The organism is Rhodococcus sp. YL-1, from assembly GCF_001942025.1.
GTDB lineage: Bacteria > Actinomycetota > Actinomycetes > Mycobacteriales > Mycobacteriaceae > Rhodococcus_F > Rhodococcus_F qingshengii.
The window spans coordinates 4,067,501-4,125,171 of sequence record NZ_CP017299.1 but is presented as its reverse complement, the minus strand read 5'-3'; the positions used below and the strand labels follow the sequence as shown (position 1 = coordinate 4,125,171).

Annotated in this window: 53 protein-coding genes and 2 tRNA genes (2 of these 55 running past the window's edge); 39 read left to right on the top strand and 16 right to left on the bottom strand. The window is 62.9% G+C overall.

The window, feature by feature from the left end; all coding sequences use genetic code 11:
* The 4 genes in view from BH682_RS19105 to BH682_RS19090 are tightly spaced (at most 23 nt apart) and all read left to right on the top strand, a layout consistent with a single transcriptional unit that may run on beyond the window.
* Positions 1 to 296 carry the final stretch of an isobutyryl-CoA dehydrogenase gene (locus BH682_RS19105; RefSeq protein WP_007726145.1) on the top strand. 865 nt of this gene lie to the left of the window's left edge, so the window shows 296 of its 1,161 coding nt (coding positions 866-1,161); the start codon falls outside the window, past its left edge; it ends in the stop codon at positions 294 to 296.
* Entirely contained in the window at positions 293 to 1,351 is a 1,059-nt protein-coding gene (locus BH682_RS19100) for an enoyl-CoA hydratase/isomerase family protein (RefSeq protein ID WP_075833744.1), read from the top strand. The genes BH682_RS19105 and BH682_RS19100 overlap by 4 nt, the downstream gene beginning before the upstream one ends.
* A 23-nt stretch (positions 1,352 to 1,374) precedes the next feature.
* Positions 1,375 to 2,268 carry a 3-hydroxyisobutyrate dehydrogenase gene (mmsB, locus tag BH682_RS19095; RefSeq protein ID WP_003941308.1) on the top strand — a complete coding sequence of 298 codons (894 nt, stop codon included), beginning with the start codon at positions 1,375 to 1,377 and terminating at the stop codon, positions 2,266 to 2,268.
* The gene (locus BH682_RS19090) at positions 2,268 to 3,044 is read left to right on the top strand and encodes an enoyl-CoA hydratase (RefSeq protein ID WP_075833742.1); all 777 of its coding nucleotides are present in this window, start codon (positions 2,268 to 2,270) and stop codon (positions 3,042 to 3,044) included. Before mmsB ends, BH682_RS19090 begins: the two co-directional genes overlap by 1 nt.
* Positions 3,045 to 3,121: 77 nt before the next feature.
* Here the strand turns inward: BH682_RS19090 and BH682_RS19085 are convergent, their stop codons facing one another.
* Positions 3,122 to 3,655, bottom strand: a complete 534-nt coding sequence (locus BH682_RS19085; RefSeq protein ID WP_075833740.1) for a MarR family winged helix-turn-helix transcriptional regulator — start codon at positions 3,653 to 3,655, stop codon at positions 3,122 to 3,124.
* Between the two features lie 85 nt (positions 3,656 to 3,740).
* Between BH682_RS19085 and mraY the strand changes: the two genes are divergently transcribed.
* Complete coding sequence (gene mraY, locus BH682_RS19080; RefSeq protein ID WP_003941316.1) at positions 3,741 to 4,817, top strand: phospho-N-acetylmuramoyl-pentapeptide-transferase; 1,077 nt, start codon at positions 3,741 to 3,743, stop codon at positions 4,815 to 4,817.
* Here mraY and BH682_RS19075 read toward each other — a convergent pair.
* Entirely contained in the window at positions 4,814 to 6,082 is a 1,269-nt protein-coding gene (locus BH682_RS19075) for a multidrug effflux MFS transporter (protein ID WP_100084653.1), read from the bottom strand. The two genes, mraY and BH682_RS19075, sit on opposite strands and share 4 nt — an antisense overlap.
* Before the next feature lie 233 nt (positions 6,083 to 6,315).
* Here BH682_RS19075 and BH682_RS19070 point away from each other — a divergent pair.
* Together BH682_RS19070 and dcm are read left to right on the top strand one after the other, a co-directional pair.
* Positions 6,316 to 6,386, top strand: a tRNA-Cys gene (locus tag BH682_RS19070).
* 159 nt (positions 6,387 to 6,545) lie between these two features.
* A complete protein-coding gene (gene dcm, locus BH682_RS19065) occupies positions 6,546 to 7,841 on the top strand; it encodes a DNA cytosine methyltransferase (RefSeq protein WP_058037042.1) in 1,296 nt (431 codons plus the stop codon).
* A gap of 82 nt (positions 7,842 to 7,923) precedes the next feature.
* On the opposite strand, the gene BH682_RS37090 is transcribed toward dcm, so the two are convergent.
* Positions 7,924 to 8,049, bottom strand: coding sequence for a hypothetical protein (locus BH682_RS37090; protein ID WP_003941303.1), 126 nt, complete (start codon positions 8,047 to 8,049; stop codon positions 7,924 to 7,926).
* Positions 8,050 to 8,443: 394 nt separating this feature from the next.
* Entirely contained in the window at positions 8,444 to 9,091 is a 648-nt protein-coding gene (locus BH682_RS19060) for a TetR/AcrR family transcriptional regulator (RefSeq protein ID WP_042923173.1), read from the bottom strand.
* Positions 9,092 to 9,188: 97 nt separating this feature from the next.
* On the opposite strand from BH682_RS19060, the gene BH682_RS19055 reads away from it, so the two are divergent.
* A complete protein-coding gene (locus tag BH682_RS19055) occupies positions 9,189 to 10,979 on the top strand; it encodes an N-acyl-D-amino-acid deacylase family protein (protein ID WP_075833738.1) in 1,791 nt (596 codons plus the stop codon).
* Positions 10,976 to 11,821 carry an alpha/beta fold hydrolase gene (locus BH682_RS19050; protein ID WP_047270171.1) on the top strand — a complete coding sequence of 282 codons (846 nt, stop codon included), beginning with the start codon at positions 10,976 to 10,978 and terminating at the stop codon, positions 11,819 to 11,821. The genes BH682_RS19055 and BH682_RS19050 overlap by 4 nt, the downstream gene beginning before the upstream one ends.
* Before the next feature lie 75 nt (positions 11,822 to 11,896).
* Here BH682_RS19050 and BH682_RS19045 read toward each other — a convergent pair whose 3' ends face one another.
* The 3 genes from BH682_RS19045 to BH682_RS19035 are packed head-to-tail and all read right to left on the bottom strand — an operon-like array spanning position 11,897 to position 14,995.
* Positions 11,897 to 13,036, bottom strand: coding sequence for a sulfotransferase family protein (locus BH682_RS19045; protein WP_075833736.1), 1,140 nt, complete (start codon positions 13,034 to 13,036; stop codon positions 11,897 to 11,899).
* 7 nt (positions 13,037 to 13,043) lie between these two features.
* Entirely contained in the window at positions 13,044 to 13,826 is a 783-nt protein-coding gene (locus BH682_RS19040; protein ID WP_007726165.1) for an SDR family oxidoreductase, read from the bottom strand.
* 2 nt (positions 13,827 to 13,828) lie between these two features.
* Positions 13,829 to 14,995 carry a hypothetical protein gene (locus BH682_RS19035; RefSeq protein ID WP_030537322.1) on the bottom strand — a complete coding sequence of 389 codons (1,167 nt, stop codon included), beginning with the start codon at positions 14,993 to 14,995 and terminating at the stop codon, positions 13,829 to 13,831.
* 116 nt (positions 14,996 to 15,111) lie between these two features.
* Here BH682_RS19035 and BH682_RS19030 point away from each other — a divergent pair, with 116 nt between their 5' ends.
* From BH682_RS19030 to BH682_RS19010, 5 genes are all read left to right on the top strand, one after another.
* Positions 15,112 to 16,047, top strand: a complete 936-nt coding sequence (locus BH682_RS19030; RefSeq protein WP_075833734.1) for a helix-turn-helix domain-containing protein — start codon at positions 15,112 to 15,114, stop codon at positions 16,045 to 16,047.
* A gap of 143 nt (positions 16,048 to 16,190) precedes the next feature.
* On the top strand, positions 16,191 to 17,117 hold the full coding sequence (gene cysD, locus BH682_RS19025; RefSeq protein ID WP_003941285.1) for a sulfate adenylyltransferase subunit CysD: 927 nt from the start codon (positions 16,191 to 16,193) through the stop codon (positions 17,115 to 17,117).
* Positions 17,117 to 18,961 carry an adenylyl-sulfate kinase gene (gene cysC / locus BH682_RS19020; protein ID WP_075833732.1) on the top strand — a complete coding sequence of 615 codons (1,845 nt, stop codon included), beginning with the start codon at positions 17,117 to 17,119 and terminating at the stop codon, positions 18,959 to 18,961. Before cysD ends, cysC begins: the two co-directional genes overlap by 1 nt.
* Complete coding sequence (locus BH682_RS19015; RefSeq protein ID WP_064444076.1) at positions 18,958 to 20,112, top strand: 3'(2'),5'-bisphosphate nucleotidase CysQ; 1,155 nt, start codon at positions 18,958 to 18,960, stop codon at positions 20,110 to 20,112. The genes cysC and BH682_RS19015 overlap by 4 nt, the downstream gene beginning before the upstream one ends.
* On the top strand, positions 20,109 to 20,480 hold the full coding sequence (locus BH682_RS19010) for a limonene-1,2-epoxide hydrolase family protein (RefSeq protein ID WP_075833730.1): 372 nt from the start codon (positions 20,109 to 20,111) through the stop codon (positions 20,478 to 20,480). Before BH682_RS19015 ends, BH682_RS19010 begins: the two co-directional genes overlap by 4 nt.
* A gap of 9 nt (positions 20,481 to 20,489) precedes the next feature.
* On the opposite strand, the gene BH682_RS19005 is transcribed toward BH682_RS19010, so the two are convergent.
* Together BH682_RS19005 and BH682_RS19000 are read right to left on the bottom strand one after the other, a co-directional pair.
* On the bottom strand, positions 20,490 to 21,641 hold the full coding sequence (locus BH682_RS19005; RefSeq protein WP_075833728.1) for a N(5)-(carboxyethyl)ornithine synthase: 1,152 nt from the start codon (positions 21,639 to 21,641) through the stop codon (positions 20,490 to 20,492).
* A gap of 233 nt (positions 21,642 to 21,874) precedes the next feature.
* On the bottom strand, positions 21,875 to 22,252 hold the full coding sequence (locus BH682_RS19000; RefSeq protein ID WP_003941367.1) for a MarR family winged helix-turn-helix transcriptional regulator: 378 nt from the start codon (positions 22,250 to 22,252) through the stop codon (positions 21,875 to 21,877).
* Between the two features lie 85 nt (positions 22,253 to 22,337).
* On the opposite strand from BH682_RS19000, the gene BH682_RS18995 reads away from it, so the two are divergent.
* A complete protein-coding gene (locus BH682_RS18995; protein ID WP_065456552.1) occupies positions 22,338 to 23,867 on the top strand; it encodes an MFS transporter in 1,530 nt (509 codons plus the stop codon).
* Between the two features lie 73 nt (positions 23,868 to 23,940).
* Here BH682_RS18995 and BH682_RS18990 read toward each other — a convergent pair whose 3' ends face one another.
* From BH682_RS18990 to BH682_RS18975, 4 genes are all read right to left on the bottom strand, one after another.
* Positions 23,941 to 25,818 carry an FAD-dependent monooxygenase gene (locus BH682_RS18990; protein WP_075835362.1) on the bottom strand — a complete coding sequence of 626 codons (1,878 nt, stop codon included), beginning with the start codon at positions 25,816 to 25,818 and terminating at the stop codon, positions 23,941 to 23,943.
* A gap of 2 nt (positions 25,819 to 25,820) precedes the next feature.
* Positions 25,821 to 27,149 (bottom strand): MFS transporter, encoded by a 1,329-nt coding sequence (locus BH682_RS18985; protein WP_075833726.1) that lies wholly within the window; start codon positions 27,147 to 27,149, stop codon positions 25,821 to 25,823.
* A gap of 128 nt (positions 27,150 to 27,277) precedes the next feature.
* Complete coding sequence (locus tag BH682_RS18980; protein ID WP_075833724.1) at positions 27,278 to 28,204, bottom strand: LysR substrate-binding domain-containing protein; 927 nt, start codon at positions 28,202 to 28,204, stop codon at positions 27,278 to 27,280.
* A gap of 89 nt (positions 28,205 to 28,293) precedes the next feature.
* A tRNA-Arg gene (locus BH682_RS18975) sits at positions 28,294 to 28,369 on the bottom strand.
* Positions 28,370 to 28,612: 243 nt separating this feature from the next.
* Between BH682_RS18975 and BH682_RS18970 the strand changes: the two genes are divergently transcribed.
* On the top strand, positions 28,613 to 30,982 hold the full coding sequence (locus BH682_RS18970) for a phosphoketolase family protein (RefSeq protein ID WP_075833722.1): 2,370 nt from the start codon (positions 28,613 to 28,615) through the stop codon (positions 30,980 to 30,982).
* 55 nt (positions 30,983 to 31,037) lie between these two features.
* Here BH682_RS18970 and BH682_RS18965 read toward each other — a convergent pair whose 3' ends face one another.
* Together BH682_RS18965 and BH682_RS18960 are read right to left on the bottom strand one after the other, a co-directional pair.
* A complete protein-coding gene (locus BH682_RS18965) occupies positions 31,038 to 31,757 on the bottom strand; it encodes a DUF305 domain-containing protein (RefSeq protein WP_075833720.1) in 720 nt (239 codons plus the stop codon).
* Positions 31,750 to 32,577: a DUF3105 domain-containing protein gene (locus tag BH682_RS18960; RefSeq protein ID WP_003941378.1), complete on the bottom strand. Its 828-nt coding sequence runs from the start codon at positions 32,575 to 32,577 to the stop codon at positions 31,750 to 31,752. The genes BH682_RS18965 and BH682_RS18960 overlap by 8 nt, the downstream gene beginning before the upstream one ends.
* A gap of 216 nt (positions 32,578 to 32,793) precedes the next feature.
* Here BH682_RS18960 and argS point away from each other — a divergent pair, with 216 nt between their 5' ends.
* The 22 genes from argS to BH682_RS18850 all read left to right on the top strand — a co-directional run bounded on the left by argS (position 32,794) and on the right by BH682_RS18850 (position 56,141).
* The gene (gene argS / locus BH682_RS18955) at positions 32,794 to 34,446 is read left to right on the top strand and encodes an arginine--tRNA ligase (protein ID WP_003941360.1); all 1,653 of its coding nucleotides are present in this window, start codon (positions 32,794 to 32,796) and stop codon (positions 34,444 to 34,446) included.
* On the top strand, positions 34,443 to 35,864 hold the full coding sequence (gene lysA, locus BH682_RS18950; protein ID WP_075833718.1) for a diaminopimelate decarboxylase: 1,422 nt from the start codon (positions 34,443 to 34,445) through the stop codon (positions 35,862 to 35,864). The genes argS and lysA overlap by 4 nt, the downstream gene beginning before the upstream one ends.
* The gene (locus BH682_RS18945) at positions 35,861 to 37,174 is read left to right on the top strand and encodes a homoserine dehydrogenase (RefSeq protein WP_007726192.1); all 1,314 of its coding nucleotides are present in this window, start codon (positions 35,861 to 35,863) and stop codon (positions 37,172 to 37,174) included. Before lysA ends, BH682_RS18945 begins: the two co-directional genes overlap by 4 nt.
* Entirely contained in the window at positions 37,171 to 38,253 is a 1,083-nt protein-coding gene (thrC, locus tag BH682_RS18940; protein WP_003941280.1) for a threonine synthase, read from the top strand. The genes BH682_RS18945 and thrC overlap by 4 nt, the downstream gene beginning before the upstream one ends.
* A 44-nt stretch (positions 38,254 to 38,297) precedes the next feature.
* Complete coding sequence (gene thrB, locus BH682_RS18935; protein ID WP_007726194.1) at positions 38,298 to 39,242, top strand: homoserine kinase; 945 nt, start codon at positions 38,298 to 38,300, stop codon at positions 39,240 to 39,242.
* 503 nt (positions 39,243 to 39,745) lie between these two features.
* Positions 39,746 to 41,899 (top strand): transcription termination factor Rho, encoded by a 2,154-nt coding sequence (gene rho, locus BH682_RS18930; RefSeq protein WP_075833716.1) that lies wholly within the window; start codon positions 39,746 to 39,748, stop codon positions 41,897 to 41,899.
* A gap of 226 nt (positions 41,900 to 42,125) precedes the next feature.
* A complete protein-coding gene (gene rpmE / locus BH682_RS18925) occupies positions 42,126 to 42,362 on the top strand; it encodes a 50S ribosomal protein L31 (RefSeq protein ID WP_003941310.1) in 237 nt (78 codons plus the stop codon).
* 146 nt (positions 42,363 to 42,508) lie between these two features.
* Positions 42,509 to 43,588, top strand: a complete 1,080-nt coding sequence (gene prfA / locus BH682_RS18920) for a peptide chain release factor 1 (protein WP_003941341.1) — start codon at positions 42,509 to 42,511, stop codon at positions 43,586 to 43,588.
* A 77-nt stretch (positions 43,589 to 43,665) separates the two neighbouring features.
* Positions 43,666 to 44,598, top strand: coding sequence for a peptide chain release factor N(5)-glutamine methyltransferase (gene prmC, locus BH682_RS18915; protein ID WP_030537333.1), 933 nt, complete (start codon positions 43,666 to 43,668; stop codon positions 44,596 to 44,598).
* Entirely contained in the window at positions 44,595 to 45,257 is a 663-nt protein-coding gene (locus BH682_RS18910) for an L-threonylcarbamoyladenylate synthase (RefSeq protein ID WP_003941345.1), read from the top strand. The genes prmC and BH682_RS18910 overlap by 4 nt, the downstream gene beginning before the upstream one ends.
* Before the next feature lie 2 nt (positions 45,258 to 45,259).
* On the top strand, positions 45,260 to 46,585 hold the full coding sequence (glyA, locus tag BH682_RS18905) for a serine hydroxymethyltransferase (protein ID WP_075833714.1): 1,326 nt from the start codon (positions 45,260 to 45,262) through the stop codon (positions 46,583 to 46,585).
* Complete coding sequence (locus tag BH682_RS18900; RefSeq protein ID WP_083954689.1) at positions 46,582 to 47,769, top strand: glycosyltransferase family 4 protein; 1,188 nt, start codon at positions 46,582 to 46,584, stop codon at positions 47,767 to 47,769. The genes glyA and BH682_RS18900 overlap by 4 nt, the downstream gene beginning before the upstream one ends.
* 32 nt (positions 47,770 to 47,801) lie before the next feature.
* A complete protein-coding gene (locus tag BH682_RS18895; protein ID WP_075833713.1) occupies positions 47,802 to 48,272 on the top strand; it encodes a hypothetical protein in 471 nt (156 codons plus the stop codon).
* A gap of 280 nt (positions 48,273 to 48,552) precedes the next feature.
* Complete coding sequence (gene atpB, locus BH682_RS18890; RefSeq protein ID WP_030537337.1) at positions 48,553 to 49,380, top strand: F0F1 ATP synthase subunit A; 828 nt, start codon at positions 48,553 to 48,555, stop codon at positions 49,378 to 49,380.
* 83 nt (positions 49,381 to 49,463) lie between these two features.
* Positions 49,464 to 49,706: an ATP synthase F0 subunit C gene (locus BH682_RS18885; protein WP_003941327.1), complete on the top strand. Its 243-nt coding sequence runs from the start codon at positions 49,464 to 49,466 to the stop codon at positions 49,704 to 49,706.
* Between the two features lie 7 nt (positions 49,707 to 49,713).
* On the top strand, positions 49,714 to 50,271 hold the full coding sequence (locus BH682_RS18880) for a F0F1 ATP synthase subunit B (protein WP_019749173.1): 558 nt from the start codon (positions 49,714 to 49,716) through the stop codon (positions 50,269 to 50,271).
* A 5-nt stretch (positions 50,272 to 50,276) separates the two neighbouring features.
* Entirely contained in the window at positions 50,277 to 51,101 is an 825-nt protein-coding gene (locus BH682_RS18875; protein WP_003941304.1) for a F0F1 ATP synthase subunit delta, read from the top strand.
* Between the two features lie 62 nt (positions 51,102 to 51,163).
* Positions 51,164 to 52,807, top strand: coding sequence for a F0F1 ATP synthase subunit alpha (gene atpA / locus BH682_RS18870; RefSeq protein ID WP_007726218.1), 1,644 nt, complete (start codon positions 51,164 to 51,166; stop codon positions 52,805 to 52,807).
* Positions 52,808 to 52,855: 48 nt separating this feature from the next.
* The gene (locus BH682_RS18865) at positions 52,856 to 53,839 is read left to right on the top strand and encodes a F0F1 ATP synthase subunit gamma (RefSeq protein ID WP_003941320.1); all 984 of its coding nucleotides are present in this window, start codon (positions 52,856 to 52,858) and stop codon (positions 53,837 to 53,839) included.
* A gap of 3 nt (positions 53,840 to 53,842) precedes the next feature.
* Positions 53,843 to 55,294, top strand: a complete 1,452-nt coding sequence (atpD, locus tag BH682_RS18860; RefSeq protein ID WP_003941349.1) for a F0F1 ATP synthase subunit beta — start codon at positions 53,843 to 53,845, stop codon at positions 55,292 to 55,294.
* 6 nt (positions 55,295 to 55,300) lie between these two features.
* A complete protein-coding gene (locus BH682_RS18855) occupies positions 55,301 to 55,669 on the top strand; it encodes a F0F1 ATP synthase subunit epsilon (RefSeq protein WP_003941287.1) in 369 nt (122 codons plus the stop codon).
* Between the two features lie 49 nt (positions 55,670 to 55,718).
* Positions 55,719 to 56,141, top strand: a complete 423-nt coding sequence (locus BH682_RS18850) for a DUF2550 domain-containing protein (RefSeq protein ID WP_029255703.1) — start codon at positions 55,719 to 55,721, stop codon at positions 56,139 to 56,141.
* Positions 56,142 to 56,151: 10 nt separating this feature from the next.
* Here the strand turns inward: BH682_RS18850 and BH682_RS18845 are convergent, their stop codons facing one another.
* Positions 56,152 to 56,724, bottom strand: coding sequence for a cob(I)yrinic acid a,c-diamide adenosyltransferase (locus tag BH682_RS18845; RefSeq protein WP_075833711.1), 573 nt, complete (start codon positions 56,722 to 56,724; stop codon positions 56,152 to 56,154).
* 54 nt (positions 56,725 to 56,778) lie between these two features.
* Between BH682_RS18845 and murA the strand changes: the two genes are divergently transcribed.
* On the top strand, positions 56,779 to 57,671 hold the 5' portion of the coding sequence (murA, locus tag BH682_RS18840) for a UDP-N-acetylglucosamine 1-carboxyvinyltransferase (protein ID WP_007726224.1). Its footprint extends 367 nt past the window's final position; only the first 893 of its 1,260 coding nucleotides appear in the window; the start codon lies at positions 56,779 to 56,781; the stop codon falls past the right edge of the window.

Sequence of the window (57,671 nt, the reverse complement as noted above, 5' to 3'; positions counted from 1 at the left end):
TCGAAGCGGCCAGGACGTTGCTGTGGCGCGCCGCTGCCGCACTCGAAGACGGAGCGTCCGACGTCGTGGAGTTGTGTGCGATGGCCAAGCGCTTTGCCACCGACACCGGGTTCGACGTAGCCAACAAGGCTCTCCAGCTTCACGGCGGGTACGGCTATCTTGCTGAGTACGGGATCGAGAAGATCGTCCGCGATCTTCGGGTTCATCAGATCCTCGAAGGCAGCAACGAGATCATGAGGGTGGTCATCGCGCGCAGCGTGGTCGCATCAGGTCAGGGAAAGCAAGGAGCAGCATGAGCGACGAGCTCGAGGTATTGATCGAAAAGCGTGACGGACTGGGGCTCATCACCCTCAACCGGCCCAAGGCGATCAACGCCCTCAACCACTCGATGGTCAAGGCGATGGCCAAGGCACTCGCGGAATGGAAGTACGACGACGACGTCAAGGCGGTCGTACTCACGGGCGCCGGCGAGCGTGGTCTGTGCGCCGGCGGCGACATCGTCTCGATCTACCACGACGCCAAGGACGGCAAGACCGGTTCGCTCGACTTCTGGCGTGAGGAGTACATCCTCAATTCCGAGATCGCGAACTACCCGAAGCCGTACGTCGCAATCATGGACGGGATCGTCATGGGCGGCGGCGTCGGAGTGTCCGCACACGGCGACATTCGCATCGTGACCGAGCGCTCGATGATCGGAATGCCCGAGACCGGAATCGGTTTCATTCCAGACGTGGGCGGAACTTACCTGCTCTCGCGTGCTCCCGGTGAACTCGGGACGCACATCGCGCTCACCACGGCGCGACTGAGCGCCGGCGATGCCATCGCAGCAGGTTTCGCTGACCACTTCATCCCGTCGGAGAACATCGAGACGTTCATCGCCGCACTCGCGTCGTCTTCGGTTGCCGACGCCGTGGCGCAGTACGCGGAGCCGGCTCCGGTGTCGGAACTGTTGGCCCAGCAGAGCTGGATCGACGCCGCGTACTCGGCCGACGACGTATCCACCATCGTCGAGCGTCTTCGCGCAAGTGGAATCCCCGAAGCGGAGAAGGCAGCGGAGCAGATTCTCGGCAAGTCCCCGATTGCACTGTCGGTGACCCTGCGATCTCTGCGGCATGCCAAGGAAGCAGCAAGCTTGGAAGAAGTCCTCAACGAGGAGTTCCGGGTCTCGACCGCTGCGCTCGCCTCACACGATCTGGTCGAGGGCATTCGCGCCCAGGTCGTGGAGAAGGACCGAAACCCGAAGTGGTTGCCGGCAACTCTCGACGACGTCACGGCAGAATCCGTCGACGCCTACTTCGCCCCGCTGGGCGACAACGAGCTCGGACTCGCCCCTCAACCGCAAGGCAACTGATCACCGCCGAAGGAGCATCACTAATGAGCACCATTGGATTTATCGGACTCGGTCACATGGGTGGCCCGATGGCGGCCAATCTTGTCAAGGCCGGACACAAGGTCGTCGGTTTCGACCTGGCACCTGCGGCGCTGGAGCAGGCAGTCAAAGACGGTGCATCGGTGGCGGATTCGGCGGTCGACGCCGTTCGCGGTGCCGACGTCGTGATCACGATGCTGCCGAGCGGTAAGCACGTTCTGGGCCTGTACGAAGAGCTGCTGCCGGTGGCAACACCGGGCACGCTGTTCATCGACTGTTCCACCATCGACGTCGCCGACGCCCGCGAGGCACATGACAAGGCCGAAGCGGCCGGTCACCGCAGCGTCGACGCACCGGTCTCCGGTGGAGTCGTCGGAGCTACCGCAGGCACGCTGGCATTCATGGTCGGCGGTTCCGAGGCTGACTTCCAAGCCGCGTCACCGTTGCTGGACGTGATGGGCCGCAAGGTCGTTCACTGCGGCGACGCCGGTGTCGGCCAGGCAGCCAAGATCTGCAACAACATGATCCTCGGCATTTCGATGATCGCGATCAGCGAGGCGTTCGTGTTGGGCGAAAAGCTCGGCCTGAGCAACCAGGCGCTCTTCGACGTGGCGTCCAACGCCTCGGGGCAGTGCTGGGCACTGACCACCAACTGCCCGGTACCGGGACCGGTGCCCACCAGCCCGGCCAACAACGACTACCAGCCTGGCTTTGCTGTTGCACTGATGGACAAGGACCTGGGTCTGGCAGCAAATGCGCTGCGCAACAACGGCGTCGATGCGGAGATCGGACTCAAGGCCGCCGAGCTCTACAGTCGCTTCCATGCCGCAGGCGGTGGCGGTCAGGACTTCTCTGCCATCATCAACGACATCCGTGACCGTTCGACCGAAGGACAGTAGTGACCGACTTCAACACCATCATCCTCGAGCGTAAGGGTCGCGTCGGCGTCATCACGCTCAACCGCCCGAAGGCTCTCAACGCGCTGAACTCCGAGCTGATGAACGAGGTCGTCGCCGCGGTTGCCGACCTCGAAGCGGACAGCGGCATCGGAGCCATCCTGATCACCGGTTCCGAGCGCGCCTTCGCCGCCGGTGCCGACATCAAGGAAATGCAGTCCAAGACGTACATGGACGCATACGTCGAGGATTTCTTCACCCCGTGGGATCGCGTCGCAGCAGCTCGTAAGCCGCTGATCGCCGCCGTCTCCGGATATGCGCTCGGTGGTGGCTGCGAGCTTGCGATGCTCTGCGATTTCATCATCGCTTCGGATACCGCGAAGTTCGGCCAGCCCGAGATCAAGCTCGGTGTCATTCCGGGTATCGGTGGCTCGCAGCGCCTTACGCGCGCCGTGGGCAAGGCCAAGGCCATGGAGCTGTGCCTCACCGGCCGCAACATGGACGCAGAAGAAGCCGAACGTGCAGGCCTGGTTGCCCGGATCGTTCCGGCCGCCGATCTGCTCGACGATGCCTTGAAGACCGCAACCACCATCGCCGATATGTCGCTGCCGATTGCGATGATGGCCAAGGAAGCAGTCAACCGGTCCTTCGAGACCACCCTCGCCGAGGGCGTCCGCTTCGAGCGTCGGGTGTTCCACTCGACCTTCGCGACGGAGGATCAGAAGGAAGGCATGACCGCGTTCGTGGAGAAGCGGTCGGCAGAATTCAAGCATCGCTGAATTTCAACAGCGCTGAAACTGCCCTCACACTCGTCGAGAGTGTGAGGGCAGTTTCTTTGTGTGTACGGGTGGTCGGTTCACCACTTGGTCGGTGCGCCGCCGGTGTCGAAGTCACCCGCAGTCTTGCGAAGTTCAGTGAGGATCGTCACCAATTGCTCGAGCTTGTCCTGCTGGAGTCCGGGGTGAGCGAACACCTTGCTGTTGAGCAGTTCGGTGGCTTCGAGGGCCAGCGCGCGACCCGCGTCGGAGATCTCGATGAGCGTCGCACGGCGATCGCTGGGATGCGGGACCCGCCTGACCAACTCCGCTTTCTCCAAACGGTCGACGGCATTGGTGACGCTGGTGGGGTGAACCTGGAGTCGGGCGCTCGCCTTGGCCATCGGGAGTGCGCCCGACCTGGTGAAGGTGAGAAGCGTCAGCAGTTCGTAGCGAGCGAAGGTCAACCCGAGCGGCTTGAGTACCTCTTCGACCCGCGCCATCATGATCTGCTGCGCACGCATCACCGACGTGACCGCAGCCATACCGTCGGCGACGTCGCTCCACCCGTGCTCCGTCCACTGACGATGCGCCTCTTCGATGGGGTCGAGGGGGAGCGGCGCGGGGGGAGACATAGGTTCGATCATCCCATGCTGGCAAGCGGTCGGGTGCCTTGTCTGATTGTGTGTCGCAGCCGCTTACGTCTGTAGAGTCCCACGGGTGATTTCAATCCTCGTAGCGGGTGGCGTCTCGTTGTTCGTCGCGCTCTTCCTGACTCCGTTTCTCATTCGTGTGCTTTCGCGGCAGGGGCTCGGGCACGAGATTCGGATCGAGGGTCCGCAGAGTCATCAGGGCAAGCGTGGCACCCCGTCGATGGGCGGGATCGCGATCATCGCCGGTATGTGGGCGGGCTACCTGGCGGCACACATCATCGGATTCGGCTCGCGGCTACCGCGGCTGTCTGCATCCGGTTGGCTGGTTCTCGCGCTCGCCACGTCACTGGGAATCGTCGGCTTTCTCGACGACTTCATCAAGATCCGTAAGAAGCGCAATCTCGGGCTCAACAAGACAGCGAAGACCGTCGGTCAGCTGGCGAGTGCCATCATCTTCGGCATTTTGTTCCTGCAGTTCTCCAACAACAACGGAGTCACTCCCGGAAGCCAGTACCTGTCCCATGTTCGTGACATCTCGGTGTTCTCCATGGGTGCCATCGGCTTTGTGGTCTTCTTCTGCATTCTGGTGTTCGCCTGGTCCAACGCCGTCAATTTCACCGACGGCCTCGACGGTCTCGCGGCCGGTTCGATGGGCATGATCCTGGGGACCTACGTCGTCATCGCCGGTTGGCAGTACCGGAACTCGTGTGTCCTCGAGCCTGCCGCCGGTTGCTACGACGTTCGTGACCCTCTCGATCTAGCGATCGTCGCTGCCGCAGCAGGCGGGGCGTGCCTCGGCTTCCTCTGGTGGAATGCCGCCCCGGCTCAGATCTTCATGGGCGACACCGGCTCCTTGGCACTCGGCGGCCTGGTTGTCGGCCTGTCCGTCACGACGCACACCGAGCTGCTGATGGTCATCATCGGCGCCCTGTTCGTCGCTGAGATCCTGTCGGTGATCATCCAGGTTCTGGTCTTCCGATCGTCCGGTCGACGCGTATTCAAGATGGCCCCGATCCATCATCACTTCGAGTTACTCGGTTGGCCGGAAACCGTCGTGATCGCAAGATTCTGGATCTTCGTCGCGATCTCGTGCGTCCTGGGACTTGCCACCTTCTACAGCGAGTGGTTCTCCGCTGCCGGTTAGACCGATTCACTCTTTCGGGTCGTAGCCAGAAGAGCGATCAGACCGAGCGACACACACGCCGTCATCGTGACGGCCAGGGCTGTGCTCGTGTTTCCCAGTAGGCCGACGGCCGGCGCGATGGCCGCACCGACGCCGAACTGGAATGCACCGAGCATTGCGGCGGCAGTACCGGCCGCTTCGCCGTGACGAGCGAGCGCCAGTGCCGGGGCGTTGGGCAGAACGAACCCGATGGCGCCGGCCATGACCCACAGTGCGATCACGAATCCAGCGAGCCCGCCCAGTTCCAGGACCGCGACAGCAATGACGACGGCCCCGGAGACAACGGCAGCCACGAGGGCCCACTTGGTGATCTGCTGAGGAGTCCACCGGTCGAGCAGTCGGACGTTTACCTGCGAAGCGCCGATCAACGCAATCGCGCCCGCACTGAAGAGCAGTGCGAACTCCTGCTGGTTGAGGCCGTACTGATCCTGATAGACGAACGACGCGCCCGAGACATACGCGAACAACGACGCCATGCCGACGCTGGAGACGAGCGTCAGGACCATGAACGTGCGGTCGCCGAGCAGCGAACCGTAGGTGCGGAGAACCGACGTCAATCCGCTCGGGCGACGCTTTTCCTTCGGCAATGTTTCGGACAGTCCGAACGCACCGATCATCGCCGTGCCGACGCCGATCAGTGCCAGGACGACGAAGATCCCGCGCCAGTCGAGGGCGACGAGGAGGGCGCCACCGATGCTGGGCGCCAGGATCGGCGCAACGCCGAGCACGAGCATCAGCCGGCTCATCACGACGGCAACGGTGTTACCGCTGTAGAGGTCGCGCACGATCGCCATGGTGACCACTGCCGCGGCCGCCGCGCCCATGCCCTGGAAAACCCGCAGGATGCCGAGGACAGCGATGCTCGGTGCGAAGACCGCCAGCAGCGAAGCCAGGATGTGCACACCGATCCCGGCGAGCAGCGGCTTCTTGCGGCCGAGAGTGTCCGAGAGCGGCCCGACCAACAGCTGTCCGAGTGCGAGGCCGATGAGAGTTCCGGTGATCGTCAGCTGAACCGTTGACGACGAGACTCCGAGATCGGCGCCGATATCCGGCAGCGCGGGCAGGTACATGTCGATGGTGAAGGGCCCGAGCGCGGTCATGGAACCGAGGGCAAGAATCTTCCCGACGCTCGGCTTGCGGTCGACACTGCTCGTATCCAGCGGGGCCGTCTCCAAGAGCGGAGCTGCCTTCACAGGCGGGGCGATGGCGGTGTTCTCGGCACTCATGAAACCTTCTGGGTTGTCTGGGTCTGGCGAATTGCTCGGTCGTTCGGTCGAAAGTCGGGCCGCAATCGAATGACCTGCGCCCACCGAGGGAGTCAGCATCGAGACTGACCGATTTGTTCCCGAAAGGCCCGCACTTTTCCCAGAGACTGGAACGCTTGGTGAGAATGCACTCGAATCATGCTGAGCGGAACTGTGGTTCGAGATCGTCACTCAGGGCAGAGTTACTCACTGACGCGGGTGTGGCTGAGTGGCTAGGCACCGGCCTGCAAAGCCGTTCACACGGGTTCGAGTCCCGTCATCCGCTCGTGTCGGAGACCGGCAGGCATATCGCCTGCCGGTCTCTCTTGTGTGGTCCTGGTTCGCGGGGTCGGCTGCGATAGTCTGGGCTGCCGGAGCGAGCGGACCACATGAGTGAGGCACTGAATTGATTTCGGGACAGGACCTGCGATCGCGGCGCTTGCACGTGGGGATCAGTCAGTTCCAGTTCGCCCGCCAAGCGGGAGTCTCGTCAGCAGTCGTCTCCGCGTGGGAACTCGACAAGGCATATCCGAAGCCGCTGGTTGAGCGAGCAGTCCTCACGGCCCTCTCCGCGTTGGAAGCGGCCAAGCGTGAGGGCACGTACGCGGCCCCCCGGAAGCGATCGAGCGGTAGTACCCGTGCGCGTCGAGCGACACCGGTCAACGACCCCGCCTCGGTGGCCCGGCGTGCCGTCGCGGGGGCAGGAAGCGGCGGCCCCACCGTATTGACAGCGTTCTCGGGTTGTGGCGGTATGGCCGAAGGCTTTCGGATGGCGGGGTTTTCGGTGGAGGGATACATCGAAGTCGTGCCGGAGGCGCGTGCGACCTTCGATCGGAACTTCCCCGGCGCGAAGTGCCTCGGCGAGGACATTCGGGCGATCGACGAAGCCCGGGTGAAAGATCTTCTGGCACAAGTGGACATCGATGTGTTGGCTGGGGGACCGCCGTGTCAGGGGTTCAGCCTTGCCGGCCGGCGAGACCGCGACGATCCGCGCAACCATCTCTTCCGGAACCTGCTGCAGCTCGCCGAACTGGTGAAGCCGAAGGTCGTGGTGATGGAAAACGTGCGACTGCTGCTCAGCATGAAGGACCCGGACGGTGGGATGGTCGTCGACCGGATTCTCGGCGAGATGGCTGCATGCGGTTATGACGCCTCGGTCAACACGGTGAATGCGCAGGATTACGGAGTGCCGCAGTTCCGGGAACGAGTGTTCATCGTGGCGACCCGCCGCGACAGTGGTATCGGGCCGCTGCGTTTCCCGCCGAAGACTCACGGCGTGAATGATGTTGCACCGCTGAGGACTTTCCGCGACGCCACCGTCGACCTGGCCCCGCTGGAATCCGGGCAGGCCTGCGAGACGGACCCGCTGCACTGGGCCGTCGAACATCCCGAGCACGTCTTGCGGTGGCTGCGTGATGTGCCGGAAGGAATGTCGGCTCACGACAACGAAGATCCGGCCATGCGACCGTCGTCCGGGTACAACACGACGTACAAGCGCCTCCGGTGGGACGAGCCGGCGTCCACGGTCGGAACCACTTTCGGGATGATCTCGGCTTCACGCAACGTGCATCCGAAACACACGCGATCGTTGACCGTTCGAGAAGCTGCTCGCCTCCAGACCTTTCCCGACGACTACGTCTTCGAGGGCAAGTGGGGAGCGGTGCGCACGATGATCGGCAATGCGGTGCCACCGCAGCTGGCGTCGGTACTGGCAGGAGAGATCAAGAAGGCACTCGGCTGAGATGGAGCACCGACGGAAAATGGGGCCGACGATGTCGGCCCCATTTCGAGTTACGCCCTGGCAGGGGTGTGGTGCAAGCGAATCAGCTGAGGTTGAGCTTGGCGATCAACGGCTGGACGACCTTGATGATGTCGATGACGGCGCTGAGGGTGTTGATGGAACCCATGTTTCGGTCCTCCGTGTCGTATGTACAGGTGTGTATGTACAAGGTTGTGTCTGCGTGGTGTTTCTGTACGACCTTGTGTCGCAGACACAAATTAGCAAACTGGACGCTTGTTTGGGTCGAAATGACCGCTTTGCGCTGAAGTTGCTGAAAAGTTCACGGATTGTTCAGGAATGTAAACAAAAAACAGGCCGGACTCCCCGAAGTCCGGCCTGTCGATGACGCTTTGCGATCAGCTGAATGCCGAAAGTGCGCTGATGAGGCCGATGCCCGCAACTGCGACCTTGAGGACACTCAAGACGTCTTCGAGCTTGACACCCTCGGGCAATACGTTTTCGACAGACTCCATGTTGGATCCTTCATGTGTTGGGGTCGTGGTCCAGTGCCACTGCAAGCAAGATACCCAATCGTGACCACCTGTGAAACCCCGGCACGAAGATCACAGTTGTGTTGCGCCGGACTCACTGGCCGTCGCGACAACGGTGGCTGCCACTATTTGCTCCACGCTGATGCCCGCTGCCGGTAGGCAGTGGTAGAAGATTCGTTCGCAGAGGTCGACCATTTCGCCTCGCTCGAGCGTCGGCTCGTCGATCCAGTTGACGACGATTTCCTCCATGAATGCCTGCCACCCGGCGATTGTCGCCTCCACGGTCGCATTCGATTCGATGCCTAGATTCGTCAGCGCAGCGACAATCCACGTGGTGAAAGTGCGGCGCATGCCTCGGTAGATCGTGCGCATTCGGACGTCACCACTGCCGGCCATACGCATCACGGCGAGGTAAATGGTGGGGTGCTCGATAACGGCGTCGACGAATGTCTCGATACCTGAGCGCAGCTGGGACGTGATGGGTAGCTCGGGATCCGGTCGCATTCGATCTTCGAGATCGGCCGAGGCGGCCTCGAGGATGGCGTTCTGGAAACCCTTCTTGTTCTTGAAGTAGTGGAACAGCAGTGGCGGCGAGACACCGGCCTCGGCTGCGACGCGATCCATCGACAGTTGGTCGAAAGGCTCGGTCCGCAACATGTGTACTGCCACCTCGAGGATTTGCCTCTGACGGTCTTCGGGGGAGCGGGGGACTGCAGCCATTCCGTCATCTTATGTATTGGTTCGGAAGGTTCATTGACTTTTACTCAACGCTGTCTATAACGTGAGGTAACACATACGTGAGGCGAGGAGTCCGACAGTGTCTGCTTTCGACATCGTGGTCAACGACGGGTTGTGGTTCGACGGGACGGGGGCTCCAGGTCTGCGTCGTAATCTCGGAATTCGAGACGGCGTGGTCGCGGAGGTGTCCACCACGAGCCTGGAGATCGGGCCGGACACCGAGGTGATCGACGCGGCCGGCAAGTGGGTTCTCCCGGGTTTTGTCGACGTCCACACGCACTACGACGCCGAAGCCTTGGTCAGTCCAGGGCTTCCGGAATCGGTTCGCCACGGCGTCACGACGGTCGTGCTCGGCAATTGCTCGCTGTCGACGGTGTATTCGACCCCGCGCGAGATTGCGGATCTGTTCAGCCGGGTCGAAGCAGTTCCCCACGACGCGGTGCTGCGCATCCTCGAAGCGAACAAGACCTGGACCGGTCCCGCGGCGTACACCGCCGCCCTCGAAGCCCTTCCCCTCGGACCCAATGTCGCAGCCTTCATCGGTCATTCCGACATCCGCACGCACGTACTCGGACTGGGGCGCGGCACCGACAAGAAGGTCAAGCCGACTCGCTCGGAACTCGGCCGGATGGGCTCGATGCTCGAGGATGCCATCGACGCTGGGATGCTGGGCCTGTCGTCGATGACCAATGCCCTCGACAAGATCGACGGCGACGAATATCGTTCTCGCTCTTTGCCGTCGACGTATGCACGGTGGAAAGAGTTCCGATTCCTCAATCGCATCCTTCGTGATCGCGGAAAGATCTTGCAGAGCGCTCCGACCATCAACCTGCATCCGAACGTCGCGGCGTTCTTCGCCGAAAGCTCCGCGATCGGACGCAAGAAGCCGCTCAAGACGTCGCTGCTCTCCGGCGCGGATTCGAAGGCCTACCCGGTGATCGTGTACTTCATGCTCGCTGCGGCCCCACTGCTCAATCGCTTCGCCAAGACCGATTTCAAGTGGCAGCACCTGCCGGTTCCCTTCACCGTCTACGCGGATGGAATCGACCTCGTCGTGTTCGAGGAGTTCGGCGCCGGCGCCGCCGCTTTGCACCTCAAGGACCAGGTGGAGCGCAACGAACTGCTCCAGGACGAGTCGTACCGTCGCGCATTCCGTAAGGACTACGACAACAAGTTCTCACCCCGCATCTGGCATCGCAATTTCTACGATGCGGTCATCGTGGGATGCCCGGACGAGACGTTGATCGGCAAGAACTTCGGTCAGGTCGGTGACATCCGCGGAGTGCACCCGGTGGACGCGTACCTCGACCTGGTGGTGAAGTACGGGCGAGATCTTCGCTGGCGCACCACCATTGCCAATCACCGGCCCAAGTTCGCGAAGAAACTCGCCGCGAGTTCCGGTGTGCAGATGGGCTTCGGCGATGCCGGCGCGCATCTGCGCAACATGGCGTTCTACAACTACCCGGTGCGACTCCTCAAGCGCGTCAAGGACGCTCAGAGTGACCGCAAGCCGTTCCTCACCATCGAACGCGCAATCCACCGCCTGACAGGCGAACTGGCGGACTGGTACGGCATCGACGCCGGGCATCTACGCCAGGGTGACCGCGCGGACTTCGTTGTCATCGACCCGGCCGGGCTCGACGAGTCGGTGGACGGGTTGTTCGAGGCAAAGGTTCCCGAGTACGGCGGGATCAGCCGGATGGTCAACCGCAGCGACGACGCAGCGGTCGCTACGGTGATCAACGGCCGACTCGTCTACCGCGAAGGTGAATTCGCCCCCGGATTCGGAATCGAAAAGACAGGTCAGTTCCTGCGTGCCGGTGAAAAGGCTCCGGTTACCAGTGCCGCGAAGACTAGCGTGGCGCTATGATTACACCGGCGGATCGCCTCACCTCGTACTCCCGGTCCGGGCTGACCTTCGACGTGCGCGACGAAGGACCCGCCGACGGTCCGGTCGTGGTTCTCCTGCACGGATTTCCGCAGGATTCGAGCTCGTGGGATCAGCTCGCACCGCTGCTGCACACCCGCGGCTTCCGCACGGTGGCGCCGGATCAGCGAGGGTACTCACCCGGCGCCAGGCCGAAAGCGCGCTGGGCGTACCGCGGGTCCGAACTCGCCGCTGACACTGTCGCACTGATCGACGCGCTCGCAGTGGGCAAAGTGCACCTGGTCGGCCACGACTGGGGTGCCGCAGTCGCATGGCAGGTCGCTGCCGAGCGGCCCGATTTGCTCAACACCGTTACCGCGGTGTCGGTTCCGCATCCACTGGCGTTCGTCAAGGCGATGGTGACCAGCACGCAGGGACTGAAATCGTGGTACATGGGGGCGTTCCAATTGCCGTTCGTTCCCGAGAAGGTTCTGTCCTCCACCTCGGCGGGTGAGAAGTTCCTGATCTCGAGCGGGCAGACGCCGGAGAACGCACGGCGCGATCTGAATGCCATGCTGGCTCCCGGTCGGCTACGCGGCGGTCTGAACTGGTACCGCGCGATGTGGATGACCAAGCCGAACCCCGCAACTGCCAGGGTCACCGTGCCGACCCTGCACGTCTGGAGTGACGGCGACGCCGCCATCGGCCCCAAAGGGTCTGCGCTCACCCCCGCGTTTGTCGACGGCCCGTACCGGTTCGAGGTTCTCAGCGGCGTGAGCCACTGGATTCCGGACGAGGCGCCGGTCGAGTTGGACCGACTGCTGGGTGAGCATCTCAGCAGCTGACCGCGTTTTGATCACTGAAGCCCCCGCCGTTCGGCGGGGGCTTCAGTCGTCAGCAAGGTCGTCGACCAACCGTGGTCAGCGAGCTCCGAATCGCTCTTCCACCTGCTCCTTCGTCAGACCGAACTCCTCGAGCGTGTACTTGTGCGACGGTTTGCGAGCACCCGAGCGGCTTTCCTCGTGCATGGCCTCCATCGACTGCTGCGCGGCAGCTGTCAACGGGATGTCGAAGTGCGTGTAGATGTTCTCGACGGTTCCCAGCGGATCGGTGACGAAGTCCTGATAGTCGACGTCGATGAACTGTGCGGGATTGTGGTGTGCGCGTGCACTGTCGAACTGCTCGAGCCCCCTGGCCCACAATTCGAGCTGACTTTCGCCGATCACCTTGTCGGTGAACGTGTTCGACCAACCCTCTGTAGCCTGGGCGGCCAGGCTGCACACCGACGGAATGATCGTCGTAGGGGAGCGGTGAGTCTGAATGACGAGCGCGTCGGGGTACGCCTCCATCAATTCGTCGAGCGCGAACAGGTGGCTCGGGTTCTTGAGGACCCACCGTCGATCCTGATCGGGCAGACCGATCAGCTGCAGGTTCTTCTTGTGTCGTGCATAGGCGTTCGACCACTCCTGGTCCTTCAGCCATGCGGAGTACGTGGGTAGATTGGCCAGACACTCGTACGACACGGACTTGAACGTCTGACGCAAGAGTTGCCAACATTCTTCGACTTCGCTGGCCGACATGTAGTGCACGCCCATGAATTCGGGATGCTCGACGTGGTGTTGACCGAATGTCTCCTCGATCTTGGCGAAGACCGGGTTCGATTCCCACGTATCGCGAGGCGGGCGAGGCTGAGGGAACTCGGTCAGCCACATCTCGAGGCCCTGGTGAGCCGGGTCGACCGTGAGGAGGCGGTGCAGGGCAGTGGTGCCGGTGCGCGGCAATCCGGTGACGAAGATCGGCCGCTCGATCTTGACGTCGGCGTGCTCCGGATGCTCCTTCCATGCGGATTCACTGAGCAGACGTGCCACCAGGGCGCCGCGAAGGAATACCCGAGAGATCTTGCTGCCGAACGGCGTCAGATCCTCGTCGCGGTCGTAGGACTCGAGCAGGACCGACAGAGCTTCGGTGTAATCGTCGACGCCGAAGTCCGTCAGTCCGGTCATCCGCGTCGCCGAGGCGTGGAGATCCTCGACGGTGCCGACGTGAGTGCGTTCAGTCATGGTGCTCCTAGTGATGGAATTCGCCGCAGTTGACGTCGATGCATTGGCCGGTGATCGCGCTGGCCATCGGAGACGCCAGGAAGATCGCCGCGTCGGATACTTCATCCGTCGTCGGCAGGCGCTTGAGGTCGGTGTTCGACGCAGTGTGCTCGTAGATCTGCTCGACGGTCATGCCGAACTTCTCCGCCTGGTGCGCGAAGTATCCCTTGAGGGTGTCTCCCCAGATATAGCCGGGTGCAATCGAATTGACACGAATTCCCTGCGGGCCGAGTTCGGTGGCCAGGGACTGCGACATGGCGAGCAGGGCCGACTTCGCCATCTTGTAGCTGCCGTAACGCTCTTGCGAATGCCGCAACACCATCGAATTGATGTTCACCACGGAGCCGTCCGACTCGGCAAGTGCCGGCGTGAACAGCTGAGTCAGGCGCAACGCACCCAGTACGGTCAGTTCGATGCTGTCGCGGATGTGCTGGTAATCGGTGCGAGCCAACGGTTTCATCGACGGAATCGAGAATGCATTGTTGATCAGAGTGTCCACTTTGCCGTAGGCGGCAATGGACTCGGCCACCAGATTCTCGGCGGAAGCCTGGTCGGTGATGTCGGTGGCAACGGTGACGGCGCGCCCACCGGCATCGACTATTTCCTTCGCAACGTCGTCGAGTCGCGATTGCGTACGTGCTGCGAGAACAAGACTCGCGCCGGCCGACGCACATCGAAGGGCCAGAGCGCGGCCGAGTGCCGGGCCGACTCCGGAGATGACTACTACACGGTCTTCGAGCAAGGCGGTCATGATTACCCCAGCATTCGGTTGTCGATGGCGGCCTGGCGCTGGGCAATGCGCGCTGCCCAGTCCTCGGCGGTGATGGCGTTGGTGTCGAAATGCGGCAGGTGCTTCGCAATATCTGCGACGGCGACGATTTCGACGGTGGGACCGTCCTGCGGCGTCAGCTCGCGGGACACGCGCTGCCAACGGAACTGCAGAATGCCGCGCGGATGTCCGACGGTTTCGATCCAGTTGGTGACACCGGGGTTCTTCTCGCTGACCACCATTCGAACCATCCCGTCCGGATCGACCTGTGCCTGGCCGTTGTTGAGGGAGGTCTGATGATTGACGTAGTCCAGTGAGATGTACCAGAGGCTCCCCAGTTGGAAGCCGAGATACGGTGCGTCGGAGGCGGGAACGGTGATGATCATCGCCTGCTCGTCGGTGAGTTCGTAATGTCCCACCGACGAGTACTGCGTTGCCAGCCCGCCCGGTGTCAGGCGTGGTTCGGTCATGGTGTTGACCGCGAGCTTGAGGTAGAACCACTCCGGGAACTGGAGCCACGTCTTGACCCGCGTGACCAGTGCCTTCCCAGCCCGGGCGTAACGCTTCTCGGTCTCTTCGGCGGTGAGAGGTGGCGGCGCGATCCCGATCGAATCGGTGCGCTCGATGCGGATCACGCCGCGCTGCTGACTCCAGTCGCTGTAGACCTCGCGAACGACCAGCTGCGAGGATCCGGGCGCCAGGGTGTAGTAGTTGGCTCGTCCGTCGGCGGGGCCGGGGCCGAACCAAGCGACGAAGTTGCCGTCGTCGTCTATCTCCAGCTCGCGGTCGTCGAAGGCAATTTCGCTTCCGGGAACGTTCGAGTTGGTGTAGTTCCCACTCAACACTTGGAAGCTGAGATCGGCTGTGGTGCCGCGCTTTCCGGTGACCTTGTATTCCTTGTCGTCGTTGATTCGGGCGCCGAAGTATAGAGTGTCGGGGTTGTCGAGGCCCATCTTGGTGAATGGTCCGGTGCCCTGGATGAAACTCGGATGGGTCTTTTCGCCGGCCCAGGCGGCATGCGTCGTCGCGATGATTCCGCCGGCCAGATATTGGTATCCCTCCAGTAGATCCTGTTCGGATCTGATGTGCGGCGCAGTCTCGATCAATTTCTCGGCTTCGGCGATCGCCTCGGCAAACGGGTCCGTCAGCACGCTGGCTCCTCACAGTTCCGACTATGTCGCCGGTCCAGAGCGTCGTGGTACAAATATGTACCTATTTGGTAGATGTTGGGTATTTCGACAATAGAACGCGTTCTAGGGAGTGGTCAATGGGTGGACCGGAGAAGACGCCTGAAGAGGGACGCCCGAGGGGGAGACAATCGCCTCCCACCGAACGGGTGGTTCAGGTGCTCGACTACCTCGTCGGCCGCCCTGATCAGCGGTTCGGGCTGTCGGAACTGGCCCGCGCGCTCGAGATCAGCAAACCCACCTGCTTGGGAATCCTCACGGCGCTGGCTGATCGTGGATACCTGACTCGGGACGAGGTGTCGAAGACCTATGGGCTCGGTCCGGCCTTGATCGCGGCCGGACGTGCAGCTCAGCGAGGATTTGCCGTCGGACCCATTGCCCGCACCCATCTGGAGAAAGTGAGCACGGAGTTCGGGACGACGTGCACGGCGTCCGGTGTGATCGGTGATCAGATCAGCGTTCTCGAAGTGACCGGACCGATCGGCGCGCGTCGCGCTGCCAAGGTCGGTCAGGTGTACCCGTTCGCTCCGCCGGTCGGGCTGATGTACGTCCTCTGGGGTTCGGATCACGACATGGATAGTTGGCTGGGCAAGGAACCCAGTTTGCCGGTGCGCTTGGATCGCGAGCGTCTGTGGAACGTGGTCCGGGAGTGTCGCGCCGCGGGGTACCTGGTCGAGAGTCTGGATCCCGTCGGGCAGCGACTGCACACGCTGATGGCGGGCGTTGCGACGCACGATCTTCCGCCGGAGGTGCGTGAACTGCTCGGTGAGATGGTGTCGAGCCTGGGCGAGAGGGTGTATCTCGGACGCGACATCAGCTCTGACGACGAGCATCCCGTCAGTCTCATCGCGGCCCCGACCTACGACGCCGAGGGGCATCAGGCCCTTGTGCTGACACTTTATGTGGGTGGGGCGATCACGGGCGCCGAGATCGAGCGCCGCGCCGCGGTGCTGGTTGCGGCGGCGGATGCGGTGACGGCGGAAGTTGGTGGCAGGAGTCCGGTTCGCGGTCTGTGACGTCTTATTGCCGGTCATTGACCTTTGGGTAGAACGAGTTCTATTCTGTGATTGCGTTCAATTTAGAACCAGTCCGGTACATAAATGTACCGATGCGGAAATGGTGTTCCGCACGGAGTACGTGATGCTCAGGAGCGAAAGACATGGCAACACTCCAGACCCCGCCCGCCTACGAGTTGTCGCATCTGCGAGCACTCGAAGCGGAGGCGGTCCATATTTTCCGCGAAGTCGCAGCGACTTTCGAAAAGCCGGTCCTCCTGTTCTCCGGAGGTAAGGATTCCGTCGTGATGCTGCACGTAGCGGCCAAGGCATTCTGGCCTGCCCCACTGCCGTTCGCTGTGATGCACGTCGACACCGGTCACAATTTCGACGAGGTGATCGAATTCCGCGACCAGACGGTCGATCGCTTCAACCTGCGTCTTGTCGTCTCCAGCGTGCAGGACGACATCGACGCCGGACGCGTCATCGAGGACACCGGAGTCGGTTCCAGTCGCAATCGCCTGCAGACGCACGCGTTGCTGCGCGGAATTCGCGACAACAAGTTCGACGCCGTGTTCGGTGGTGCTCGCCGAGACGAGGAGAAGGCGCGCGCCAAAGAGAGGGTGTTCAGCTTCCGGGACGAGTTCGGGCAATGGGATCCGAAGGTGCAGCGACCTGAACTGTGGAACCTGTACAACGGCAAACACCGTAAGGGCGAACATATTCGGATCTTCCCGCTCTCCAACTGGACAGAGCTCGACATCTGGCAGTACATCGAGAGCGAGCAGATCGACCTCCCCGGCATCTACTACGCCCATCGTCGCGAGGTGGTTCCACGCGACGGAATGTTGTTGGCACGCACCCGTTTCCTCGAGCTTCGCGCCGGCGAAGAGTCCTACGAGGCGTTGGTGCGCTTCCGTACGGTCGGCGACGCAACGTGTACCGGATGTGTCGAATCGTCGGCCGAAACACCGGGCGCTGTCGTGGAAGAAGTTGCGGCGAGCCGTATCACGGAGCGTGGCGCAACCAGAGCTGATGACCGGATTTCCGAAGCTGGCATGGAAGATCGTAAGAAAGAGGGGTACTTCTGATGCCGCAACTGCTGAGAGTCGCTACAGCGGGCAGTGTCGACGACGGAAAATCGACACTCATCGGCCGCTTGCTCTACGACTCCAAGTCGATCTTCGAGGACCAACTCGAGGCCGTGGAACGGAGCAGTCGAGAACGCGGCGACGAGTACGCCAACCTCGCGCTACTGACCGACGGATTGCGCGCCGAGCGTGAACAGGGCATCACGATCGACGTGGCCCACCGGTATTTCGCGACCCCTCATCGGAAGTTCATCATCGCGGACACTCCCGGGCACGAGCAGTACACCCGCAACATGGTGACCGGCGCGTCGACGGCCGACCTTGCCCTGATCCTGGTGGATGCTCGCAAAGGGGTGCTCGAACAGACGCGGCGGCACGCCTTCTTGTCCACTCTCCTGGGGATACCCCACCTCGTGCTGTGTGTGAACAAAATGGACCTCGTGGGCTGGTCTCAGGAATGGTTCGAGGAGATCAAGGAAGAATTCCGACAGTTCGCGATCAAGTTGGACGTCCACGACCTGACGTTCATTCCGGTCTCGGCGCTGTTGGGGGACAACATCGTTGCCCGGACCGAGAACATGTCCTGGTACGACGGGCCTTCTCTGCTGCACCATCTCGAGCAGGTGCACATCGCGTCGGACCGCAACTTGATCGACGCTCGGTTTCCGGTGCAGTACGTGATCCGTCCGCAGAAGCAGACCGACGCCGACCTCCACGATTTCCGTGGATACGCCGGAACGGTAGCCAGTGGCGTCTTCAAGCCCGGCGACGAAATCGTGGCTTTGCCTTCAGGATTCACCTCGACGGTGAAGGCAGTCCACGGGCCGGGCGGTGACGTGATCGACGAAGCGTTTGCGCCCTCGGCCGTCTGCATCGAGCTGACCGACGACCTCGACGTCAGCCGCGGGGACCAATTGTGTCGGCTCAACAACCGGCCGCAGGTCGGGCAGGAAATCGATGCGATGGTCTGTTGGTTGACCGAACAGACAACTCTGTCGGAGAACAATCGCTACTCGTTGCTGCACACCACGCGCTCCACGAAAGCGCAGATCGTCAAGCTCGACTACCGGCTGGACGTCAATTCTCTGCACCGCGACGAGAAGGCAGAATCTCTGTCCCTCAACGAGATCGGCCGCATCTCGATCAAGACGCAGCAGCCGTTGATGTTCGATCCCTACCGCCGCAACCGCGTGACGGGCAGCTTCATTCTCGTGGACGAGACCACGGGCAATACCGTCGCCGCCGGAATGATCAACGGTCCGACGCTCAAGGAATCGCGCGTCGTCTGGCACAGTTCGGAGGTTTCTCGCGAGGAACGTGCGACTGCCGGCGCCACCGTGTGGCTCACCGGTCTCTCGGCCTCGGGTAAGTCGACGATCGCGGTGGAACTCGAGCGGCGGTTGGTGGCCGCGGGTATCCCGGCGTACCGCCTCGACGGCGACAACCTCCGGCACGGATTGAACGCGGATCTGGGATTCAGTGCCGATGACCGCGCCGAGAACGTCCGCCGAGTCGGCTCGGTGGCGCAGTTGTTCGCTGATTCAGGTGCAGTGGCAGTGGCCTGCCTGATAAGCCCGTACCGCGAAGATCGTGATCGAGTGCGGGCGGCGCACGAGGCCGCCGGGCTGAAGTTCGTCGAGGTCTACGTCGACACCCCGATCGAGCAATGTGAAGCCCGAGACCCCAAGGGCATGTACGCCAAGGCCAGGGCCGGGGAAATCACGGGATTCACCGGAGTCGACGATCCCTACGAAGCTCCGACAAGTCCCGAGCTGGTGATCAGACCCGAAGACGGAACGCCTACCGAACTTGCGCTGCGAATTATGGAAGTGTTGGACCGGTGAGCGAATCCACACACAGCAGAATCGCCGACGAGGCACTCGCGGCGGAATTGGCGCAGGCCGCCGGTGCGATCCTCCTGGGGATCCGAGCCGAGGGTCTGGGTGTCGACGACGGTCGTGAACTGGGCCGCCGGGGCGACAAGGCCGCCGATTCCTACATCCTCGACCGGTTGGCTGCCGAGCGGCCGGGTGATGCCGTGCTCTCTGAGGAATCTGCCGACGATCGCAGTCGTCTGGATGCAGCTCGGGTCTGGATCATCGATCCGCTGGACGGCTCCAAGGAATACGGCTTGCCGAATCATGCGGATTGGGCAGTGCACGTGGCGCTTTGGGAGCGCGGTCGCGGAATTACCGCAGCCGCGGTTGCTCAGCCGGCGCTCGGAGCGGTGTACTCCAGTGACGACGAGGCAGCTTCGGTTGCCGCCAACTCGCCGCTCCGCGTAGTAGTCAGCGGATCGCGACCACCCGCATTCACCGAAGCGGTGGCAGCCGAACTCGGCGCCGACGTGGTGCACATGGGATCGGCCGGCGCCAAGGCGATGGCGGTGGTGCGCGGCGAGGTCGACGCGTACCTGCACGCCGGTGGGCAGTGGGAATGGGATTCGGCTGCACCCGTCGGCGTCGCACAGGCGGCGGGACTGTATTGCAGCCGCATCGACGGTTCGCCGCTGCTCTACAACGAATCTCATCCGTACCTGCCGGATCTCGTGATCTGCCGACCGGAGTTGTCGGAGTCGATCCTGGGCGCAATTGCCAAGCACTCCACGGAGTCTGCGGTCAGCGGACGCGTCGCCATGGCGCGTGAATACGTGAACGCATTGCTCACTCATGACGCAACGAAGGTCCGCTTCGCCGCCGACGCCTGGCGGGTCGAGAACGGTCAGCGAACCGGTGACAGCGGCGCCTTCATCAGCAACGAGCTCGAACAAGGCCAGCAATATCGCGGAATCGTGGCGATACGTGAACTCGCGCTGCGTGAGTGGGGCGAGAGCGTCGTAGCCCGGTATCTGCTCGACCTCGGAACACCTGGCCAGGCACCGGCCGTCACGGTTTTCGTGACCGAGTACTTCGGGATACCGGCAGGCGAGATCGAAAGCATCCTGGCAATCATCGAACCCCACGAAGACGATTCGAAAGAGGCTGGCACACAATGACACCGGACAAGCTGGTCACCGAATTCTGCGCACTGTGGGCAAATGCCGATGTCGCGAAAATTGTCGACTACTTCACCGATGACGTCGTTTATCACAACATCCCGATGGAGCCCGTCGGCGGTCGCGAGGCCGTCCGGGCGTTCATCGAGCAGTTTGTCGGTGCCTTCGGCAACATCGACTTTCAGATCAAGCGTCAGGTCGCGGACGGCAACACCGTCATGAACGAGCGCATCGACGTCTTCACTATCAACGGCGCCGAGGTAGCGCTCCCGGTCATGGGGGTGTTCGAAGTCGAGGACGGAAAGATCAAAGCCTGGCGCGACTATTTCGACATGGCACCGATCAACGCGGCAGCCGGCCAGGCCTGATCGGGGCGCCTACTCCGCGATGACAGCGTGCGGGTAGTCCGCCGAACGGTGCTGGAAACGCGTAATGGCGGGATTCACGATGACGCCGTCACGGATTTCGATGGAGCGGTCGACGGTCTCGTCTGCCTTCCAGGCCGTCTCTCCTGCCATCACAGTGGGCAGGTAGGGAAGAAGTGATTCGCTGATCTCCCACGACGCGGAGTTCCACAGGTATGACGGACTGTGGTCGACACCGTAGTAGGTGATGTTGTCACCGACGATGAAGGTCGGCTCGGCAAACGAGGTGGGGCGAGCCCAACTGAAGCCCATGCCTTCGTCGCACGATACGTCCACGATGAGGCTGCCGGGTTGGAAGTCCATGAGGTCTTCCTCGGTCAGGAACGTCAGTGGGGCGTCCGTGTTCTGCAGTACGCAGTTGACGACGATGTCGTGCTCGGCCAAGAAACCGGGCACCGGCACGCTGTGGTTGTCGAGCATGACGTGGCTGCCACGGACGTCACCGTTGTTGTTGTCGAACGAGACCATGCGCGCCGAGTGGATGGGGGAGCTGACGGCGGTGACTCCACGCTGGGTGAGGACGTCCACTTCGTGGATACCGTGCGCCTTGAGTGCTGTGACCGCGCCGCGTGCAGTGGCTCCGAAACCGATCACGGCAGCGGTGAGACGCCGGCCGTAGTCACCGGTGGAACCGATCAACTGCAGGGCGTGCAGTACCGAGCAATAACCGGCGAGCTCGTTGTTCTTGTGGAACACATGCAGATTGAACGATCCGTCGCTGTGCCAGAAGTTCATGGCCTCGAAGGCGATGAGAGTCAGTTTCTTGTCGATCGCGATCTGTGTCAGTTCGGTGTCCTGGACACAGTGCGGCCAGCCCCAGAGAACCTGACCTGATCGTAGCTCGGCGAGGTCACGCACCAACGGCTTCGGTAGCAGAACCACATCGGTTTCCGCCAAAATCTGCTTGCGCGTGCGGATTCCGGCAACGAGGCGCGAGAGGTAGTCGTCGGAGTAGCCGAAGGGGTGGCCGTAGCCTTCTTCGAGGTAGATCCGAGAACGTAGTTCGGCATCGATGCGATCGAAATGCGCAGGATGGATCGGCAACCGGCGTTCTGCCGGTTTGCTCGACTGTCCGATGACTCCAAGGGTGCGTGCGTTGTTCAATTGTGTATCTCTCGATAGGAGCAGGTAGAGATGTCAGGCAGGAGCCTGAGGGACTAGCAGAAGCCGCAGGAACGCTGGCAGATTGCCTCGGCCAGGACCGCGTGAAAGCGTGCTGGCTGCGCTGCTGTCGATCGCCGACGGCAACAGAAAGGCGCGTCGGTATGTTCTCAGTCTAGTCCGGAACGGCCCTCGCCCGGTGGCCGGGCGTTGTGTCGTGCTCCGCTGACGTGTGGCTACTGCTCGCGCAGGCGTGAATCCAGTACGGCCAGTTGGATTTTGCTGGCGTCCGCGTGTACCTGACGTCCTTTGTCGGTGACGTCGACGAAGACTCCGCGCCGGTCGGCCTCGCACAGTGCTCGCTGAACCAGTCCGGCCTTCTCGAGACGGGCCACGCTACGGGAGAGCGCGCTGGGACTCAGGTACATCTCCGAGGCAAGCTCCTGCATGCGTGGACGTTCGCACGTGGCGTCCATGAGTCGGTCGAGAGCCTCGAAGTCGCTCATGCTCAGCCCATGCGCCGACTGCATCTGGCGATCGAGTTCGCACGCGATGTCGTTGTAGCTGGTCGACAGCGAGCGCCAGGTGTTGCGCAATTCGGATTCCGACGTCACGACCGCATTCTAGTTGAAGACTCGATTACGTGCAATTGCATTAAATGCTTGTGCATTATGTGCATGTGCATCTATTCTCGCTGACGTGACTTGCACAGACTCGACACTCAAACCATTCGATTCGCCGGAAGCCCCGGTTTCTACGGAATCCTCGGATCCGGCCACAGGGGAGGGCTGGTCCCTCAAGCTGTGGGGCATCCTCGCGGTGCTCTGCCTCGTGTTGTTCCTCGACGGTCTCGATGTGTCGATGGTGGGCGTCGCTCTTCCGTCCATCGGCAATGAACTGGGCCTGTCCACTACCTCGCTGCAGTGGATCATCAACGGCTACGTCCTCGGATTCGGCGGCCTGTTGCTACTCGGTGGACGTACCGCCGATCTTCTCGGGCGCAGGAAGGTCTTCCTGATCGCGCTGACCGTCTTCGCAATCGCCTCGCTGGTCGGTGGCCTTGTCGACAACGGAACACTGCTGATCGCATCACGATTCGTGAAGGGATTGGCTGCCGCCTTCACCGCTCCGACCGCAATGTCCATTCTCACCACGACGTTCAAGGAAGGTCCGGCCCGTAACCGTGCGCTGTCGGTGTTCTCCGTGTTCGGCGCCAGTGGTTACTCGTCCGGTCTGATCCTCGGTGGGCTGCTGACGAGTGCCGGTTGGCGATTCACGTTCCTGATGCCGGTTCCGTTTGCCGTCATCGCGCTGATCGGTGGGTACTTCCTCATTCCGCGGGACCGTCCCGCAGATACCGGGGGACACGACCTCGTCGGCGCCGTCACCCTGGTGACGGGAATGCTTCTCACGGTGTACACGATGGTTTCGGCTCCGACCCGTGGATGGGCACACCCGATGACGCTGGGTTCGTTCGCCGTCGCAGCCGTGCTTCTGGCGACGTTCTTCTTCGTGGAGAAGAAGGTGGCGCATCCGCTTGTGCGACTCGGGCTTCTGCGCGTCGGCACCATCGTTCGTGCAAATCTGGCCATCATCGCGCTCTTCGGTTCCTACCTGAGCTTCCAGTTCATGATGACGATCTTCCTGCAGTCGGCCCTCGGCTGGTCGCCCCTGAAGATGGCGATGGCACTGCTGCCCGCGGGCATCATCGTCGCATTCGGATCGCCGTTCGTCGGACGGCTGGTCGACCTGTACGGCAGTGCCAAGCTCATCATCGCGGCACTGACGTCGCTCAGCGTCGGGTACCTCTGGTTCCTCTTCGCGGGCAGCGATTCACCGTCGTACGTCGTGGCGATTCTGCCGAGCGTCATCCTGCTCGGACTCGGATTCGCGCTGGGGTACACCTCGATCATGGCCCAGGCCACCTCGGGTGTCGACGACTCGGAGCAGGGTTTGGCGTCCGGGCTGGTGAACACCTCCGCTCAGGTCGGTGCGGCGCTCGTGCTCGCTCTGACCACTGCCCTCGTGACCGCTGGATCGCACACCGCGTCCGGCGCCGGTACCGCCGGATTCGAGCAGTTCCATCCCGGACTGATCCTGGTTACCGGAGTCGCGCTGGTGGGCTTGGCGATCACCGTCTCGCCGCTGTTACGTGGAAGGTCGCAGCGGGGAAGATCCGTGCGTGAAAGGCGCGCTGAGGAAGAAAAGGAATTGGCCGAGGTCAACTGAATACTTGCTTCATCCGCGAATGCGCTCGGCCGCGTAGGAGACAATCCTGCGCGGCCGAGTTGCTGTGTCTGAACTATCGGGTGGCAGATTTCAGGGCAGCGTCTTTCAGTGCTACGTCGAAGCTCGTCGACGTAGCTTGCGAACCGAGAATCAAGGCAAGGCGCACCAACATGGCTTCGCGGTCGGACGGATCAGCCTGATCGAGTGCGTTCGACAGTGCCAACCAGACGTGCTCGCGATGGCCCTCGTCGTCGACCACCGCAGTTGTCGCCGACTGTGCCGTATCGAAGTGCGTCGGCGCAGTGCCGGCGGTGAGGTGTTTGGCCACGTCGTTCAATTGCGTGGGATCGCTGATGCGGCACAGCACCAATCCGTCGGGCCGAATCACGAAGATCTCGCCGACACGAGCGCCGAGGGCAGATGCGAGATTGCCTTCGGCATCGGGAACCGTGGAGTCGGTAGTTCCCACGGTGATCACGCGTACGGTTTCCGGTGCAAGGGCCTGAGCAAGGATTTCGGCTTGCGTGTCGAGTTCGGATACCAGCTCAGCTGACAGTCCGAAAGCCAGCAGGCCGAATCCAGTACCGCGCAGACTGTTCAAGGAGGTAGATGAACCGTCCGCCGAGACCTGGACGACCCTGTCTTCCAACGGATCGCCGGGTAGTACGCCCTCGGCGCCCGCAGCTGTCGGCCACGTCAGCGGGGAGAGCCGGGCGTGCGTCGCACTCGACTGGCGCGGGTTGATGAGGTGCGCGAATTCGCTTCGCTTGGTGGCGAGTTCGAGTACGGCATCGCGGGTGGTCCGGTAGCCGTGACTTCCCGGCGACATGATGAGCGTCGACTTGCCTGCGTTGTCGACGTTCTGCTGCCACGCGCTGCGACGTTCCTTCGAATACGCGTCGAGGATGGTGGAATCGGCAGCTCCGTTGATGACGGCGGCTAGTTGCCACACCAAGGTCTCGGCGTCTTCCATGCCCGAGTTCAGGCCGCGAACACCGAAGATCGGAACGAGATGCGCGGCGTCGCCGGCAAAAAGCACACGGCCGTGAGTGAAATCTTCCAGAGCGAGTGCGTGGGCGCGGTAGAAGCCGAACCATTCCAGGGTCCAGGGGATGTCGCTCTGGAGCCATTCGAGGTGACGCGTGATGCGGTCACGGATGCGATCTTCTTGCGTCTCCGCTTCCGGATCGTCCGAGGCGTCGAGCTGGTAGTCGATGCGCCAGATGTCCCGTGGTTGGCGATGCATGATGATCGTGGACCCCGGGTTGCTGGGTGCGTCGAACCACACCAGACGCTCGGCCGGGAGTTCCGATTCCCAATGAATGTCGGCAATGACGTAGTTGCCCTCGTAGCTGTTGCCCTGCAAGCGGATTCCGCTGAGTTCGCGTATCTTGCTGCGTCCACCATCGGCGGCAACGACCCACGCCGCGCGCAGTTCGCGGGTTCCGAACGCGGTGTCGACGGTCAGAGTCACCTCGTCGTCACCGACGGAGATGCCGGCGATCGACGACGACCAGTGGAAGTTCACCAGTGGGTAAGCGAGCAGCTTGTCGGTCATGATCTGCTCGAACTCGGATTGCGAGACGTTGACCATGGGTCCGCGCGCGTCGTGCTCGGCGGATGCCATGCGGAACTGCAGTACTTCCTGATCGCGGTAGTAACTCCGACCACCCACCCACGGCAGAACGATGTCTTCGAGCTCGGCACCGAAGCCGAGGCGTTCGGCAACTTCGAGGCTGTGGCGTGACACGCAGATCGCGCGACTGCCGAACGAGACCTGATCGGCTGCTTCGAGAATCGTGACGGCAATGCCGCGCTGCGCCAAGCCCATGGCTACGCCCATGCCGACGGGGCCGGCTCCGACGATCACGACGGGAAGTGCGTCGGCCGAAGGCGCCAGGGAAGCGAAGTCCTCGGGTGCGTACTTCTTCGGATGAAAGTAGGTCGACATGGTCACGAGGCTTTCTGTGCGGCAGTGTTTTTCGGGATCAATTGAGGTTCCGGGAGCAGCAGGATGGAAACCAGGCTGATCACGGCAATGATCACGAAGTACACGGTGATGGCGAACGAGGTGTCGAAGGCGGCGTAGAGCGCGGTGGCGATCATCGGGGCCAGACCGCCGCCGAGGATTGCGCCGATCTGGTAGCCGAGTGACGCTCCGCTGTAGCGGATGTGTGCGGGAAACAATTCGGCGAACAGTGCAGCTTGTGGGCCGGCGCAGCAGCCGAGCGTGAAGCCGAGGGCGATCATCGATACGAGCATCACCGGAACGATCGCTGTGTCGATCAGCGGAAAGAACACCGCTGCCGCCACTACCAGGGTGATCGAACTGCGGATGTAGACGGTCCGGCGTCCGAGAGTGTCCGACTTGTGAGCGCTGAAAGCCATTCCCGCCATCCAGAACGGGCAGGATGCGATGAGAAGGAAGAGCATCGTGGTCTTGCTGAAGCCGAGTTCGGTCTCGCCGTACTTGAGGACGTAAACCATGTACGCGTAGGCAATTCCGTTGGTGGCGATGAAGGTTCCACCGGCGAGGAGCACTGTCTTCCAGTGTCTGGTGAGAACCTCGAGAATCGGCATGGACTCCGCCGGTGCTTCGGACTTCGACGCGGTGAACTCGTCACTTTCCTCGAGGCCGAGTCGGATCCACATCGCAACGCCCACCAGAACTGCGCTGAGCAGGAACGGGATTCGCCATCCCCAGGAGTTGAATGCATCGTCGTCCATGAAGGCGGCGAGGGGGAGATAGACGAGATTGGCCACCAGTACGCCTGCGGGAACACCGATTTGTGGTGCGCTGCCGTACAGCCCCTTCCTGCCCTCCGGTGCGTTTTCGGTGGCGACCAGAACTGCGCCGCCCCACTCGCCGCCGACACCGAGTCCCTGAACGAATCGCAAGGTCACCAGGAGTATGGGGGCAAAGACGCCGATAGCGGCGTAGTTGGGTAGCAGCCCGATGGCAACGGTGGCGCAGCCCATCAGCATCAACGAGGTGACCAACATGGATTTGCGTCCGATGCGGTCGCCGAAGTGGCCCATCACGATTCCGCCGATGGGACGCGCGACGAATCCGACGGCGAGGGTGGCGAAGGCGGCGAGGGTGCCGGCCAGATCGGACGTGCCGGGGAAGAACTGCTTGCCGAGCACGAGTGCGGCGGCGGTGCCGTAGATGAAGAAGTCGTACCACTCGATGGCGGTGCCGACAAAGCTGCCGAGGGCGGCCTTACGCGCCTTGACCGTCGCGGCGGCGCGCGTTGCGGTCGGTGAGGCGATGGAGGTCATGAAGTGCCTTTCGAGATGAATGTGGCTTGAAGAAACAATGACGTGCGCCACAACAATTGAAAAGCGAAAGAATTGGAGGTTCTTGCACGGAAAATACGTGGAACCAGCTCCGCTGCCTGGTAGCGGGACTATTGGGCAGGTTCTGAGGGTGAAACGAATTCTATGAAAGCGCGTGCGACGCGGCTGAGGCGAGTGTTCTGGTGCCAAGCGAGAACTACGTGCACCGACGGCACGGCGGGGGAAGCGATGGTCTTGACGACCACCTCGAGCCCCTCGTACGTGACGTCGATCTTGGGCCGCTGGAGTAGCAGCGTCCAGCCGAGGCCACGGCCGACAAATGCCCTCGCCGTCTCGAAGTTCGCAGTTCTGTAGGCAACCTTCGGGGCGAATCCGCCTGCGCGACAGACGTCGAGCGCGTGTTTGGTGCTCGGCGGCGCGTCGAGGAGAACCATCGGGTGTTCCGCGAGGTCCGGAAGATGGATCGGTCGCTCGGACCGCGCGAGTGGGTGTTCTGCACCCAGGACGATCAAGGGTTCGCGGATGGCCAACGGAACTGTGCGCAATTGTGGAGACAGGTCCAATTCGTAAGCGATCGCGAGGTCCAACTCGCCGTTCTCGAGATGTGTCTGGAGCCGATTCTGAGTGTCCTCGCGGAACTCCACCTGCGCGTCAGGATTCTCACGGGTGAACCCGGCGATCATCGACGGCAACACCGTCGGCCCCAGAGCGGGATAACAGCCGATCGCGATGGGCCCCGACACGCTTCCGCCGGTTCCGAGCGCATCGGATTCGAGTTCCCCGGCTTGCTGAAGTAGCGCCCGGGCGCGCACCAGAACGGATTCACCGGTGCGGGTCAGTTGAATGCCGAATGAGCGACGGCGAACGCACAGTTGAACTTTGAGCGCGCGTTCGAGTTCGGTGAGCGCCGCGGACAGGGCGGAAGGAGAGAGGTGCAGGCGCTCGGCCGCGGCACTGATCGTTCCGGTCTCGGCTACCGCGACAAACGCAGCAAGCTGACGCATCGTGTACGTGGGAGCAGGATCGATGCGAGGCATGAGATCGACAGTAGTCGGGTAGATTGCCCTGACTATTTTGGTGTGGCACCGTGAAGAGGTCGACGATCAATCGCTGACCTGCGTCTTCGTGGTGCCCCCGGCAGGATTCGAACCTGCGACCTTTCGCTCCGGAGGCGAACGCTCTATCCCCTGAGCTACGGGGGCGCACCGAACTTTCGGTGTGCCGATTGGGCTGCGTTAGCGTAGCGCATCACGGGGGGACAAGACCAAACCGGCACCCGCCTCGGCATGGCGTCGTCGCGGGAGGTAGTCGAGGATGCGGCCGGGGACCATGGTCGTCGAATCATCTGTACCGACTGACTCGGATGCTTTTTACGCCTAGGCTCGGCTCTGAGCACAGGCTCGGGCGGACTGCTCGGGCACCCTCGTGAGGTACGGGAGTCGTTGATGACCGATCACCACTATTCCGAAGACCAGCTCGCGCTCGACCTGAAGTGGTGGGCAGCGGCCAACTATCTGACCGTCGCGCAGATCTATCTGAAGGACAACACGCTTCTGCGGGAACCGTTGCGTGCCGAGCACATCAAGCCCCGACTGCTCGGGCACTGGGGGACCAGCCCCGGCTTGTCGATGATCTACACGCTCCTCAATCGGCACATCGTCGCCACCGGCGCAGACTGGCTGTACGTGACCGGTCCCGGGCACGGCGGTCCGGCGCTGGTCGCGTCGACGTATCTCGAGGGAACGTACTCGGAGATCTATCCTGAAGTCTCGGACGACGCCGAGGGCATCCACCGGATGTGTCGGCGATTCTCCGCTCCCGGCGGAGTGCCCAGCCATGTGAGTGTGCAGACACCAGGAAGCATCCACGAAGGCGGCGAGCTCGGCTACGCCCTTGCCCATGCGGCCGGCGCTGCCTTCGATCATCCGAACCTCGTGGTGGCCTGTGTGATCGGCGACGGCGAAGCGGAGACCGGGCCGTTGTCCGGTTCGTGGAAGCTCCCGGCGTTCCTGAATCCACGACGCGACGGCGCGGTGCTGCCGATCCTGCACGTGAACGGTGCCAAGATCGCCGGGCCGACGGTCTACGGACGCAGCAGCGACGAAGACATCCAGGCCTATCTTGGTGGACAGGGGTGGGCGCCGATCGTCGTCTCCGGTGACGACCCCGACGCGGTGTTTCCTCAGCTGTATCAAGCGATCTCGCAGGCGTACGAGAAGATCCGCGAGATGCAGGGTGCCGCGCGCCGCGGAGAGGAGTGGACGGGTTCGTGGCCGGCAATCGTGTTGCGGACGCCGAAAGGATGGACCGGTCCACACACCGTCGACGGAATCTTGGTCGAGGGCACACATCGTGCGCACCAGGTGCCGTTGTCCGGCGTGCGAAGCAACGAATCACATCTGCGGCAACTCGAAGAGTGGATGCGGTCGTACCGTCCGGACGAGTTGTTCGACGCCAACGGATCACTCGTCGCGGAACTGGCGGCGCTGTCGCCGACGGGGGACAAGCGCATGGGGAGCACTCCCTACGCGAACGGTGGACGACTTCGCGTCGATCTCCCGATGCCGCCGCTCGAAAAGTACGCGCTTCCCATCCAATCCCCGGGTTCGACCTTCCACGAGACGACGCGAGTGCTCGGCGAGCTTCTGCGCGACATCTACGCCGCCACGGAAACCGAGGACAGCGGCGGGATCTTCCGACTCTTCTGTCCGGACGAGACGTCGAGCAATCGCCTCGGCGCCGTATTCGAGACAACCGATCGCTGCTGGCAACTGCCGATCACCGACTACGACGACGGGCTGTCCGCGGACGGTCGTGTCATGGAGGTCCTCAGCGAGCACCTCTGCGAGGGATGGCTCGAGGGCTATGTGCTGTCGGGCCGACACGGGATGTTCGCGAGCTACGAAGCATTTGCGATGGTGAGCGTGTCGATGCTCATCCAGCACGCCAAGTGGCTCCAACATGCCGTCGACCTGCCGTGGCGGGCGTCTGTTGCTTCGCTCAACGTGCTGTTGACCAGTACGTGCTGGCGCAACGACCACAACGGATTCAGTCATCAGGGCCCCGGCATGATCGACGCCGTTATTCCCTTGGCACCCAGTGTGATCCGCGTGTGGCTGCCGCCGGATTCCAACACGTTGCTCTCGATCTCGGATCATTGCCTGCGTAGTACCGACCACGTCAACCTGATAGTCGTTGACAAGCAACCGCACCTGCAGTACCTCACGCTCGAGCAAGCGCACGAGCACTGCGCGGCGGGCGCTTCGGTCTGGGAATGGGCCGGAACCGAGGCTCGCGGACAGGAACCGGACGTGGTCCTGGCCGCCGCGGGAGATGTGCCGACGCAGGAGATCCTGGCTGCTGCACAGTTGCTGCGCGATCACACACCCGAACTGATCACCCGCGTCGTCAACGTCGTCGATCTGATGGCCTTGCTGACGCCAACCGAGCATCCCCACGGATTCGGGGAGCGGGTCTTTCTCGATCTGTTCTCCGCGCAGACCGACGTCGTGTTCGCATTCCACGGATACTCGCGTGCCGTGCACGAACTGATTCACGGGCGTCCGAGTCCCGAGCGCTTCCACGTTCGCGGATTCAGTGAACAGGGAACAACCACAACACCGTTCGACATGGTTGTCCTCAACAAGATGAGCCGCTACCACCTGGTGATCGAGGCGCTACGACGCTCCAAGCGTCGGCCGGCCGGGGCGTCCGAGTTGGCGGAGTTCTGCCGCACACAACTCGAAAAGCACTCGCGTTACATCGTCGAGCACCTCGAAGACATGCCGGAAGTAGAAAACTGGACCTGGTCCTGAAATTCAGGACCAGGCCCAGTTGGGTCTGAACATTCTCGGCTCAGTTCAGTTCTGCTCAGTTCATGGGCAGTGGCATTGCGCCGCGAGCTGCCAACATGTCGGTCATCAGCTTGGACTCGCTCTGCTGCGTGTTGACCATCGTCTGCGCCAGGCTGCGCACCGGCCCCTCGGTGGCGTCGGCTGCTGCGTACTCCATCATCGGAAGCCCACCTTCGTGGTGACGAAGCATCAGCTGCAGGAACAAGGTGTCGAGTTGCAGACCTTCCGCTGCGCGGAGAGCCGCAAGGTCCTCGGGGGACGCCATGCCGGGCATGGTGTCGACCGGCCCGGAATGACTCATGTCCATCGTGGCCGAAGTCCCGTGCGATCCATGGCCGGAGCCCGAATCGGACGACATCCACTTCATGTACGGGCCCACCTTGGACAGCGGCTGATCCCACATGGTCAGCCACGCCTGCATCTGACCGAGCTGGTTCTGCTGCGTGGTCAAGATGTCGAACGCGAGCGTGCGTACGTCGTTGTCGGTGGACTTCGTCAGGGCGATGGACGCCATGTCGACGGCCTGGCTGTGATGCACGCTCATGTCCTGCGCGAAGCCCACGTCCACCGAATCCGAAGCCGGAACGGTCAGTGACGACTTCGCATCGGGTCCGAGGAGGTTGGTCAGTGCGCCGAGCGCAAAACCGACGGCGATCGCGCCGATCAGACCGATGATCAGCAGTGCGGTGCGCTGACTCGGCTTCGAAGACTGATCGGTGTTCGTCGAACTATCCACCGGCGGGAATCTGTTCGTCGGTGGCCGGGGTAGCGCCCGTGCCGTCCATCTGGATGGCGTCGGCGCCCGGAGGTGTCGGATCGAACGGCGACGTCGACGGAGTGAACAGCGGGTTGGTGCAGCTCGCGCCGACCTCGGGGTAGACGTTCGGGTTCTGGTTCAGCGCAGTGATGAACTGATCGATGCGATCGTCGTCGGCCTTGTCGATCTCGAGGCGATGGCCCCACGACTGCAGAGAAATGGGGCTGCTCTGACCGGGGTACGGCGACATCAGCATGTAGGACTTGCCGTTCACGCGTCCGGCGAGACTGTCGATCTGGTCCTGGTCGACGAGATCGGGGTTGTACGTGATCCAGATGGCGCCGTGCTCGAGCGAGTGGACGGCGTTCTCGGTGCGAATCGGGTCGGCGTACACGGTTCCGGTGCAGTTAGCCCAGGTGGCGTCGTGCGGGCCACCGAACGGCGGGGTCTGGTCGTACGCCACGCGCTGAGTGGAATCGACGTGCTGGCCGGCCGGGTACTCGATCTTGAGGACGCCGTCGATCTTGTCCGACGGATCCTTGTTCTCCGAGCTGTACTTGTACGGCTCGAGGGCCTGCCGCTCCTCGACCTTGGGCCACAGATTGATACCGAGCACGGCGATGAGTGCGAGCACAGCCACACCGGCGCCGATCGACAGCCAGGGGATCTGGCGGGGAGCGGGGACGCCGCCCTTGCCCTTCTTGGCCGGCCGACTGTTCTTGTTGGCGGCCTTGATGGCCTTGGCTGATTTGGCCCCGGAGTTCTTGTTGGGACCGCGACTATCGGAACCGCTTGGCATCGATTGGGCTCTTTCGGTGTGTGGGCTTGAGGTGTGGCGCGCCCGCGCATGAAGGTACGCGGTGGTAGCTCGGGCATTACCACTGTACTTTCCGAGTCTGAGGGCAAACTTTGAGAGTGGCGTGCGACACGCCACAGCGGCCCCGCGCACGTTCACGGAGAGCGAGGCGTGAGGCGAGTCTCCACTTCCGGTGTGCAGGCAATAGGATGAATACCTGTGACTCCAGCTGACCTTGCCGAACTGCTCCGCGGAACCGCAGCGAGCGTCCTTGCCGATCGTGGCCTCGACGTATCCGTGCTACCCGAAACCCTCACCGTCGAGCGACCACGCAACCCCGAGCACGGCGATTACGCCACCAACATTGCCATGCAGGTAGCCAAGAAGGTCGGCACGAATCCCCGCGAGCTGGCGGGCTGGATCGCCGAAGCCCTCACCGCTGCCGACGGAATCGAATCCGCCGAGATCGCCGGGCCCGGCTTCCTCAACATTCGGTTGGACAAGGACGCCCAGGGCGCGATCGTCGTGTCGGTTCTCGAAGCCGGTGCGTCGTACGGCTCGGGTGACTCCCTCGCCGGCAAGAAGATCAACCTCGAATTCGTCTCCGCCAACCCCACCGGACCGATTCACCTCGGTGGAACCCGTTGGGCCGCAGTCGGAGACGCGCTCGGACGCATTCTGTCCGCGCAGGGTGGTTTGGTAACACGTGAGTACTACTTCAACGATCACGGTGCCCAGATCGACCGCTTTTCGCGTTCGCTGATCGCTGCAGCGAAGGGTGAACCTGCTCCCGAAGACGGTTACGCCGGTGCATACATCGCCGACATCGCCGCCTCGGTTCTGAAGCAGCGTCCCGACGTCATGGATCTGCCTGCCGACGAGCAGCAGGAAACCTTCCGCGCCATCGGCGTCGAATTGATGTTCACGCACATCAAGCAGACCCTGCACGACTTCGGCGTCGACTTCGACGTCTACTTCCACGAGAACTCGCTCTTCGAATCCGGTGCGGTCGAGAAGGCCGTCGAATCCCTCAAGGGTTCGGGCAACCTCTTCCACGAAGACGGTGCGTGGTGGCTCAAGAGCACCGACTACGGCGACGACAAGGACCGCGTCGTCATCAAGAGCGATGGCAACGCCGCCTACATCGCCGGTGACATCGCCTACTTCCAGAACAAGCGCGCCCGTGGGTTCGACCTCTGTATCTACATGCTCGGCGCCGACCATCACGGTTACATCGGCCGTCTCAAGGCTGCCGCTGCCGCATTCGGCGACGATCCGGACACCGTCGAGGTGCTGATCGGCCAGATGGTCAACCTCGTCAAGGACGGCACTGCCGTCAAGATGAGCAAGCGTGCAGGCACCGTCATCACCCTCGACGACCTGGTCGAGGCAATCGGCGTCGACGCCTCGCGTTACGTCATGATCCGCTCGTCGGTCGACTCGAGCATCGACATCGACCTCGACCTGTGGACCAAGACCAGCAGCGAGAACCCCGTCTACTACGTGCAGTACGCGCACGCACGCCTCTCGGCGATCGCCCGCAACGCCGCAGACCTCGGTCTGTCCGCCGACGCGAGCAACCTCGCCCTGCTCACCGTCGAGCAGGAGGGTGACCTCATCCGCACGATCGGCGAGTACCCACGCGTCGTGTCGAGCGCGGCGAATCTGCGTGAGCCGCACCGTATTGCCCGCTACCTCGAAGAACTCGCGGGTGCGTACCACCGCTTCTACGGCGCGTGCCGCATCCTTCCGCAAGGCGACGAAGACGCCACCGACGTGCACCGCGCGCGTCTGGCTCTCTGCGCCGCCACCCGACAGGTCCTGGCCAACGGTCTCGAACTGCTCGGCGTCACCGCACCGGAGCAAATGTGAACGCGCACCCCGCCGGCCCCAAGCACGCCGAGCAGTTGCAGGCCCCCGGCTTGCCCGACCGTCCGACCAGCCCCGAAGCCTTCGGCGAACTCTCACCGCAGGTGTGGCCGCGCAACGCTTCTCGTGGCGACGACGGTGAAGTGACCCTCGCGGGTGTCAAGGTCGGTGAACTTGCCGAGAAGTACGGCACCCCGCTGTTCGTCATCGACGAGGACGACTTCCGCTCGCGCTGCCGTGACATGGCCCGCGCCTTCGGCCCGGATGCCAAGGTGCACTACGCATCCAAGGCATTCCTCTGTGGCGAGATCGCACGCTGGGTCGCCGACGAAGGCCTCTCGCTCGACGTCTGCTCCGGCGGCGAACTGGCGATCGCGTTGCACGCGGACTTCCCGGCCGAGCGAATTGCCATGCACGGCAACAACAAGTCAGTCGCCGAACTGGCCGCTGGTGTCGCCGCGGGCGTCGGACACGTCGTGCTCGACTCGTCGATCGAGATCGACCGACTCGATCGTGTCGCCGGTGAGGCCGGTGTCGTTCAGGACGTGTTGATCCGACTGACCGTCGGCGTCGAAGCGCATACCCACGAATTCATCTCCACCGCACACGAGGACCAGAAGTTCGGTTTCTCGCTGGCCGGGGGAGCGGCGATCGACGCAGTCCGTCGCGTCTTCGCTGCCGACAACTTGCGACTGGTCGGCCTGCACAGCCACATCGGTTCGCAGATCTTCGACGTCGACGGTTTCGAGGTGGCAGCGCACCGCGTGATCGGTTTGCTCCGCGACGTCGTCACCGAGTTCGGAGTCGAGAAGACCAAGCAGATTTCGATCATCGACCTCGGCGGCGGCATGGGGATCTCGTATATCCCCTCCGACGACCCGCCGCCCGTCGACGAACTGGCAGCGAAGCTCGGCCACATCGTGCGCAACGAGTCCGCACTGGCCGGATTGCCGGAGCCGACGCTTGCCGTCGAACCCGGCCGCGCCATCGCCGGACCTGGCACGGTGACGCTCTACGAGGTCGGCACCATCAAGGACGTCACGGTGGGTAGCTCGCTGACACGCCGCTACATCAGCGTCGACGGCGGGATGAGCGACAACATCCGCACGTCCCTCTACGGTGCGGAGTACGAAGCCAAGTTGGTTTCGCGAACTTCCGAGGCTGATCCCGTCGTTGCACGTATCGTCGGTAAGCACTGCGAGTCCGGTGACGTGGTCATTCGGGACACCTGGATGCCCGAGGACGTCGGGCCCGGTGATTTACTAGCGGTAGCAGCGACCGGTGCATACTGCTATTCGATGTCGAGCAGGTACAACCTGCTCACCCGCCCAGCCGTGGTGGCGGTGCGTGACGGAGTCTCACGCGTGATTCTGCGGAGGGAAACAGTGAAAGATCTGCTCAGCTTGGAGGTATCGCAGTGACGAGCGAATCGGCGCATCGCGCTATCGGTGTGGCCGTTCTCGGCCTCGGCAACGTCGGGAGCGAGGTCGTCCGGATCATTCGTGAGCAGGCCGAGGAACTCGAAGCTCGCGTCGGCGCCCCGTTGGAACTGCGGGGGGTTGCCGTCCGCCGTATCGGCTCGGACCGCGGAATTCCCGAGGAACTGCAGACGACGGACGCCGAGTCCCTGGTCGGTCGTGACGACGTCGACATCGTGGTCGAGGTGATCGGCGGAATCGAGCTCCCTCGCAAGCTGATTCTCTCTTCCCTCAACTCCGGTAAGTCGGTCGTGACCGCCAACAAGGCGCTGCTCGCGGACCACACCGGCGAATTGGCGGAGGCCGCAGAGGCGAACTCTGTCGACCTGTACTTCGAGGCCGCTGTTGCCGGTGCGATCCCCGTGATCCGCCCGCTCACACAGTCGTTGGCCGGAGACCGTGTCAACAAGGTCGCCGGAATCGTGAACGGCACCACCAACTTCATCCTCTCCGCGATGGACGAGACCGGCGCCGACTACGAAGAGACCTTGGCCGAAGCCGGACGACTCGGATACGCGGAAGCCGACCCGACCGCGGACGTCGAAGGCTACGACGCCGCGGCGAAGGCAGCGATCCTCGCGTCGATCGCATTCCACACCCGCGTCACTGCCGCGGACGTGTACCGCGAAGGAATCTCCACGATCACCTCCGCCGACCTGGCGTCGGCGAAGGCACTCGACTGCACGATCAAGTTGCTCTCGATCTGCGAGCGCATCGTCACGCCCAAGGGCAAGGAGCGGATTTCCGCTCGCGTGTACCCGGCGCTGGTTCCGCTCAGCCATCCGCTGGCCTCGGTCAACGGCGCGTTCAACGCCGTTGTCGTGGAAGCAGAGAACGCCGGCCGGCTCATGTTCTACGGCCAGGGCGCAGGCGGCGCCCCCACCGCTTCCGCGGTGATGGGTGACCTGGTGATGGCTGCGCGCAACAAGGTTCACGGCGGCCGCGGCCCCCGCGAGTCCAAGTACGCCAAGCTCAAGGTCGCCCCGATGGGCGACATCCTCACGCGCTACTACGTGAACATGGAGGTCGCGGACAAGGAAGGTGTGCTGTCCGCAGTCGCCGCCGAGTTCGCCAAGCACGGCGTGAGCATCTCCGTCGTCCGCCAGGAGGGCGCCGGCGCCGGCGCGCGTCTGGTGGTCGTCACTCATGTAGCAACCGACGCGGCTCTCTCCGAGACCGTGGCGGCTCTCAACGAACTCGAATTCGTCACCGCTGTGACCAGCGTGCTGCGACTGGAAGGCACTGAACAATGACCGGCATCGTCAACCCCGTCCACAAGGCATGGCCGGGTCTCATCGAGGCATACCGGGACCGTCTCGCGATCGGTGACAACTGGAAGACCGTCACCCTGCGCGAAGGCGGCACCCCGCTCCTGCCGGCCGGCCACCTCTCCGAGATCACCGGCTGCGACGTCTACCTCAAGGTCGAGGGTCTCAACCCCACCGGTTCCTTCAAGGACCGCGGCATGACGATGGCCGTCACCGACGCCTTGGCCCGTGGCCAGCGCGCAGTTCTGTGCGCGTCCACCGGCAACACCTCCGCCTCGGCCGCTGCGTATGCAGCCAAGGCCGGCATGACCTGCGCCGTGCTCATCCCGCAGGGCAAGATCGCCATGGGCAAGCTTGCGCAGGCAGTCATGCACGGCGCCAAGATCATTCAGGTCCAGGGCAACTTCGACGACTGCCTCGAGCTGGCACGCAAGACCACGGCCGAATTCCCCACCATCGGTCTCGTCAACTCGGTCAACCCGGTGCGCATCGAAGGCCAGAAGACCGCGGCATTCGAGATCATGGACGTCCTCGGCAAGGCTCCCGACGTGCACGCACTCCCGGTCGGAAACGCCGGTAACATCACCGCGTACTGGCGCGGATACTCCGAGTACTACGCGGACGGTCTGACCACGGTCAAGCCCCGCATGCTCGGCGTCCAGGCAGCCGGAGCGGCTCCGCTGGTCAACGGTGCACCCGTCAAGGATCCCGAAACCATCGCCACCGCAATCCGAATCGGTTCTCCCGCTTCCTGGAACGGCGCTGTCGCCGCGAAGGAAGAGTCGAACGGTGCATTCCGTGCCGCCACCGACGAGAAGATCCTCGAGGCTTACCGTCTGATCGCCGCCACCGAGGGCGTCTTCGTCGAACCGGCGTCGGCAGCCAGCGTCGCCGGCCTGCTCGCCGCACGTGCAGAGGGCTGGCTCGAGCCGGGCCTGACCGTCGTGTGCACGGTGACCGGTAACGGTCTCAAGGATCCTGACACGGCTTTGAAGGGTATGCCGAACGTCGAGCCGATCGGTGTCGATCCCGTTGCCGTCGCGGCTGCCCTCGAGCTTGCATAGTGTCCGTGGATTCATCGACCACTCCGCGGAATCCGGTGTCTGACATGACTATAACCCTGCCTATCGGCCTTTCGGTGACTGCTCGCGTCCCGGCCTCGAGTGCAAACTTGGGGCCGGGGTTCGACACCCTCGGTCTGGCGTTGGGGTTGTACGACGAAATCGTGGTCACCACAACGGATTCAGGCCTTCAGATTCGCGTCGAAGGTGAAGGCGCTGCCGACGTGCCCTGGGGTCCTTCGCATCTCGTGGTCCGCGCCATCGAGCGTGGTCTCGAGGCGGCCGGAGTGTGGGCCAGTGGCCTGGACGTGTTGTGCCGCAACGCGATTCCACATTCGCGCGGGTTGGGATCCTCGGCTTCCGCAGCTGTCGGTGGATTGGCAGCAGCCAACGGTCTGGCGCGCGCTCTCGATGCCGAGATCGGCTTGACGGAAGAGCAGTTGGTTCAACTCTCGTCCGAGTTCGAAGGTCACCCGGACAACGCGTCTGCCAGTGTTCTCGGTGGCGCAGTCGTCTCGTGGAGTTGCCCACCGGCCGTCGAAGGCGACGAGCCGATCTACTCCGCGGCCAAACTCGACGTCCATCCCGACATCCGTGCTGTGGCACTGGTTCCCGAGGAGCGGTCGTCCACCGCACACACTCGCGGGCTCCTGCCCGAATTGGTTCCGCACCAGGATGCCTCGTTCAACGCGAGCCGCAGCGCGCTCGCCGTCGTTGCGCTCACTGCTCGGCCCGATCTGTTGATGGCGGCCACCGAGGATCGCCTGCATCAGGCACAGCGCGCACCCGCGCTTCCGCTCACGACGCGATGGATCGGGATCCTGCGCGAGGCGGGTATTGCTGCGACCGTTTCCGGAGCCGGCCCCACCGTGTTGGCGCTCAGCACAGAACCTTTCCCCGTCGAACTCGCGGAAGCGGCGCGGGCAGACGGACTACGTGTCCTCGAATTGGACATCGCCGACGGCGTCGAAGTATCCACGACGACGGTCTGATCCCTGCCTTGGTCCAGGTGATCGCCCACTACCGATCGGTAGTGAACTGACACACCCAGTCGTCCAAATTCTTGCCGGACTCAGGTTTGGGCGCTATCCTGGGCTATGTCCGTACATCGTGCGCGTCAGTCGCCGGTGCATCACCAGGGGGCAAAACTCCTTCCCAATCGGGGTCCACAGTCCTTGGCATGATTCTCGCAGGCATGATCCTCACGCTTGTACCTTCTCCGAAGGTTTGAATCCTCCGCGGATCGAACACTCAGAGGTTCCATCACTCTGGGGTTCAACACACGGGGGAGTGAATCGTCGACGAAGGCGCGTTGGGCAGGTTTGCGAGCGCATGAAAAGTTTGAGGCGAGAGTTTCCGACAATCATGTGACGGCGGACAAGCCGGCAGTTCTGGACAGCAACCACGTACGGCACCACCGAGTTCGGTATTCAATCGAACTGCGGGACGAACCCTCGACTTTGCGCAGTGCGAGTGAGGGAAGGAAAGGACCTCCGTGACCGATACGGACCTCATCGCCACTTCTGCACCCGCCGGGTCGGAATCAGGCGACAATTCTCAGGCGTCATCTTCAGCATCGAACGGTGCGGTGGCGACCTCCACGAAGCGTGCCGAAACGCGCCGTGGTGCCGGACTCTCCGGCATGGTGCTCACCGAACTCCGCACTCTTGCGGGTGAACTGGGCATCAAAGGCACTTCCGGCATGCGCAAGGGTGACCTGATCGCAGCCATCAAGGAGCGCCAGGGCGGCAGCGCGAAGGCTGCACCCGCACAGAGTGAACTCACTCTCGACGACGCACCCGTTGCGCGCACTCGTGCCAAGAGCACTCGCGCCGCACGCACCGAAACCCCCGCAGCCGAAACAGCTCCGGCAGCCGAGTCGGCTCCTGCCGAGGCCGCGCCTGCGCGTACGGAATCCGCCGAGGATTCCGATCAGAGCGCACCCCGTCGCGGACGTCAGCGTCGTGGCGCCGCTCGTCGTGCAGGTTCACCCGACCAGGGTGAATTGAGCATCGAGCAGGAAGCTCCTTCGGCGAAGTCCGAGGCGGACACCGCGAAGGCCGCCGATTCTTCGAAGGTCGCCGAGACCGCCAAGGCCGAGGCTCCGGCCGAGCGTCCTGCGCGCACCGAGGGCAAGTCCGACGCTGATCAGGCTCCCGCCGAGCAGGGCAACGAGCGTCCCCGCCGCGAGCGAAACCGGGACAACCAGGGCCAGCGGGACAACCAGGGCCAGCGCGAGAACCAGGGCAACCGGGGTAACCAGGATCGCCAGGATCGCCAGGACCGCCAGGACCGCGGCAATCAGAACAACGCCGGCCAGAACAACGCCGGCCAGAACAACGCCGGTCCTCGCACGGACAACCGCAACAACGGGCCGGACGACGACGAAGAGGGTGGACGCGGACGCCGCGGACGCCGTTTCCGCGAGCGCCGTGGCCGTGGTCGCGATCGCGGTGAGGGTGGCGCACCCAACGATTCACGCGAGACCGAGATTCGTGAGGACGACGTCCTGCAGCCGGTCGCCGGCATCCTCGACGTCCTCGACAATTACGCCTTCGTGCGTACGTCCGGGTACCTCGCCGGTCCCAACGACGTCTACGTCTCCATGAACCTGATCCGCAAGAACGGCCTTCGCCGTGGCGACGCCATCACCGGTGCCGTCCGCGTCTCGCGTGACGGTGAGCAGGGCAGCCAGCGTCAGAAGTTCAACCCGCTGGTCCGTATCGACACGGTCAACGGCGGCGACGTCGAGGCCGCGAAGAAGCGCCCCGAGTTCAACAAGCTCACGCCGCTGTACCCGAACCAGCGTCTTCGCCTCGAGACCGAGCAGCACATTCTCACCACGCGTGTCATCGACCTGGTGATGCCCATCGGTAAGGGCCAGCGCGCCCTCATCGTGAGCCCGCCCAAGGCCGGTAAGACCAGCGTGTTGCAGGCGATCGCGAATGCCGTCGCCACCAACAATCCTGAGTGCTACCTGATGGTCATCCTCGTGGACGAGCGTCCCGAGGAAGTGACCGACATGCAGCGCAGCGTGAAGGGTGAGGTCATTTCCTCCACCTTCGACCGCCCGCCGGGAGATCACACCGCAGTTGCCGAGCTGGCAATCGAGCGTGCGAAGCGCCTGGTCGAGATGGGTAAGGACGTCGTCGTACTGCTCGACTCCATCACGCGTCTGGGTCGTGCGTACAACAACTCCTCGCCGGCGTCGGGACGCATCCTGTCCGGTGGTGTCGACTCGACGGCGCTCTACCCGCCGAAGCGTTTCCTCGGTGCTGCCCGCAACATCGAGAACGGTGGATCGCTCACCATCATCGCTACCGCAATGGTCGAGACCGGATCCACCGGCGACACCGTGATCTTCGAAGAGTTCAAGGGCACCGGCAACGCCGAGCTCAAGCTCGATCGCAAGATCGCCGAACGCCGCGTGTTCCCGGCCGTGGACGTCAACCCGTCCAGCACGCGTAAGGACGAGTTGCTCCTGAGCCCGGACGAAGCTGCGGTGCTGCACAAGCTCCGCCGCGTCCTGTCCGGTCTGGACTCGCATCAGGCCATCGATCTGCTGATCGATCGACTGAAGAAGAGCAAGAACAACCTCGAGTTCCTGATGCAGGTCTCCAAGACCGCACCGGGTGCGATCGACGACTGATCGACTCGACGTCAAAAGGCCCACAACCAGCTGGTTGTGGGCCTTTTGCGTGGGCGGAACAAAACCGAGCGACAGTGCGTTGAAAACTTCGTACAGCCACCCCGAGGCGTGCGAGACGCGGATTATCCGGTGAGGTACCGCATCTGGCATACTGAACGGCCGAGTCCGGTTCCGGTTCACGATGTCGATTGGCGACGTCGACCCGGCGACCATTGAAAGGGACACCATGAAGGCAGGAATCCACCCAACCTACGTAGCGACCACCGTCGTCTGCGGTTGCGGTAACACGTTCGAGACCCACAGCACCAAGGAGTCCGGACGCATCAACGTCGAGGTTTGCTCGCAGTGCCACCCGTTCTACACGGGCAAGCAGAAGATTCTCGACACCGGTGGACGCGTCGCTCGCTTCGAGGCTCGCTACGGCAAGCGCGCAGACAGCAAGGTCCCGGCCACCGAGTCCTAGCTGTTCCGCCGACGCCCGATCTGCCATGCGCAGATCGGGCGTCGGCTTTTTTGTGCCTGCACTCGGTTTGCGCGTTTCCCGGGTCCCGGCGTCGAAATACCTTCAAGCGCGCACCGTAGGAATCGAAACTCAGAGCGGAGCGAACCATGGCAGGCGCAACCCAGCCCTCGGCCATCGACGACATCTTGGCGGAGCACGCCGGTCTCGAAGCACAGATGTCCGATCCGGCGCTGCACAACGACCCTGCCGCTGCCAGGCGCGTCGGTAAGCGGTTCTCCGAGCTCTCGCCGATCATGTCGACGTACAACAAGCTCACCGCTGCGCAGGACGATCTGGAAGCCGCGCGCGAACTAGCCGCCGACGATTCCAGCTTCGCCGCCGAGATCCCCGATCTCGAAGCCGAGGTCGCGCAGCTCGAGCAGACGCTTACCGATCAGTTGGCGCCGCGTGATCCGCATGACGGCGACGACATCGTCCTCGAAGTGAAGTCCGGTGAGGGCGGCGAAGAATCCGCCCTCTTCGCCTCGGACCTGGCCCGCATGTACGTCCGCTACGCGGAACGGCATGGCTGGCGCGTCGAGATTCTCGACGCGACGGTCTCCGATCTCGGCGGATACAAGGAAGCCACGCTGTCGATCAAGAGCAAGTCGGACACCCCGGACGGAGTGTGGGCGCGGCTGAAGTTCGAGGGCGGCGTTCACCGCGTCCAACGAGTGCCTGTCACCGAATCCCAGGGACGCGTTCACACTTCGGCTGCCGGCGTTCTGGTCTACCCGGAGCCCGAAGAGGTCGAGCAGGTCCAGATCGACGAAAGTGACCTGCGTATCGACGTCTACCGTTCGTCCGGCAAGGGCGGTCAGGGCGTCAACACGACCGACTCTGCTGTCCGAATCACGCACCTTCCGACCGGCATCGTCGTCACCTGCCAGAACGAGCGTTCGCAGCTCCAGAACAAGGCGCGCGCCATGCAGGTCCTTGCAGCCCGTTTGCAGGTAGTCGCCGAGGAAGCCGCGGACGCTGAAGCGTCGGCAGGTCGCCAGAGTCAGGTTCGGACGGTGGACCGTTCGGAGCGCATCCGCACCTACAACTTCCCCGAGAACCGCATCACCGATCACCGCATCGGATTCAAGTCGCACAACCTCGACGCGGTGCTCGACGGTGAGCTCGACGCACTTCTCGATGCATTGGGCAAGGCGGACCGAGAGGCGCGTCTCGCGGCCGAGTAGATGCAGACCATGACTGACCTCCATCCCGCCGGGAACTCGGTGAACCGCGTGTCGGTCGAGCGTGGCAGGCTGTACCCGTGAGTCGACTTCCACTTCGTTTGGCGCTGATCGAAGCTGCAAAACAGCTCGACGCCGCAGGTGTGCCCAGCCCACGCACCGACGCCGAGTTGTTGGCATCCCACCTGCTCGGGGTCGAACGCACGCGTCTCGGGCTGATTCCGTTGGTCGATCCCGAGGTCATCGCGGCGTTCGACGAGTTGGTTGCGCAACGGGTGAAGCGGATTCCGTTGCAGCACATCATCGGAGTCGCGTCGATGGGCAACATCGACGTCGCTGTCGGGCCGGGTGTCTTCATTCCGCGGCCGGAAACCGAACTGCTCATGGGTTGGGCACTCTCGTTCCTCGAAGGTTGCGGAAGCAAGCCGCCGGTAGTTCTGGACCTGTGTACGGGATCGGGTGTACTCGCGCTGTCCATCGCCGAGGCCCGTCCGGACGCCGTCGTTCACGCCGTGGAGAAGGAGCCCGCCGCCCTGGCGTGGGCGCGTCGTAATGCTGCCGACCGCGAGGCCGCCGGTGATACACCGATCCATCTGCATCAGGGTGATGTCACCGATCGGAACCTGTTGCCAGGGCTCGAGGGCGGCGTCGATCTGGTCGTGTCCAATCCGCCGTACATCCCCGAAGGCGCGCAATTGCAGCCTGAGGTCATGGATTACGACCCACACACCGCACTGTTCGGCGGTACCGACGGTCTGTCCGTCATCAAACCCATGATCAGCAACATCGCACGGTGGCTTCGAATCGGCGGCGCGGCAGGCATCGAGCACGACGACACCAACGGGGACGGCGTCGCTGCGCTGTTCTCGGCACGCCGGGTATTCGGCGAGGTCGCGCAGCATCCAGATCTTGCCGGTCGTCCGCGATTCGTCGTCGCCAGACGTGTCGCCACCGACGTCGAAGCACAGCGGAATCGAACGCCCGAAGCGCAGAGTGAAAGGATGGCTGAGTGAGCACCGTGTACGACTGCAGTCAGACAGATTCCCGAACCGCAGGCTTGGCCGCCGCGAAGAACGCGCTCAAGGCCGGCCGACTCGTAGTTCTCCCTACCGACACCCTTTACGGACTCGCCGCCGACGCGTTCGACAGCGAAGCTGTCACGAGTCTTTTGCGCGCCAAGGGACGCGGGCGAGACATGCCCGTCCCGGTTCTGGTCGGATCGTGGAACACCATCGACGGGCTCGTCTACAGCGTGCGCCCGCAGGCACGGGATCTGATCCGCGCATTCTGGCCCGGCGGACTGAGCCTGGTCGTCGAGCAGGCGCCTTCACTTGCCTGGGACCTCGGTGATACCCGCGGAACCGTCATGCTCCGCATGCCCTTGCATCCGGTTGCCCTCGAACTGTTGCGCGATGTCGGACCGCTTGCCGTCTCGAGCGCCAACATTTCGGGGCGTCCGCCGGCAACTACCGTCGAGGAAGCCCGAGATCAGCTCGGCGGATCTGCCAGCGTGTATCTCGACGGGGGCAAGGCCGAACACGCCGTTGCTTCCACGATCGTCGACCTGACCGGCAATTCACCGCGTATCTTGCGAGTGGGTGCCGTCTCGGCAGAATCCATCGCCGAGGTATTGGGCACCAGTCCGGAAAGTCTCGTAGAGGGAGTTTCGTAACGATGGTCGGCGCCGGCGGCGAGCGCGCGGGGGAATCCACGTATTGGGGACCGGATTTCGGTGAGCTTGCCACGGCAGACCCCGAGATCGCGGCTGTTGCGCTGGCGGAACTCGAGCGTCAGCGCGACGGACTTCAACTCATCGCGAGCGAGAACTTCACCAGCCCTGCCGTACTGGCTTCCTTGGGTTCGACCCTGAGCAACAAGTACGCCGAGGGCTATCCGGGTCGGCGTTACTACGGCGGGTGCGAGTACGTCGACGTAGCCGAGAATCTGGCGATCGATCGGGCAAAGGCGCTGTTCGGCGCCGAGCACGTCAACGTCCAACCGCATTCGGGGGCCACTGCGAATCTCGCGGTGTACGCCGCATTCGCCAAGCCCGGCGACACCGTATTGGCGATGAGTCTGCCGCACGGTGGGCATCTGACTCACGGGTCTCGCGTCAGCTTTTCTGGGCAGTGGTTCACCACCGTTCCCTATCACGTCGATTCGGCCACCGAATTGATCGACTACGACGAGGTTCGCACCCTGGCTCTGGCGCACAAGCCGAAAATCATCGTCGCCGGCGCGACCGCGTACTCCCGCACCATCGACTTCGCAGCCTTCCGCTCGATCGCAGACGAGGTCGGTGCGATCCTGTGGGTCGACGCCGCCCACTTCATCGGACTCGTGGCAGGCCGGGCGATACCTTCGTGCGTTCCGTACGCCGACGTCGTCTCCGCGACGACGCACAAAGTCCTCAGAGGCCCGCGCGGCGGAATGATCCTGTGCCGCAGCGAGCATGCCTCGGCCGTAGATCGCGCGGTGTTCCCCTTCATTCAAGGCGGCCCGATGATGCATGCGATCGCCGGGAAAGCGGTTGCGTTCAAGGAGGCGTCGACGCCGGAATATCGTTGGTATGCACAGGAAGTGGTTGCCAACGCATCGGCGCTCGCGCAGTCGTTGGAAGCTCGCGGCCTGCGCACCGTGTCCGGTGGAACCGACACACATCTGGCGCTTCTCGACCTGCGCGCAAGCGGTGTCCCCGGAGTCGACGCCGAGCGTAGGTGCGGACTGGCTTCGATCACGCTCAACAAGAACGCGATTCCGTTCGATCCGCAGTCGCCCGCCGTCACGTCCGGAATCCGCGTCGGATCCGCGGCCGTCACGACCCAGGGTTTCAACCGCTCCGACATGAGCGCCGTGGGGGAGTTGATCGCGCGCGCAGTTGTCGCGGACCCCGCCACCACGTCAGGGGAGGCCGAGTTGGCAGCAGTTGCCGACGGCGTTCGCGAACTGGTCCGGGCAAAGCCTGCCTATGCCCGCCAGACGGGTGATCTCGAGCAGTGATCACTTCCTACGAGGCGACCACGTATCTGGCACAGGGCGGCGGGGGAGCGGGTGTTCCCATCCGTGAACTTTTGCTCGTGCTGTGTACGGCGGCAGTGGTGACCTACCTGGCGACTGGCGCTGTCCGGTTGTTGGCGCTGCGGTTCGGCGCTGTCGCGATTCCTCGTGATCGGGACGTTCACGTCGAGCCGATTCCGCGCCTCGGTGGCGTCGGAATGTATATCGGCATGGCTGTCGGTCTGCTGTTTGCGCAGCAATTACCCGCGCTCACAAGAGGTTTCGGCTTCGGCAGTCCTGACGTACACGCTGCGCTCGTAGCTGGCGCCGTCATCGTCCTCGTGGGTGTGATCGACGACAGGTGGGGCCTCGACGCCCTCACCAAATTTGTCGGTCAGGTGACTGCTGCCGGCGTTCTCGTGGTGATGGGCGTCAGCTGGTTCATCATCTACAACCCGTTCGGCGGTGACGGTGGGTCCACCATCATCCTCGATCAGATTCAATCCGGACTGTTCACCGTTGCTGTTGCCGTCGCGACCATCAACGCCATGAATTTTGTCGACGGTCTCGACGGATTGGCCGCCGGGTTGGGTCTGATTGCGGCGCTCGCCATCCTCATCTTCTCGATCGGTCTTCTCCACGATCAGGGCGGCGACGCGAGTGTCTACCCGCCGGCGATGATCGCGGCGGCTTTGGCAGGCGCTTGTCTCGGTTTTCTTCCACACAACTTCAATCCAGCGCGCATTTTCATGGGCGATTCCGGGTCGATGTTGATCGGTCTCATGCTGGCCGCGATCTCCACCAGTGCATCCGGTCGTATTCCGCTCGCTGCTTACGGAACCCGCGACCTCGTCGGCCTCCTCGCGCCGTTGTTGCTGGTCGGGGCTGTGATGTTCATCCCGATGCTGGACATGCTCCTGGCCGTGATCCGCCGGACGAAAGCGGGCGTCAGTCCGTTCAGTCCGGACAAGATGCACCTGCATCATCGCCTCTTGCAGATCGGACACACGCACCGACGAGTTGTGCTGGTCATTTACCTGTGGGTCAGCGTCCTGGCGTTCGGTGCCGTCGGATCCTCGCTGCTCAATCGTCAGCTGGTTGTTGTACTCGTCGCGGCCGGTTTGGTTCTTGCGTTGTTCTTCACTGCGGTGCCTTCCCTGATCGATCGCAAGCAGCAGCGTCGCTAGCCAAGTTTTCCGATCCATTACCCTTGGGCATCGTGACGAACACGCCGCAGCCTGTACCTGCCTCGCAACCCATCCCTGATTCGACCGCCGCCATGAAGTCGGCCGTGAAGTGGGGTGTGACGGGGCTGATCGCGCTGGCCGTGGTCGGCGCGCTCCTGGGCGGGCTCTTCGCCGGTAAGGAAGGCGTCTACGGCGCTCTGATCGGCGCAGCCGTCGGCGGCGGGTTCATCCTGTTCACGGCGTTGGGCGTGCTGCTCACAGCGAAGCTGCCTGCGCTCACGGCCGGTGCCGTTCTGCTCGGTACCTGGCTGCTGAAGATGATTCTCGCGATGGTGGTTCTCTTTGTCCTCTCGGACATGGATTTCTACAACAAGACCGCCCTCGTCCTGGTCATCATCATGTCGCTGGTCGTGGTGCTCGGTGCGGAGACTTACGGCGTCCTGGGAACCAAAACTCCGTACGTCGATCCCACTCCCAGCAGCAACGTCGACGACGACGAGTAGTACTACAAGAGGTAACTAATCGGACTTCCAGGTACCCCATCTACACAATGTCGTAGATGACTTGATAAGGTTCGGTTCAAGCGAGAGCAATGGTGGGCCGAGTAACACTCAGCCGACGATGCCATGTGCTCGCAGGTGGTCGAAATTCTGACCACTGAGTCGACGAGAGTCGCCGACACCGACAGACGCCAGGCCCCTCTAGGGTTCTCCAGCTGCTGACGAATGCGCGAGTCGAACTTGTCGACTTGTAGATCGTCAATGTCCGATCGAACCGCAGTCAATGATGGCTGCGGACCGACTACGGGAGAGAACGCTGAGCGTCACCACCCTGGCCGCGGATGAATTCCATGCGCCGTCACTAGACGATTTTTTCCCGCCCTCCGTGTTGATTCACGCGGGCCCCTTCGAGCTCGACCGTCTGATGCTGATTCGTCTGCTGATGTCGGTGCTGGTCGCAGCCTTCTTCGTGATCGCGATGCGCAGCCCTCGATTGGTTCCCCGTGGGATGCAGAACGCCGCTGAGCTTGCGCTCGACTTCGTTCGTATCAACATCGCCGAGGAGATCCTGGGCAAGGAACAGGGCAAGCGCTTCCTGCCGGTCATCACGACGATCTTCTTCATCGTGGTCGCCAGCAACCTGGCCAGCATCATTCCTTTCCTGAACATCTCGCCGAACGCACGAATCGGTATGCCCCTGGTACTCGCGGCGCTCGCCTACATCGTGTTCAACTACGTCGGAATCAAGAAGTACGGCTTCTTCAAGTACGTCAAGAGCAGCATCGTCGTTCCCGGCGTTCCGCTGCCCCTGCACTTCTTGTTGGTGCCCATCGAGTTCATCTCGACCTTCATCCTGCGCCCGTTCACGCTGATGGTTCGTCTCATGGCCAACATGTTGGCCGGCCACATCCTGCTGGTGCTGTTCTTCAGCGCGACGAACTACTTCTTCTTCGTGTCCGGCGGATTCCAGGCGATCTTCGGCGTTCCGTCGATCATCGCCGGTATCGCATTCACGTTCTTCGAGCTGCTGGTCATCTTCCTGCAGGCTTACGTGTTCGCGTTGCTGACCGCGGTGTACATCGAACTGGCGCTCCACGCCGACGAGCACTGACCTTTTACCTCCTCACCAGCTACACCAAGAACTGAGCCTCTTGCCGAATCCGGCAGAGGTCAACAGAAAGGGAATGGAACACCATGAGCATCGCTTACCTCGCTCAGGAAGTTGTCGAGACCAAGTCGCGCGGCTACGGAGCCATCGGCTACGGCCTCGCAGCAATCGGCCCCGGCATCGGCGTGGGCATCGTTGTGGGCAAGGCAATCGAAGGCATGGTCCGCCAGCCCGAGATGGCCGGCCAGGTTCGTACCACCATGTTCCTCGGTATTGCATTCACCGAGGCCCTCGCATTGATCGGCCTTGTCGCCGGTTTCATTTTCTAAGACAGACATGGGAGCCACCTTCGCAGTGCTCGCGGCAACAGAGGAGACACACAATCCTCTCTTGCCCGAGACATACGACATCGTGTGGTCCGCGGTTGCGCTCGTCGTAGTCGGTTTTGTCTTCTGGAAGCTCGTTCTTCCGAAGTTCCAGAAGGTCTTGGCCGAACGCACCGAGCAGATCGAGGGCGGCATCAAGAAGGCCGAAGACGCACAGGCGGAGGCAGCGGCCGCGCTCGAGCAGTACCGCGCGCAGCTCGCCGAAGCTCGTACCGAGGCAGCGCAGATCCGTGAGGAAGCGCGTACCCAGGGTCAGCAGATCATCGCTGACATGAAGGTTCAGGCGCAGGACGAGAGCGACCGCATCGTGGCCGCAGGCCACAGCCAGCTCGTCGCCCAGCGTCAGCAGATCGTCGCTGAGCTCCGCTCGGATCTCGGCAAGACCGCTGTAGACCTGGCCGAGAAGGTCATCGGGGAGTCTCTCGCCGACGACGTGAAGCGCGCCGGAACGGTTGATCGTTTCCTCAACGAGCTCGACACCGTCAGCGCTGATTCAGCCAGGAAGTGAGCAACATGTACGCAGCGAGCCGTGAAGCCTTGGCGCAGACTCGTTCTGCGCTGAGCAGTGCCCTGGGCGCCGTCTCTGCAGGAGCCGCAACTGCTGCTTCTGCTCAGGCTGGGTCCGAGCTCTTCTCGGTGGTCGAGGTACTCGACGGCCAGCGCGCTCTTCGCAGCGCGCTGGCTGACGCTTCGGCACCGGCCGCTGGTCGCCAGGCTTTGGCAGAGCAGTTGTTCTCCGGAAAGGTCGGCGCCGAGGCGCTCGCCACCGTGAAGGCAGCTGCAGGCCAGGACTGGTCTGCGGCCCGCGACTTGGTCAACTCGCTCGAACTGCTCGGACGCGAAGCTCTGCTCCGCGCCGCAGCCGATCAGAGCCAGTTGGACACCGTTGAGGACGAGCTCTTCCGTCTCGGTCGCATCGTGGCAGGGGATCCCAGCCTGGAGCAGACGCTCTCGGATCTGTCGGTTCCCGCAGCCCGCAAGCGTGAGTTCCTCTCCCGCTTGCTCTACGGCAAGGTCACCGCGGTCACCGAGGCACTCGCCGGACAGGCTGTCGGCCGGTTGAAGTCTGCACCCGCAGACACTTTCGATCAGCTGTCAAATCTTGCCGCAGCGCAGCGCGATACCACCGTTGCTCACGTTCGCAGCGCCTCGGCGTTGAGCTCGGAGCAGTCGGATCGCTTGGCGAGCACTCTTACCCGCACCTACGGGAAGCCGGTAGCAGTGCACGTCGAGGTCGATCCAGAACTCCTCAGCGGCTTGGTCGTCCGGGTGGGCGACGAGGTTATCGACGGCAGCGCAGCGGGTCGACTCGCAGCACTGCGGAAGAACCTCAAGTAGTCCTTCAGCCGAACACATACTCCAGATCTTTTCGAAGACCAGACACCGAGAGCAGGAAAAACATGGCGGAGCTGACGATCTCCTCCGACGAGATCCGTAGCGCGATCGACAACTACACCGCGAGCTACTCCCCGGAGGCCTCCCGTGAGGAGGTCGGCACAGTGACCGACACCAGTGACGGCATTGCGCACGTCTCTGGCCTGCCTTCGGCTATGTCCAACGAGCTGTTGGAGTTCCCCGGTGGAATCGTCGGCGTCGCGCTCAACCTGGATGCCACCGAAATCGGTGCCGTCATCCTTGGCGATTACCAGAACATTCAAGAAGGCCAGGAAGTAAAGCGCACGGGCGACGTTCTGTCGGTTCCCGTCGGCGATGCTTTCCTCGGCCGCGTCATCGACCCGCTGGGTGCGCCCATCGACGGCCTCGGCGAGATCGAGAGCACCGAGAACCGTGCACTCGAGCTCCAGGCCGCTTCGGTGCTCGAGCGCCAGCCGGTCGAAGAGCCGCTCCAGACCGGTATCAAGGCTATCGACGCCATGACCCCGATCGGCCGCGGCCAGCGCCAGCTCATCATCGGCGACCGCAAGACCGGCAAGACCGCGGTCTGCATCGACGCCATCCTGAACCAGAAGGCCAACTGGGATTCCGGCGATGTCAACAAGCAGGTGCGCTGCATCTACGTTGCCATCGGTCAGAAGGGTTCCACCATCGCGGGCGTCAAGGCTGCCCTCGAGGAGAAGGGCGCGATGGAGTACACCACCATCGTTGCTGCTCCGGCATCTGATTCCGCAGGCTTCAAGTGGCTCGCACCGTACACCGGCTCGGCCATCGGCCAGCACTGGATGTACCAGGGCAAGCACGTTCTGGTCGTGTTCGACGACCTGACCAAGCAGGCAGAGGCGTACCGCGCCATCTCGCTGCTGCTGCGTCGCCCGCCGGGACGCGAGGCTTATCCCGGTGACGTCTTCTACTTGCACTCCCGTCTGCTGGAGCGTTCGGCGAAGCTGTCTGACGCACTCGGCGGTGGCTCGCTGACGGCTCTGCCGATCATCGAGACCAAGGCGAACGACGTCTCGGCTTACATCCCGACCAACGTCATCTCCATCACCGACGGTCAGGTGTTCCTCGAGTCCGACCTGTTCAACAAGGGCGTTCGCCCCGCGATCAACGTCGGTATCTCGGTCTCCCGCGTCGGTGGCGCTGCACAGACCAAGGGCATGAAGAAGGTTTCCGGTTCGCTGCGTCTGGAACTGGCTCAGTTCCGTGAGCTCGAAGCGTTCTCCGCCTTCGCTTCCGACCTCGACGCTGCCTCCAAGGCTCAGCTCGAGCGCGGCGCCCGTCTGGTCGAGCTGCTCAAGCAGGATCAGTACAGTCCGATCCCCGTCGAGGACCAGATCGTCTCGATCTACCTGGCCGGCGAAGGCATCTTCGACAGCGTTCCGATCGGCGACGTCCGTCGCTTCGAGAAGGAACTGCTCGAAGACCTCAAGCACTCGGCTGCTGGCGTCTACTCCAGCATCAACGGCGGTAAGGCACTCGATGCCGACAACGCTGCTGAGCTGATCGCCGCGACGAACAAGTTCAAGGAAGGCTTCATCGCATCCGACGGAAGCCGGGTCGTGAACGAAGCCGAGGCTGACGCTTTGGGCGCCGACGAGGTCGCGAACGAGCAGATCAACGTCAAGCGCAAGACCGTCAGCAAGTGACGTACGCGCCCATGACACTGCGAATTCCGAAGGGAGAGTGATTGATCGATGGCGAGCATTCTCGAATTGCGGTCTCGTATCAAGTCGGTCAACTCGACCAAGAAGATCACCAAGGCACAGGAACTGATCGCGACTTCGCGTATCACCAAGGCTCAGATTCGCGTCGCCGCGTCCAAGCCGTATGCCGAGGAGATCACGAAGGTACTCACCGAATTGGCGAGTGCGTCTGCTTCGCTCGATCACCCGTTGCTCAACGAGCGTCCGGAGCCCAAGCGGGCAGCGGTCCTCGTTGTCACCAGTGACCGCGGCATGTGTGGTGGCTACAACTCCAACGTCCTCAAGCAGGCAGAAGAGCTCATGGCTCTCCTCCGCAGCGAGGGCAAGGAGCCGGTCGTGTACGTGCTCGGTTCCAAGGGGCTCGGCTACTACACGTTCCGCGGCCGCGACATCGGTGCTGCGTGGACGGGCTTCTCGCAGGATCCGGGTTACTCGGATGCAGCGAAGGCCAGCCGCCACCTGGTGGAGCTGTTCATGGCTGGTTCGGGTAACCAGGTTGCCGCTCCGAACGGTGAAGGCACGATCGAGGGCGTCGACGAACTCCATATCGTCTACACCCGCTTCGTGTCGATGCTGACGCAGACTCCCGAGGTTCGCCGTATGGCTCCTCTCGAGGTCTTCGTGTCGGAAGAGCGCATCGAACTCGGTGACGACATGCTGACCAACGGCCACGACGACGACCATGACAATGGCCCCGTCGCGGACTTCAGCTTCGAGCCCGAGCCCGAGAAGCTTCTCGGCGCTCTTCTCCCGAAGTACGTCAGCACTCGTATCTTCTCGTCGCTTCTCGATGCTGCGGCATCGGAGTCGGCAGCCCGTCGTACTGCCATGAAGGCCGCGACGGACAACGCAAACGAACTGGTGAACACGTTGAGCCGTCAGGCCAACCAGGCTCGCCAGGCCCAGATCACCCAGGAAATCAGCGAGATCGTCGGCGGCGCCAACGCGCTCGCCTCGAGCGCAGGAAGTGACTAGCACATGACCGCAGCAGTAACCGAAAACAACGGGGCAGGTTCGGCTTCGGCCGTAGCCGGCCGCGTCGTGCGGGTCATCGGTCCCGTCGTGGACGTTGAATTCCCGCGTGGCGCTGTTCCTGAACTGTTCAACGCCCTGAACGCCGAGATCACGCTTCCCTCGGTCGCCAAGACACTGACGCTCGAGGTTGCACAGCACCTCGGTGACAACCTGGTCCGCACCGTCTCCATGCAGCCCACCGACGGCCTCGTCCGCGGCACTGCAGTGACCGACTCGGGCAAGCCGATCTCGGTTCCCGTCGGTGACGTCGTCAAGGGCCACGTGTTCAACGCACTGGGCGATTGCCTCGACACCCCGGGCCTCGGCCGGGACGGCGAGCAGTGGGGAATCCACCGCAAGCCACCAGCCTTCGATCAGCTCGAAGGTAAGACCGAGATCCTCGAGACCGGCATCAAGGTCATCGACCTCCTCACCCCGTACGTCAAGGGTGGAAAGATCGGCCTGTTCGGTGGCGCCGGCGTCGGCAAGACCGTTCTGATCCAGGAAATGATCACGCGTATCGCTCGCGAGTTCTCGGGCACCTCGGTGTTCGCAGGCGTCGGTGAGCGTACCCGTGAGGGCACCGACCTCCACCTGGAAATGGAAGAGATGGGCGTCCTCCAGGACACCGCCCTTGTCTTCGGCCAGATGGACGAGCCGCCCGGAACGCGTATGCGCGTCGCCCTGTCCGCACTGACGATGGCGGAGTACTTCCGCGACGTCCAGGGCCAGGACGTTCTGCTGTTCATCGACAACATCTTCCGCTTCACGCAGGCAGGCTCCGAGGTTTCCACCCTCCTCGGCCGTATGCCTTCGGCAGTGGGCTACCAGCCCACGCTGGCGGACGAGATGGGTGAGCTCCAGGAGCGCATCACCTCGACTCGCGGTCGCTCGATCACCTCGCTGCAGGCTATTTACGTGCCCGCCGACGACTACACCGACCCCGCGCCGGCTACGACCTTCGCGCACCTCGATGCCACCACCGAGCTTTCGCGCCCGATTTCGCAGATGGGTATCTACCCCGCTGTGGATCCGCTGAGCTCGACCTCCCGCATCCTGGAGCCCGGCATCGTCGGTGCCGAGCACTTCCGCGTTGCCAACGAGGTCAAGCGCATTCTGCAGAAGTACAAGGAACTGCAGGACATCATCGCCATCCTCGGTATGGACGAGCTTCAGGAAGAGGACAAGGTCCTCGTCGGCCGCGCCCGTCGTATCCAGAAGTTCCTCGGCCAGAACTTCATCGTTGCCGAGAAGTTCACCGGTGAGCCCGGCTCCGTCGTGCCGCTCCGCGACACGATCGAAGCCTTCGACCGCGTCTGCAAGGGCGAGTTCGATCACCTGCCCGAGCAGGCATTCAACAGCTGCGGTGGACTCGACGACGTCGAGGCTGCAGCCAAGAAGATGGCCGGGAAGTAGTCCACGATGGCTGAGATGACCGTAGAACTCGTTGCCGTCGAGCAGCGCTTGTGGTCTGGTTCGGCGACGCTGGTCAGCGCTCAGACCACCGAGGGCGAAATCGGAATCATGCCTGGGCATGAGCCGGTCCTCGGCCAGCTGATCGAGGGCGGAACCGTGTCGATCACCTCGGTCGACGGCGAGCGTATCGTTGCTGCGGTACACGGAGGATTTCTCTCCGTCACTGCGACGACGGTGACGATCCTTGCCGAGTCCGCGGACATGGCACAGGACATCGACGTCGAGGCAGCCAAGGCTGTCTTGGCCGAGAACTCGGGCGATCTCGAAGCGATTGCGGTCGCCAAGGGTCAGCTCCGGGCCGTCGAGCGCGCGTAAGTTACTCGAGTAAAGCCGCGACGGGAGCCGACGAACAGTGACATTCGGAATGACTGTGTTGATCATTCTGGTTGTGCTGCTCGCGGTTCTCGTCGCGGCTTTTCTGTATCGTCTGCTGGTTCTGCGTCGCGGCGGTACCGCTGCACTGCTTCGTGTTCTGCCGTCCCCGGGGGACAGCGGGTGGCGTCACGGAATCATTCGCTACGGCGAAAGCACCTTTGTCTTTTTCAAACTGTCGAGTCTGCGGCCGGGCCCGGACTCCAGGATCGATCGTCAAGGTATCGAGGTCGAGAGCCGTCGTTCTCCCTCGGGTACCGAATTCGACATCATGAGCGACGACATCGTCGTGGTCAAGGTCAATGACGGCTCGTCGGCCTACGAAATCGCTTTGGACAGTGGAGCATTGACAGCGTTCCTGTCCTGGGTGGAATCGCGGCCGGACGGGCGCGCCCGTAGGCGACGCACCGCCTGACCGGTCCCGCTCAAGCCCCGGCGCCGGGCTTCCAGAGCACATCGCCTTCAGGATTTGCCACTCTTCCCATGATGAAGAGCAGATCCGACAATCTGTTGAGGTATTTCGCGGGGAGCACGCTCGTGTCCTCCGGGTTCGTATCGATGGCGGACCAAGCCGCACGCTCCGCACGCCGCGAGACGGTTCTTGCTACGTGAAGCAGGGCTCCCAAGGCGGTACCGCCCGGCAGAATGAACGAATTCAACGGTGCCAGTTGCTCATTGAGTTCATCGCACCATCCTTCGAGTCGATCGATGTAGGACTGAGTCACTCGTAGCGGCGGGTACTTCGGGTTCTCGACCACGGGGGTGGACAAGTCGGCCCCTGCGTCGAAAAGGTCGTTCTGGATCTGGCGCAGCATTGCGAGGAGATTCTCCGGGGGAGTGCCGAGGGCAACGGCCACACCGATCGCTGCATTGGTCTCGTCGCAATCCGCGTAGGCGATCAGACGCGAATCGTTCTTGGACACGCGGGAAAAATCGCTGAGGCCCGTGGTCCCGTCGTCGCCGGTCCGGGTGTAGATCTTTGTCAGGTGAACAGACATAGGGCTACGGTACCGGCGCGGTGCCGACGAGGTTGTGGCTCTAGGCTGTGAACCGTGAGTGAGCACTTTCTTGTGACCGGGGGTAACCGCCTCGAGGGTGAAGTACTGGTGGGAGGGGCCAAGAACAGTGTGCTGAAGCTGATGGCCGCGGCGCTGTTGGCCGAAGGCACCACTGTCGTGACCAACTGCCCGGACATTCTCGACGTACCGCTGATGGCGGACGTTCTGCGAGGTCTGGGCTGCGAAGTCGAACTCGAAGATTCCGAAGTGCGGATCACGACGCCGGCCGAGCCGAAGTATCACGCTGACTTCGATGCGGTGAAACAGTTCCGAGCGTCAGTGTGTGTTCTCGGTCCGCTGGTCGCGCGTTGTCGACGCGCTGTTGTTGCCTTGCCCGGCGGTGACGCCATCGGTTCGAGGCCCCTCGACATGCACCAATCCGGGCTCCGCCTGTTGGGTGCGCGCAGCGAGATCGAACATGGATGTGTAGTTGCCGAGGCAGACGACCTGCATGGAGCGAACATCCGCCTGGTCTTCCCGTCTGTGGGTGCAACCGAGAACATCTTGATGGCAGCGGTCCTCGCCCGTGGTGAGACAGTGATCGACAACGCTGCACGTGAGCCCGAGATCGTGGATCTGTGCAACATGCTCAACGAGATGGGCGCCAAGGTATCTGGCGGCGGAAGTTCGACGCTCACCATTCAAGGCGTCCGCAAGTTGGAACCGACTACGCACCGTGTCATCGGCGATCGGATCGTCGCTGCAACGTGGGGTGTCGCGGCATCCATGACCAGGGGTGACGTCCGCGTTCGTGGGGTGAACCACAAGCATCTCGGACTGGTCCTCGACAAGCTTCGGACGGCCGGCGCGGAGGTGACTCCCGAGGTTGACGGTTTCCGCGTCATTCAGCGTGAACGGCCTAAAGCGGTCAATTTCGCAACATTGCC

Coding starts and splice junctions, on each gene's coding strand:
- BH682_RS19100 (WP_075833744.1), top strand. CDS start 293: ATGAGCGACGAGCTCGAGGTATTGATCGAAAAGCGTGACGGACTGGGG.
- mmsB (WP_003941308.1), top strand. CDS start 1,375: ATGAGCACCATTGGATTTATCGGACTCGGTCACATGGGTGGCCCGATG.
- BH682_RS19085 (WP_075833740.1), bottom strand. CDS start 3,655: ATGTCTCCCCCCGCGCCGCTCCCCCTCGACCCCATCGAAGAGGCGCAT.
- BH682_RS19075 (WP_100084653.1), bottom strand. CDS start 6,082: ATGAGTGCCGAGAACACCGCCATCGCCCCGCCTGTGAAGGCAGCTCCG.
- BH682_RS19060 (WP_042923173.1), bottom strand. CDS start 9,091: ATGGCTGCAGTCCCCCGCTCCCCCGAAGACCGTCAGAGGCAAATCCTC.
- BH682_RS19050 (WP_047270171.1), top strand. CDS start 10,976: ATGATTACACCGGCGGATCGCCTCACCTCGTACTCCCGGTCCGGGCTG.
- BH682_RS19045 (WP_075833736.1), bottom strand. CDS start 13,036: ATGACTGAACGCACTCACGTCGGCACCGTCGAGGATCTCCACGCCTCG.
- BH682_RS19040 (WP_007726165.1), bottom strand. CDS start 13,826: ATGACCGCCTTGCTCGAAGACCGTGTAGTAGTCATCTCCGGAGTCGGC.
- BH682_RS19030 (WP_075833734.1), top strand. CDS start 15,112: ATGGGTGGACCGGAGAAGACGCCTGAAGAGGGACGCCCGAGGGGGAGA.
- cysD (WP_003941285.1), top strand. CDS start 16,191: ATGGCAACACTCCAGACCCCGCCCGCCTACGAGTTGTCGCATCTGCGA.
- cysC (WP_075833732.1), top strand. CDS start 17,117: ATGCCGCAACTGCTGAGAGTCGCTACAGCGGGCAGTGTCGACGACGGA.
- BH682_RS19010 (WP_075833730.1), top strand. CDS start 20,109: ATGACACCGGACAAGCTGGTCACCGAATTCTGCGCACTGTGGGCAAAT.
- BH682_RS18990 (WP_075835362.1), bottom strand. CDS start 25,818: ATGTCGACCTACTTTCATCCGAAGAAGTACGCACCCGAGGACTTCGCT.
- BH682_RS18985 (WP_075833726.1), bottom strand. CDS start 27,149: ATGACCTCCATCGCCTCACCGACCGCAACGCGCGCCGCCGCGACGGTC.
- BH682_RS18980 (WP_075833724.1), bottom strand. CDS start 28,204: ATGCCTCGCATCGATCCTGCTCCCACGTACACGATGCGTCAGCTTGCT.
- BH682_RS18970 (WP_075833722.1), top strand. CDS start 28,613: ATGACCGATCACCACTATTCCGAAGACCAGCTCGCGCTCGACCTGAAG.
- BH682_RS18960 (WP_003941378.1), bottom strand. CDS start 32,577: ATGCCAAGCGGTTCCGATAGTCGCGGTCCCAACAAGAACTCCGGGGCC.
- thrC (WP_003941280.1), top strand. CDS start 37,171: ATGACCGGCATCGTCAACCCCGTCCACAAGGCATGGCCGGGTCTCATC.
- thrB (WP_007726194.1), top strand. CDS start 38,298: ATGACTATAACCCTGCCTATCGGCCTTTCGGTGACTGCTCGCGTCCCG.
- rpmE (WP_003941310.1), top strand. CDS start 42,126: ATGAAGGCAGGAATCCACCCAACCTACGTAGCGACCACCGTCGTCTGC.
- prfA (WP_003941341.1), top strand. CDS start 42,509: ATGGCAGGCGCAACCCAGCCCTCGGCCATCGACGACATCTTGGCGGAG.
- glyA (WP_075833714.1), top strand. CDS start 45,260: ATGGTCGGCGCCGGCGGCGAGCGCGCGGGGGAATCCACGTATTGGGGA.
- atpB (WP_030537337.1), top strand. CDS start 48,553: ATGATGGCTGCGGACCGACTACGGGAGAGAACGCTGAGCGTCACCACC.
- BH682_RS18885 (WP_003941327.1), top strand. CDS start 49,464: ATGAGCATCGCTTACCTCGCTCAGGAAGTTGTCGAGACCAAGTCGCGC.
- BH682_RS18880 (WP_019749173.1), top strand. CDS start 49,714: ATGGGAGCCACCTTCGCAGTGCTCGCGGCAACAGAGGAGACACACAAT.
- BH682_RS18875 (WP_003941304.1), top strand. CDS start 50,277: ATGTACGCAGCGAGCCGTGAAGCCTTGGCGCAGACTCGTTCTGCGCTG.
- atpA (WP_007726218.1), top strand. CDS start 51,164: ATGGCGGAGCTGACGATCTCCTCCGACGAGATCCGTAGCGCGATCGAC.
- BH682_RS18865 (WP_003941320.1), top strand. CDS start 52,856: ATGGCGAGCATTCTCGAATTGCGGTCTCGTATCAAGTCGGTCAACTCG.
- atpD (WP_003941349.1), top strand. CDS start 53,843: ATGACCGCAGCAGTAACCGAAAACAACGGGGCAGGTTCGGCTTCGGCC.
- BH682_RS18855 (WP_003941287.1), top strand. CDS start 55,301: ATGGCTGAGATGACCGTAGAACTCGTTGCCGTCGAGCAGCGCTTGTGG.
- BH682_RS18850 (WP_029255703.1), top strand. CDS start 55,719: ATGACTGTGTTGATCATTCTGGTTGTGCTGCTCGCGGTTCTCGTCGCG.
- BH682_RS18845 (WP_075833711.1), bottom strand. CDS start 56,724: ATGTCTGTTCACCTGACAAAGATCTACACCCGGACCGGCGACGACGGG.